Origin of the sequence: Streptomyces griseus subsp. griseus (genome assembly GCF_000720255.1) — a bacterium.
Lineage (GTDB): Bacteria > Actinomycetota > Actinomycetes > Streptomycetales > Streptomycetaceae > Streptomyces > Streptomyces griseus_I.
In genome coordinates, this window is record NZ_JOJE01000001.1 from 54927 (window position 1) to 112597 (window position 57671).

General features: G+C 71.8%; 52 protein-coding genes and 1 riboswitch (2 of these 53 cut by a window edge). Of the genes, 30 read left to right on the top strand and 22 right to left on the bottom strand.

Annotated elements, in window-relative coordinates; genetic code table 11:
• The 3 genes from IG99_RS00280 to IG99_RS00290 all read right to left on the bottom strand — a co-directional run.
• Positions 1-697, bottom strand: partial view of an enoyl-CoA hydratase/isomerase family protein gene (locus IG99_RS00280; protein ID WP_037668306.1) — the 5' portion only. The gene continues 107 nt to the left of window position 1, outside the view; 697 of the gene's 804 nt are visible here — the first part of the coding sequence; the start codon lies at positions 695-697; its stop codon lies beyond the left edge, outside the window.
• Positions 698-814: 117 nt separating this feature from the next.
• On the bottom strand, positions 815-1036 hold the full coding sequence (locus IG99_RS00285) for a helix-turn-helix domain-containing protein (protein WP_004002281.1): 222 nt from the start codon (positions 1034-1036) through the stop codon (positions 815-817).
• 354 nt (positions 1037-1390) lie between these two features.
• Complete coding sequence (locus IG99_RS00290) at positions 1391-2989, bottom strand: ABC-F family ATP-binding cassette domain-containing protein (RefSeq protein ID WP_037668307.1); 1599 nt, start codon at positions 2987-2989, stop codon at positions 1391-1393.
• Positions 2990-3234: 245 nt separating this feature from the next.
• On the opposite strand from IG99_RS00290, the gene IG99_RS00295 reads away from it, so the two are divergent.
• Positions 3235-3648: a VOC family protein gene (locus IG99_RS00295; protein ID WP_037669520.1), complete on the top strand. Its 414-nt coding sequence runs from the start codon at positions 3235-3237 to the stop codon at positions 3646-3648.
• Between the two features lie 51 nt (positions 3649-3699).
• Here the strand turns inward: IG99_RS00295 and IG99_RS00300 are convergent, their stop codons facing one another.
• From IG99_RS00300 to IG99_RS00310, 3 genes are all read right to left on the bottom strand, one after another.
• Positions 3700-4986: a hypothetical protein gene (locus tag IG99_RS00300; protein WP_037668308.1), complete on the bottom strand. Its 1287-nt coding sequence runs from the start codon at positions 4984-4986 to the stop codon at positions 3700-3702.
• Between the two features lie 357 nt (positions 4987-5343).
• Positions 5344-6471 (bottom strand): alpha/beta hydrolase, encoded by a 1128-nt coding sequence (locus IG99_RS00305; protein WP_037668311.1) that lies wholly within the window; start codon positions 6469-6471, stop codon positions 5344-5346.
• Positions 6472-6637: 166 nt separating this feature from the next.
• Positions 6638-7333, bottom strand: coding sequence for a class II aldolase/adducin family protein (locus IG99_RS00310; protein WP_037668314.1), 696 nt, complete (start codon positions 7331-7333; stop codon positions 6638-6640).
• Positions 7334-7501: 168 nt separating this feature from the next.
• Here IG99_RS00310 and IG99_RS00315 point away from each other — a divergent pair, with 168 nt between their 5' ends.
• The 9 genes from IG99_RS00315 to cobI all read left to right on the top strand — a co-directional run bounded on the left by IG99_RS00315 (position 7502) and on the right by cobI (position 20295).
• Entirely contained in the window at positions 7502-8737 is a 1236-nt protein-coding gene (locus IG99_RS00315; protein ID WP_037668317.1) for an inorganic phosphate transporter, read from the top strand.
• A gap of 43 nt (positions 8738-8780) precedes the next feature.
• On the top strand, positions 8781-9002 hold the full coding sequence (locus IG99_RS00320) for a hypothetical protein (RefSeq protein WP_037668321.1): 222 nt from the start codon (positions 8781-8783) through the stop codon (positions 9000-9002).
• 147 nt (positions 9003-9149) lie between these two features.
• Positions 9150-9289: riboswitch (cobalamin riboswitch) on the top strand.
• Positions 9290-9390: 101 nt separating this feature from the next.
• On the top strand, positions 9391-10332 hold the full coding sequence (locus tag IG99_RS00325; protein WP_037668324.1) for a cobalamin biosynthesis protein: 942 nt from the start codon (positions 9391-9393) through the stop codon (positions 10330-10332).
• On the top strand, positions 10329-11861 hold the full coding sequence (locus IG99_RS00330) for a cobyric acid synthase (protein ID WP_037668327.1): 1533 nt from the start codon (positions 10329-10331) through the stop codon (positions 11859-11861). Before IG99_RS00325 ends, IG99_RS00330 begins: the two co-directional genes overlap by 4 nt.
• A complete protein-coding gene (cobN, locus tag IG99_RS00335) occupies positions 11858-15514 on the top strand; it encodes a cobaltochelatase subunit CobN (RefSeq protein ID WP_037668329.1) in 3657 nt (1218 codons plus the stop codon). Before IG99_RS00330 ends, cobN begins: the two co-directional genes overlap by 4 nt.
• Positions 15511-17532 (top strand): putative cobaltochelatase, encoded by a 2022-nt coding sequence (locus tag IG99_RS00340; protein ID WP_037668334.1) that lies wholly within the window; start codon positions 15511-15513, stop codon positions 17530-17532. Before cobN ends, IG99_RS00340 begins: the two co-directional genes overlap by 4 nt.
• Positions 17532-18131, top strand: a complete 600-nt coding sequence (gene cobO, locus IG99_RS00345; protein ID WP_037668337.1) for a cob(I)yrinic acid a,c-diamide adenosyltransferase — start codon at positions 17532-17534, stop codon at positions 18129-18131. The genes IG99_RS00340 and cobO overlap by 1 nt, the downstream gene beginning before the upstream one ends.
• Positions 18131-19549 (top strand): cobyrinate a,c-diamide synthase, encoded by a 1419-nt coding sequence (locus IG99_RS00350; protein ID WP_037669523.1) that lies wholly within the window; start codon positions 18131-18133, stop codon positions 19547-19549. The genes cobO and IG99_RS00350 overlap by 1 nt, the downstream gene beginning before the upstream one ends.
• Positions 19546-20295 (top strand): precorrin-2 C(20)-methyltransferase, encoded by a 750-nt coding sequence (gene cobI, locus IG99_RS00355; RefSeq protein WP_037669524.1) that lies wholly within the window; start codon positions 19546-19548, stop codon positions 20293-20295. The genes IG99_RS00350 and cobI overlap by 4 nt, the downstream gene beginning before the upstream one ends.
• Positions 20296-20315: 20 nt before the next feature.
• On the opposite strand, the gene IG99_RS00360 is transcribed toward cobI, so the two are convergent.
• Positions 20316-21044 (bottom strand): ZIP family metal transporter, encoded by a 729-nt coding sequence (locus IG99_RS00360; protein ID WP_037668342.1) that lies wholly within the window; start codon positions 21042-21044, stop codon positions 20316-20318.
• A 168-nt stretch (positions 21045-21212) separates the two neighbouring features.
• Here IG99_RS00360 and cobM point away from each other — a divergent pair, with 168 nt between their 5' ends.
• From cobM to cobC, 6 genes are read left to right on the top strand one after another with little or no spacing between them, the layout of a single operon-like run.
• A complete protein-coding gene (gene cobM / locus IG99_RS00365) occupies positions 21213-22031 on the top strand; it encodes a precorrin-4 C(11)-methyltransferase (RefSeq protein WP_037668343.1) in 819 nt (272 codons plus the stop codon).
• On the top strand, positions 22028-23269 hold the full coding sequence (locus IG99_RS00370) for a bifunctional cobalt-precorrin-7 (C(5))-methyltransferase/cobalt-precorrin-6B (C(15))-methyltransferase (protein ID WP_037668344.1): 1242 nt from the start codon (positions 22028-22030) through the stop codon (positions 23267-23269). Before cobM ends, IG99_RS00370 begins: the two co-directional genes overlap by 4 nt.
• Complete coding sequence (gene cobJ / locus IG99_RS00375; RefSeq protein ID WP_037668346.1) at positions 23266-24957, top strand: precorrin-3B C(17)-methyltransferase; 1692 nt, start codon at positions 23266-23268, stop codon at positions 24955-24957. The genes IG99_RS00370 and cobJ overlap by 4 nt, the downstream gene beginning before the upstream one ends.
• The gene (locus IG99_RS00380; protein ID WP_037668348.1) at positions 24954-25550 is read left to right on the top strand and encodes a precorrin-8X methylmutase; all 597 of its coding nucleotides are present in this window, start codon (positions 24954-24956) and stop codon (positions 25548-25550) included. Before cobJ ends, IG99_RS00380 begins: the two co-directional genes overlap by 4 nt.
• Positions 25547-26479, top strand: a complete 933-nt coding sequence (locus IG99_RS00385; protein ID WP_037668352.1) for a sirohydrochlorin chelatase — start codon at positions 25547-25549, stop codon at positions 26477-26479. The genes IG99_RS00380 and IG99_RS00385 overlap by 4 nt, the downstream gene beginning before the upstream one ends.
• Positions 26469-27530 (top strand): Rv2231c family pyridoxal phosphate-dependent protein CobC, encoded by a 1062-nt coding sequence (gene cobC, locus IG99_RS00390; protein WP_051864812.1) that lies wholly within the window; start codon positions 26469-26471, stop codon positions 27528-27530. Before IG99_RS00385 ends, cobC begins: the two co-directional genes overlap by 11 nt.
• Positions 27531-27535: 5 nt before the next feature.
• On the opposite strand, the gene IG99_RS00395 is transcribed toward cobC, so the two are convergent.
• The 9 genes from IG99_RS00395 to IG99_RS00435 form a co-directional block, all read right to left on the bottom strand.
• A complete protein-coding gene (locus IG99_RS00395; protein WP_078947472.1) occupies positions 27536-29455 on the bottom strand; it encodes a DUF2264 domain-containing protein in 1920 nt (639 codons plus the stop codon).
• 88 nt (positions 29456-29543) lie between these two features.
• On the bottom strand, positions 29544-30593 hold the full coding sequence (locus tag IG99_RS00400) for a LacI family DNA-binding transcriptional regulator (RefSeq protein WP_037669527.1): 1050 nt from the start codon (positions 30591-30593) through the stop codon (positions 29544-29546).
• 43 nt (positions 30594-30636) lie between these two features.
• Positions 30637-32286: a type 2 periplasmic-binding domain-containing protein gene (locus IG99_RS00405; RefSeq protein ID WP_037668356.1), complete on the bottom strand. Its 1650-nt coding sequence runs from the start codon at positions 32284-32286 to the stop codon at positions 30637-30639.
• 39 nt (positions 32287-32325) lie between these two features.
• Complete coding sequence (locus tag IG99_RS00410; protein ID WP_037668357.1) at positions 32326-33213, bottom strand: carbohydrate ABC transporter permease; 888 nt, start codon at positions 33211-33213, stop codon at positions 32326-32328.
• Entirely contained in the window at positions 33210-34064 is an 855-nt protein-coding gene (locus IG99_RS00415; RefSeq protein WP_037668358.1) for an ABC transporter permease, read from the bottom strand. Before IG99_RS00415 ends, IG99_RS00410 begins: the two co-directional genes overlap by 4 nt.
• Before the next feature lie 233 nt (positions 34065-34297).
• Positions 34298-35389, bottom strand: coding sequence for an amidohydrolase family protein (locus tag IG99_RS00420; RefSeq protein WP_037668360.1), 1092 nt, complete (start codon positions 35387-35389; stop codon positions 34298-34300).
• A gap of 26 nt (positions 35390-35415) precedes the next feature.
• Entirely contained in the window at positions 35416-36207 is a 792-nt protein-coding gene (locus IG99_RS00425) for an amino acid ABC transporter ATP-binding protein (protein WP_037668361.1), read from the bottom strand.
• Complete coding sequence (locus IG99_RS00430; protein ID WP_037668366.1) at positions 36204-37037, bottom strand: amino acid ABC transporter permease; 834 nt, start codon at positions 37035-37037, stop codon at positions 36204-36206. The genes IG99_RS00425 and IG99_RS00430 overlap by 4 nt, the downstream gene beginning before the upstream one ends.
• 4 nt (positions 37038-37041) lie before the next feature.
• The gene (locus tag IG99_RS00435; protein ID WP_037668367.1) at positions 37042-37902 is read right to left on the bottom strand and encodes a transporter substrate-binding domain-containing protein; all 861 of its coding nucleotides are present in this window, start codon (positions 37900-37902) and stop codon (positions 37042-37044) included.
• Between the two features lie 173 nt (positions 37903-38075).
• Here IG99_RS00435 and IG99_RS00440 point away from each other — a divergent pair, with 173 nt between their 5' ends.
• The 6 genes from IG99_RS00440 to thpD all read left to right on the top strand — a co-directional run bounded on the left by IG99_RS00440 (position 38076) and on the right by thpD (position 43188).
• Entirely contained in the window at positions 38076-39173 is a 1098-nt protein-coding gene (locus tag IG99_RS00440) for a pyridoxal-phosphate-dependent aminotransferase family protein (protein WP_037668368.1), read from the top strand.
• A 57-nt stretch (positions 39174-39230) separates the two neighbouring features.
• Complete coding sequence (locus tag IG99_RS00445; RefSeq protein WP_037668370.1) at positions 39231-39758, top strand: DinB family protein; 528 nt, start codon at positions 39231-39233, stop codon at positions 39756-39758.
• A 305-nt stretch (positions 39759-40063) separates the two neighbouring features.
• Entirely contained in the window at positions 40064-40579 is a 516-nt protein-coding gene (gene ectA / locus IG99_RS00450) for a diaminobutyrate acetyltransferase (protein WP_037668371.1), read from the top strand.
• A gap of 13 nt (positions 40580-40592) precedes the next feature.
• The gene (gene ectB, locus IG99_RS00455) at positions 40593-41864 is read left to right on the top strand and encodes a diaminobutyrate--2-oxoglutarate transaminase (RefSeq protein WP_037668372.1); all 1272 of its coding nucleotides are present in this window, start codon (positions 40593-40595) and stop codon (positions 41862-41864) included.
• 19 nt (positions 41865-41883) lie between these two features.
• Complete coding sequence (locus IG99_RS00460) at positions 41884-42288, top strand: ectoine synthase (RefSeq protein ID WP_037668375.1); 405 nt, start codon at positions 41884-41886, stop codon at positions 42286-42288.
• Between the two features lie 6 nt (positions 42289-42294).
• Positions 42295-43188, top strand: coding sequence for an ectoine hydroxylase (gene thpD / locus IG99_RS00465; protein ID WP_037668378.1), 894 nt, complete (start codon positions 42295-42297; stop codon positions 43186-43188).
• A gap of 164 nt (positions 43189-43352) precedes the next feature.
• On the opposite strand, the gene IG99_RS00470 is transcribed toward thpD, so the two are convergent.
• The 3 genes from IG99_RS00470 to IG99_RS00480 all read right to left on the bottom strand — a co-directional run bounded on the left by IG99_RS00470 (position 43353) and on the right by IG99_RS00480 (position 45820).
• Complete coding sequence (locus IG99_RS00470; protein ID WP_037668380.1) at positions 43353-44405, bottom strand: aminotransferase class V-fold PLP-dependent enzyme; 1053 nt, start codon at positions 44403-44405, stop codon at positions 43353-43355.
• Positions 44406-44517: 112 nt separating this feature from the next.
• A complete protein-coding gene (locus IG99_RS00475) occupies positions 44518-45237 on the bottom strand; it encodes a DsbA family oxidoreductase (RefSeq protein ID WP_037668383.1) in 720 nt (239 codons plus the stop codon).
• 76 nt (positions 45238-45313) lie between these two features.
• The gene (locus IG99_RS00480; RefSeq protein ID WP_199815424.1) at positions 45314-45820 is read right to left on the bottom strand and encodes a GNAT family N-acetyltransferase; all 507 of its coding nucleotides are present in this window, start codon (positions 45818-45820) and stop codon (positions 45314-45316) included.
• Here IG99_RS00480 and IG99_RS00485 point away from each other — a divergent pair.
• Positions 45819-47303, top strand: a complete 1485-nt coding sequence (locus tag IG99_RS00485; protein WP_078947473.1) for an MFS transporter — start codon at positions 45819-45821, stop codon at positions 47301-47303. The two genes, IG99_RS00480 and IG99_RS00485, sit on opposite strands and share 2 nt — an antisense overlap.
• Here IG99_RS00485 and IG99_RS00490 read toward each other — a convergent pair.
• Together IG99_RS00490 and IG99_RS00495 are read right to left on the bottom strand one after the other, a co-directional pair.
• Positions 47242-47850 (bottom strand): DUF1349 domain-containing protein, encoded by a 609-nt coding sequence (locus tag IG99_RS00490; protein WP_037668384.1) that lies wholly within the window; start codon positions 47848-47850, stop codon positions 47242-47244. The genes IG99_RS00485 and IG99_RS00490 overlap by 62 nt on opposite strands.
• Positions 47851-47981: 131 nt before the next feature.
• Entirely contained in the window at positions 47982-49511 is a 1530-nt protein-coding gene (locus IG99_RS00495; protein WP_078947474.1) for an aldehyde dehydrogenase (NADP(+)), read from the bottom strand.
• A 133-nt stretch (positions 49512-49644) separates the two neighbouring features.
• Between IG99_RS00495 and IG99_RS00500 the strand changes: the two genes are divergently transcribed.
• The 5 genes from IG99_RS00500 to IG99_RS00520 all read left to right on the top strand — a co-directional run bounded on the left by IG99_RS00500 (position 49645) and on the right by IG99_RS00520 (position 54505).
• Positions 49645-50418, top strand: a complete 774-nt coding sequence (locus tag IG99_RS00500) for an IclR family transcriptional regulator (protein WP_037668386.1) — start codon at positions 49645-49647, stop codon at positions 50416-50418.
• A 3-nt stretch (positions 50419-50421) separates the two neighbouring features.
• Positions 50422-50892: a GNAT family N-acetyltransferase gene (locus IG99_RS00505; protein WP_037668387.1), complete on the top strand. Its 471-nt coding sequence runs from the start codon at positions 50422-50424 to the stop codon at positions 50890-50892.
• Between the two features lie 172 nt (positions 50893-51064).
• Positions 51065-52342: a sensor histidine kinase gene (locus IG99_RS00510; protein ID WP_037668388.1), complete on the top strand. Its 1278-nt coding sequence runs from the start codon at positions 51065-51067 to the stop codon at positions 52340-52342.
• Positions 52339-52998: a response regulator transcription factor gene (locus IG99_RS00515; protein ID WP_037668390.1), complete on the top strand. Its 660-nt coding sequence runs from the start codon at positions 52339-52341 to the stop codon at positions 52996-52998. The genes IG99_RS00510 and IG99_RS00515 overlap by 4 nt, the downstream gene beginning before the upstream one ends.
• A 55-nt stretch (positions 52999-53053) precedes the next feature.
• A complete protein-coding gene (locus tag IG99_RS00520) occupies positions 53054-54505 on the top strand; it encodes a peptidoglycan D,D-transpeptidase FtsI family protein (protein WP_037668392.1) in 1452 nt (483 codons plus the stop codon).
• A gap of 36 nt (positions 54506-54541) precedes the next feature.
• On the opposite strand, the gene IG99_RS00525 is transcribed toward IG99_RS00520, so the two are convergent.
• Positions 54542-55993 carry an NCS2 family permease gene (locus tag IG99_RS00525; protein WP_037668394.1) on the bottom strand — a complete coding sequence of 484 codons (1452 nt, stop codon included), beginning with the start codon at positions 55991-55993 and terminating at the stop codon, positions 54542-54544.
• Positions 55994-56264: 271 nt separating this feature from the next.
• On the opposite strand from IG99_RS00525, the gene IG99_RS00530 reads away from it, so the two are divergent.
• A complete protein-coding gene (locus IG99_RS00530) occupies positions 56265-56831 on the top strand; it encodes a SigE family RNA polymerase sigma factor (protein WP_037668395.1) in 567 nt (188 codons plus the stop codon).
• Positions 56828-57671, top strand: the 5' portion of a protein-coding gene (locus IG99_RS00535) for a hypothetical protein (protein ID WP_037668396.1). It continues 11 nt past the right edge of the window; only the first 844 of its 855 coding nucleotides appear in the window; the start codon lies at positions 56828-56830; its stop codon lies off the right edge, out of view. The genes IG99_RS00530 and IG99_RS00535 overlap by 4 nt, the downstream gene beginning before the upstream one ends.

Sequence of the window (57671 nt, forward strand, 5' to 3'; positions counted from 1 at the left end):
TGGTCTCGATGACGGCGTCCCGCGGGGCGGCCAGGACCGCCGCCGCCAGATCCGCCACGGCCGCGTCCAGGTCCGCCAGCGGCACGGCGAGATTCGCCAGCCCCGAACTCACCGCCTCCTCGGCGTGTACGAACCGTCCGGTCACGCAGATCTCCACCGCACGGCCGTAGCCGACGAGTGAGACCAGCGGATGCGTGCCGGTGAGGTCGGGCACGAGGCCGAGGCTGGTCTCGCGCATGGCGAACTGCACGTCGTCGGCGACGACGCGCACGTCACACGCGAGCGCGAGCTGGAAGCCCGCACCGATGGCATGCCCTTGTACGGCGGCGATGGACACGATGTCGTTCCGCCGCCACCAGGTGAATCCCTCCTGGAAATCGGCGATGGCCGCGTCCAGTTCGGCGTCGGCACTGCGGGCGAGGTCGATGAACGACCGTTCGCCCTCGATCCCCTCGGGCGTGAACATCTGCCGGTCGAGGCCGGCGGAGAAGGACTTGCCCTCACCGCGCAGCACGACCACACGGACGGAGCCCGGCAGCAACCGCCCGGCCTCTCCGAGCGCCCGCCACAGGGCGGGGCTCTGTGCGTTGCGCTTGGCCGGATTGGTCAGCGTCACCGTGGCGAGCGCGTCGTCCACGGTGAGCCGTACGCCGTCCTTGTCGAGCAGGGGAACGAGTTCCTGGCCGGACGTGGCCATGGGGCGCCTCCGATGAGTGCAGTCAGCAGAGCGAAGCTAAGTGACTGCACAGTAACCACCCGGCCGATCGGCTGACCGACCGGGTGGCCACCATCGAAGCCGATGGGCCGCCCGGAGTCAGGACGAAGCGGCCTTCTTGCCCCGCGTTGCTCCGCCACGCCCACGAAGCGTGACGCCCGACTCGCTGAGCATCCGGTGTACGAAGCCATACGAGCGGCCGGTTTCCTCGGCCAGTGCTCGGATGCTCGCACCGGAGTCGTACTTCTTCTTCAGGTCTGCCGCGAGCTTGTCGCGCGCGGCGCCGGTCACCCGGCTGCCCTTCTTCAGAGTCTCGGCCACCCGGTCCTCCTCATGGGAAGTGCGCTCTGGTCCCCTCATGATCACCCCTCCGGGCCCCGATGGCCACCCATTCGGCAAGGTCCGTGCGACAGGGTTGTGACGACAGGAGTGCGTCCCCACGAACGGAATCGACGATTCCGGACGTGTGCGTCCGTACGGCCGAACGGGTTCTTTCGCGAAATACCAGGTCAGAGGCGCGCGACGGCCGATCCCTTGTCGACGAAGGGATCGGCCGGGACATCCGTGTATGACACACCTCGATACGAGGAGATCTCACACAGATGATGGATCACGGATGGGCCGAATGATCCAGAGACAGTGGATCAAGAGGCAGCGCACGCGGGGGGCGACGGATCACGCCAGGGCGACGAGATCCGCGTAGTCGGCGCCCCACAGGTCCTCGACACCGTCCGGCAGCAGGATGATCCGCTCCGGCTGGAGCGCCTCGACCGCGCCCTCGTCGTGGGTGACGAGCACGACCGCGCCCTTGTAGGTGCGCAGCGCGCCGAGGATCTCCTCGCGGCTGGCCGGATCGAGGTTGTTCGTCGGCTCGTCGAGGAGCAGCACGTTCGCCGAGGAGACCACCAGGGTGGCGAGCGCGAGACGGGTCTTCTCGCCGCCGGAGAGGACCCCGGCGGGCTTGTCGACGTCGTCGCCGGAGAACAGGAACGAGCCGAGCACCTTGCGGACCTCGACGAGGTCCATGTCGGGGGCGGACGAGCGCATGTTCTCCAGGACCGTGCGGTCGGGGTCCAGGGTCTCGTGCTCCTGGGCGTAGTAGCCGATCTTGAGGCCGTGGCCGGGGACGACGGCACCCGTGTCGGGCTGCTCGGCACCGGCCAGGAGCCGCAGCAGGGTGGTCTTGCCCGCGCCGTTGAGGCCGAGGATGACGACCCGGGAGCCCTTGTCGATGGCCAGATCGACGTCGGTGAAGATCTCCAGCGAGCCGTAGGACTTCGACAGGCCCTCGGCGGTCAGCGGGGTCTTGCCGCAGGGCGCGGGCTCGGGGAAGCGGAGCTTGGCGACCTTGTCGGAGACCCGGACCGCCTCGAGTCCGGCGAGCAGCCGGTCGGCGCGCTTGGCCATGTTCTGCGCGGCGACCGTCTTGGTGGCCTTGGCGCGCATCTTGTCGGCCTGCGAGTGCAGTGCGGCGGCCTTCTTCTCGGCGTTCTGCCGCTCCCGCTTGCGGCGCTTCTCGTCGGCCTCGCGCTGCTGCTGGTAGAGCTTCCAGCCCATGTTGTAGACGTCGATCTGGGCGCGGTTGGCGTCCAGGTAGAACACCTTGTTCACGACCGTCTCGACCAGGTCGACGTCGTGGGAGATCACGATGAAGCCGCCGCGGTAGGACTTGAGATAGTCGCGCAGCCAGACGATCGAGTCGGCGTCGAGGTGGTTCGTCGGCTCGTCGAGGAGCAGGGTGTCCGCGTCGGAGAACAGGATCCGGGCCAGTTCGATACGGCGGCGCTGACCACCGGAGAGGGTGTGCAGGGGCTGGCCCAGTACCCGGTCGGGCAGGTTGAGCGCGGCGGCGATGGTGGCGGCCTCGGCCTCGGCGGCGTACCCGCCCTTGGTGAGGAACTCGGTCTCCTGGCGCTCGTACTGCTTGAGAGCCTTCTCGCGGGTCGCGCCCTGGCCGTTGGCGATGCGCTGTTCGTTGTCGCGCATCTTGCGGATCAGGACGTCCAGGCCGCGCGCGGAGAGGATGCGGTCGCGGGCGAGGACGTCGAGGTCGCCGGTGCGGGGGTCCTGCGGGAGGTAGCCGACCTCGCCGGAGCGGGTGACCTGGCCCGCGGCGGGGATGCCCTCGCCGGCGAGGACCTTGGTGAGAGTGGTCTTGCCGGCGCCGTTGCGGCCGACCAGGCCGATGCGGTCGCCCTTGGCGACGCGGAAGGTGGCGGACTCGATGAGGACGCGGGCACCGGCGCGCAGCTCGATGCCGGAGGCGGAGATCACGGACAGACTCCAGTGCGGGGTCGTTGGCGGGATGGGCGGCTGAGGACGTTCCCGCCGTCTAATGCGCGAGGAGAATGGCCATGGGGGCCATTCTAACGGGGCCGTGCAACCACTTTTTCTGTGTCCAGGTGTTCGACGCCCGGGCCGGTCCCGACCGGGAGCCGTTGTCGGTGGGCGCTGCGAGACTGGGCACCAGGGGACATTCCGGCAGGGATCACAGCAGGGACCACGAGGGAGTGATCGGCATGGCAGGCAGGAGTGGCGGGCGCCCGAGTCTCTTCCCGACGCTGGTGTACGCGGACGCCAAGGCGGCGATCAGGCAGCTCACCGAGGCCTTCGGTTTCACCGAGCTGTCCGTGTACGAGGGGGAGAACGGGCTGGTGCTGCACGCCGAACTGACGCAGGGCAATGGCGCGGTGATGCTCGGTTCGAAGGGCACGGGCGGCGTCTTCGCCACGGCGATGATGGGCGGGGGCCCCAGCGGGGTGTACGTCGTCGTGGACGACGTCGACGCACACCACCGGCGGGCCGTGGAGCACGGCGCGGAGATCCTGATGCCCCCGACGGACCAGGACTACGGCTCACGGGACTACATGGCCCGCGACCTCGAGGGCAACATCTGGAGTTTCGGCACCTACGCTCCGGAGATACCGGTCTGATCCGGGCCGCTTCGATCCGGTCCGATGTGGTCCGGGGCCGCGTCCGGCCGTTCAGCTGCCCCCGGTGTGCACCTGGAAGGCCGCGCGGCGCACGGCCTTGGCCAGGGCGGGATCGGGGTGGGCGGCGGCTAGCGCGACGAGGACCTGCACGGTGCGCGGGTGTCCGACGGCGCGCACCTCGTCGAGGAGGGCGGGCACGGTCGGCTGCAGCGCGGACTCCAGGTGCCGTACCAGCATCGGGGCCTCGCCGTGGTCGGCGACGGCGGCGGCGGTGTCGACCCACAGCCAGGTGGCCTCCTCGCGGGTGAGCACCTCGTGGGCGTCCTCGGGGTCGACGCCGTCGTGCTCGGCGAGCCAGAGCAGGGCGTACGGTCGCAGCGCCGGGTCGTCGACGACGGCCCGTACGTCGGGCTCGGCCGGGGCGCCGACGACGCGCAGCGCCTCGAAGGCGAGGCCGCGCAGCAGGGCGTCCTCACCGCGGGCGGCGGCCAGCAGCTCGGTGACGGCGTTGCCGACGGGGCGGGCGGCGAGCCAGGCGCGGTATTCGGCGCGGGCCGCGTTGGGGCGCAGTTGGGCACAGCCGCGGAGCATGTCCTCGGCGGCCTGCTCGATGTTCCCGGCGGGGCTCTGCGCGGCGACGCAGATCTGCTCCAGTTTCACCCATACCGCCCAACTGCCGAGCGGGGTGAGGGTGGCCTGTCCCTCGCCGCAGGTGAGGGCGCCGACGGAGCCGAGGGCGCGCAGGGCCCAGTCCAGGAGGGGGGCGAGCTCGGTGTCGTCGGTGGGGCCGGCCGGGCCGGGGGCGGGGTCGGCCGCGGGGTCCGCGAGGGCCACCGGCTGGCGCTGGGGGCCGTAGGGGATCTCGCAGCGCTCGGTGCGCAGTTCGGTGACCCGCTGCTGGAGCAGGTCGAGGAGCTGCGGCACCGGCACGGGACCGGCGGAGAGTTGGAGGAAGGAGAGCACCTGCGGCATCGCGGAGACGACCTCGGCGACGGCGGAGGGCTCGTGCCCCTCGGGCTCCGGGCAGGCGAGGGACCAGGCGTCGAAGAGGGCGACCCAGCCGCGCAGCACGGCGCTGTCGTCACGGTCCCAGGCGCGCAGTCGCCAGCCGGGGCGGGCTCTGTCGCCGTGCACCTCGACGAGGCCGGCCAGGCGGGCCGTGTCCCAGTCCGCACGGACCTGATCGGGGGTCAGGCCGAGTTCCAGGGCAGCGTGTTCGGCGGTCGCGTCGGCGAGGGTGGCCTTGCCGTCGGCGGTGATGCCGTCGCGTCCGGGACCCAGGGCGGCGTCGGCCCAACGGGCGACGCGGGCCGCGGCGGCCAGTACGGAGCGCGCCATTCTGGCCAGTTCCGCGGGGGCCGGGGTGCCCTCCGGAGGGCGCGGTGCGGGGCGGCGCGGGCGCCGCTGGTTCACGGCTCTGGGTGCGGCGGCCAGGGGTCGCGGGCGGACGAGTCGAAGCCTGGAGTCGCGCGGGATACGGGACGTCACGGGTGCAGTCTTCCGGTTGACGGTCCGAAAACCCAAACGGAATGTCACGGGCGGCGACGGGGATGGCCAACGCACGGGGTGGTGAGGGGGGCTCAGGGCCGAGATCAGGCCACTGGTACGGCCTTAAACGGAATGAGGTCGACCGGTGTGGAAAGGGGGCGGCGACGGGGGGCGTGTGCGGGGGGCACATCAGGGGGTCGGGTGGTTTCACATCAGAGGGGTGAGGAAACGGCGCAGGGCTTCCTCGTAGCCCTCGGGGTCGGCGTTCCACATGGCGGCGTGCGGGGCCTGGGGGACCGTATGGAGGGAGACCAGGCCCGGGCGGCGGGCGGCGAGGCGGCGGGAGGTGTTCCACGGGGCGACCGTGTCGTCGGGGCCGTGGAGGATCAGCGTCGGGACGCGCAGCCGGTCGGGGTCGGCGGCCTCGGCGATCCGGCGGCCGTCCAGCCCCGTGCGGCCCTGCGCGGCCCGGACGGCCAGCGGGAGCAGCGCGCCCGGTGTCCGGCGGGCGGCGGCGAGCGCGCGTACCGTGGCCTCCCAGTCGAGCACCGGGGAGTCCAGGATCAGCCCCGACACACGGTCCTTGAGCCCGGAGTGCGCGGCGGCGCGCAGCGCCATGGTGGCGCCGGTGGACCAGCCGTACAGGACGACGCGCTCGGCGCCGTACCGCACCGCGTACCGGATCGCCGCGTCCACGTCGCGCCACTCGGTCTCGCCGAAGTGGTGGAGGCCGTCCGGCGAGCGGGGTGCCCCGAGGTCGCCGCGGTAGGCGAGGGCGAGCACCGAGACGCGCTGGCGGTGCAGGAACGCCATGACGTTCATGGTGTGTTCCCTGGTGGCGCCCAGTCCGTGCACCGCGATCACCCAGGTGTCGCGCGCGCCGGGCACGAACCAGGCCGGCAGTGCGCCGAGCTCGCCCGGCACGTCGATGTCGGCGTGGTCCAGGCCGAGGGCGGTGCGGGGGTTGCCGACGTACACGTTGGGGGTGAACCACACCGCGTCGCCCGGGTTCAGGGTGCCGTGGGTGACGCGTTCGAGGCGGCGTACGACGGTGTCCGCGGTATGCGGGGTGGTGTCGAGGACGTCACCGACGACCGCGTGCGAGCCGTCGCCGGCGAGCCCGTAGGTGCCGGGGCGCCGTGAGGCCAGGGCCCGGGTGAGGGTGATGCGGCCCGCTGCCGTGCCGTGCACGGTGAGCCGGGGCTCCGTGGGCAGCGGTCTGCCCGGCGCGGGCCTGAGCGCCGCGTCGCTCGCGAACCGGCCGGCGGCGACGCTGGCCACGCCCGCTGCCAGGGCCACGGTGACGGCGGCGGCCGTCGCTTTGACAGTGCGCACGGCTCCAGTGTCCCGGCGGACCGCGCCACCGGCCAGTGGTGCGACGGTTCCGGGTGACGCGGGAAGCGGCACCGGGAGGGACCGCGGGCGGGAGACCGGGCGGGATGCGGAGAACGACGCGAGAAGGCTCACCCCATTGCGGTACCCCGGTCATCGCCGGCCAGGCTCATCCCCTCTGCCCGTAACCCCTGAGCCGCTCCCCCACCTCCGCGAGTTGCGCCTGAGACAGCAGGCTCGGGGTCAGCCCCGGTACCGACGAGGCCGTGAGCCACAGCTCGCACATCCACTCGAGTTGGGCGGTGCGGTCGTAGGCCTGGTCGAGGGTGGCGCCGTAGGTGAGGGTGCCGTGGTTCTGGAGGAGGCAGCCGGAGCGGTCGGCCAGGGCGCGGAGCATGTTCTCGGCCAACTCGTCGGTGCCGTAGGTCGCGTAGGGGGCGACGCGGACGGGGCCGCCGAGGGCGCTGGTCATGTAGTGGACGGCCGGGAGTTCGTATACGAGCGTGGAGACGGCGGTGGCGTGCACGGCGTGGGTGTGGACGACGGCGCGGGCCTCGGTGGTGCGGTAGACCGCGAGGTGCATGGGCAGTTCGCTGGTCGGCACCAGCGTGCCCAGCACCTGCCGCCCGTCGAGGTCGACCCCGGTCACGTCGTCCGGCGTCAGACGGTCGTACGGCACACCCGAGGGCGTCACCAGGACGGTGTCGCCGACGCGCACCGACACGTTGCCGGAGGTGCCGACGACCAGCCGGTCGGCGACAGTCCGCCGGGCGGTGACGACGAGCGCCTCCCAGGCCGCCGCCACCTCCCCCGCGTGCCCCCGTACGTCACGTTCACCCTGTTGATCCCTCGGCTGCTCGACCATGCGGCGATCTTGCCAGGATCCCTGGTCGTACGGTGTACGGGCCACCGTTCCGGAGCGGAGCGGCGGCCCTCTTTTTGTGACACTTCAATGCCCGACTCAGTTCATCTTCCGTTCACTCAGGTTGCTTACGGTCGTCCAGCCAATGACCTCGAACGATTGCCTGGGTAAATGGAAAGCTTCTCGCTGATCCTCGCGATTGTGGTGGTAACCGCACTCGCGTTCGATTTCACGAACGGTTTCCACGACACCGCCAACGCGATGGCCACCACCATCTCAACCGGTGCGCTCAAGCCCAAGGTCGCGGTGGCCATGTCCGCCGTGCTGAACCTTGCAGGCGCCTTCCTCTCGGTGGAGGTCGCCAACACGATCTCCAAGGGTCTCGTCGACGAGACCGGCATCCGTCCCGAGGTCATCTTCGCCGCCCTGGTCGGCGCGATCCTCTGGAACCTCCTGACCTGGCTGGTGGGCCTGCCCTCCAGTTCCTCGCACGCCCTCATGGGCGGTCTGATCGGCGCCACCATCGCCTCGGCGGGCGTCGGCGCGGTCCACGGAGACGTCCTCGTCACCAAGGTCCTGATCCCGGCGATCGCGGCACCGATCGTCGCGGGCGTCGCCGCGATGCTCGCCACCCGCCTGTCGTACACCCTCGGCAAGAAGGCCGACGGCAAGGCAGCCGAGAAGGGCTACCGCGCGGGCCAGATCGCCTCCGCCGGCCTGGTCTCCCTGGCGCACGGCACGAACGACGCCCAGAAGACGATGGGCATCATCACCCTCGCCCTGGTCGCCGGCGGTGCCGTCGCCCCCGACTCCGACCCGCCCCTGTGGGTCATCCTCTCCGCGGGCCTCGCCATCGCGCTCGGCACCTACATCGGTGGCTGGCGCATCATCCGCACGATGGGCAAGGGCCTGACCGAACTCCAGCCGCAGCAGGGCTTCGCCGCCCAGACCAGCGCCGCGACGGTCATCCTGGCCTCCTCGCACCTCGGCTTCTCCCTCTCCACCACCCACGCCGTCTCCGGTTCGGTGATGGGCGCGGGGCTGGGCCGCAAGGGCGGCGTGGTCCGCTGGTCGACCGCCACCCGCATGTTCGTCGCCTGGGGTCTGACGCTCCCGGCCGCGGCCCTGGTCGGCGCGCTCGCGGAGTACGTCACCGGCTTCGGCGACTGGGGCACGGCCGTCGTCGCGGTCTTCCTCATCGCCTCCAGCGCGGCGATCTGGAAGCTCTCGCGCCGCGAGGTCGTCGACCACAACAACGTCAACGACAACGAGGAGCCGCCCGGCGTGGTGACCACCGCGATCGCCGCGGTGACCCCGCCGCCCGCGGGCACGGTGGCCGAGGACCTGTCGGCCACGATCCCCGCCCCCACGGCCGAGTCCGCGCCGCCGGCCACCACCACCGTCTGAGCCGCACCGCCCCCGGTACGCCGGAAACGAAGGAAGAGACAGCATGAAGATCGACTGGGCGGCTCTCGGCTCCGTCTTCGGGGTCAGCCTCGTGGTCACCGTGGCCCTCGTGGCCCTGTTCACCCTCGGCATCGCCGGCCTGTCCCGCCGGGAGCGGGCCGCGGCCCAGGGCGGCTCAGCCGCTCTCGCGGTCACCGGCGCGTACGCGTGCTTCGCGGCGTGCGCGGCGGCGGTGGCGTACGGGATCTCCCTGATCGTCGCCTGACCGGCGGCACACGAGCAGCACAACAGGCACACGTGGGGTGCGGGACGGATCGTCGTCCCGCACCCCACGCGCGTGTGTGACGCCCTCGACGGCCCGCGTGTGGGGTTCTGCACACTCTCCCGTCGCAGGTCAACAGCAAGTTGACGGCTGTTCCGGGGCCGTGGTGGACTGCCGGAGCCATGTACGGCGGCAGGAGAGGAAGCCGGTGAGAATCCGGCGCGGTCCCGCCACTGTCACCGGGGTAGGAACCCCCGGGAGCCAGGAACTCTCACCGCCGGTCTCGTCGAACCAGGGCGCGGACACCCTGAGTGAGGACATATCGCCATGCTCGGCTGCCGATTGAGGTCCAGCACCAGGTCATTGCCCGACCCGACGGTCGGCTGAGCCCATGGGTGCCGATCGCGTCTTCGCGTACGGCGCCGCCGCCGGCCTCCTCGGCGACCTGCTCCTCGGCGATCCGCGCCGCGGACACCCGGTCGCCGCGTTCGGGCGGGCCGCGGGTGCCGTGGAACGGGCGCTGTGGCGCGACCACCGGGGGTGGGGTGCGCTGCACACCGCCGTGTGCGTGGGCGGGGCCGTCGGCCTCGGTGCCCTCGCGGCGCGTCGCCTACGAGGGTCCACCACCGCTTCCGTCGCCGTGACCGCGGCCGCCACCTGGGCCGTGGTCGGCGGGACCTCCCTCGGCCGGGAGGCCCGGGCCATCGGGCGGGCCCTCGAAGCGGGGGATGTCGAGGGAGCGCGGGCCCGGTTGCCGCATCTGTGCGGGCGGGACCCCCAGGCGCTCGACGCCGCCGGGATCGCTCGGGCCGTCGTGGAGTCCGTCGCCGAGAACACCTCCGACGCCGTCGTGGGTGCCCTGGTATGGGGTGCCGTGGGCGGGGTCCCCGGACTGCTCGGGTTCCGGGCCGTCAACACCCTGGACGCGATGGTGGGCCACAAGTCCGCCCGCTACCGGCGGTTCGGGTGGGCCTCGGCCCGGCTCGACGACCTCGCCGGCTGGCCGGGGGCACGGCTGACCGCCGTACTCGCCACCGCGGCCGGGGACGATCCGCGGGGCGCCGTACGCGCCTGGCGGGAGGACGCGGACAAGCACCCGAGCCCCAACGCCGGGCCCGTCGAGGCGTCGTTCGCGGGGGCGCTCGGGGTGCGGCTGGGCGGGACGCTGTCGTACGGGGGCAGGGTCGAGCACCGGCCCGTGCTCAACGGGGAAGGACGCGCGGTCGCCACCGGCGACATCGAGCGAGCCGTACGGCTCTCCCGGCGCGTCGGTCTGCTCGCCCTCGGCGTGTGCGTCGCGGGGCGGCTCATCGCAAGGGGGCACAGGTCATGAGCGGGGGTCTCCTCGTCGCCGGCACCACCTCCGACGCCGGCAAGAGTGTCGTCACCGCCGGGATCTGCCGGTGGCTGGTCCGCCAGGGGGTCAAGGTCGCGCCGTTCAAGGCGCAGAACATGTCGCTGAACTCCTTCGTGACGCGGGAGGGCGCCGAGATCGGGCGGGCGCAGGCCATGCAGGCACAGGCCTGTCGGGTCGAGCCGACCGCGTCGATGAATCCGGTGCTGCTCAAGCCGGGCGGGGAGCAGAGCAGTCAGGTGGTGCTGCTCGGGAAGCCCGTGGGCGAGCTGAGCGCGCGGGGCTATCACGGCGGGCGGCAGCAGAAGCTGCTGGGAACCGTGTTGGACTGTCTCGCCGAGTTGCGGGGCACGTATGACGCGGTGATCTGTGAGGGGGCCGGGAGTCCCGCCGAGATCAACCTGCGGCGGACGGACATCGTGAACATGGGGATCGCCCGCAACGCGCGGCTCCCCGTGCTCGTCGTCGGCGACATCGACCGCGGCGGGGTCTTCGCCTCCTTCTTCGGGACCGTCGCCCTGCTGTCGCCCGAGGACCAGGAGTGCGTCGCCGGGTTCCTCGTGAACAAGTTCCGCGGGGACGTCTCGCTGCTGGAGCCGGGCCTGGACATGCTGCACGGACTCACCGGACGGCACACGTACGGCGTTCTCCCGTTCCGGCACGGCCTCGGCATCGACGAGGAGGACGGGCTGCGCGTGTCCTTGCGCGGCACGGTGCGGGAGTCGAACGTGGCCCCGCCCGTGGGAGAGGACGTGCTGCGGGTCGCCGTCTGTGCGATCCCCCTCATGTCCAACTTCACCGACGTGGACGCCCTGGCCGCCGAACCTGGCGTCGTGGTGCGGTTCGTGGACCGGCCGGAGGAGCTGGCCGACGCGGACCTCGTCGTGATTCCGGGGACCCGGGGGACCGTACGGGCGCTGGAGTGGCTGCGGGAGCGCGGGCTCGCGGAGGCGATCGAGCGCAGGGCCGCCGAACAGCGGCCCGTCCTCGGCGTCTGCGGTGGCTTCCAGATCCTCGGCGAACACATCGAGGACGAGGTCGAGAGCCGGCGCGGGCACGTCGACGGGCTCGGTGTGCTGCCCGTGCGGGTGCGGTTCGCCCGCGAGAAGACCCTCACCCGGCCGGTGGGGGAAGCCCTCGGCGAGCGGGTCGAGGGGTACGAGATCCATCACGGGGTCGCCGAGGTCACAGGTGGCGAAGCGTTCATCTCCGATGACCGAGGACACAGCCTGGACGGCTGCCGGGTCGGGCAGACCTGGGGCACGCACTGGCACGGCTCGCTGGAGTCGGACGGGTTCCGGCGGGCCTTCCTGCGTGAAGTGGCGGCCGCCGCGGGCCGCCGTTTCGTGCCGGCCCCCGACACCTCGTTCGCCGCGCTGCGCGAGGAGCAGCTCGACCGGCTCGGCGACCTGATCGAACAACACGCGGACACGGACGCGCTGTGGCGGCTCATCGAGTCCGGCGCGCCGCAAGGACTGCCTTTCATTCCACCGGGAGCGCCCGCATGAGCACTGTGTTGTTGTTGTCGACCGCCGACACGGACCTGCTGGCGGCGCGGGCCGCCTCCGGTGCGTCGTACCGGATCGGCAATCCGACCCGGGTGGACGCGGCGGAGGAACTCCCCGGCCTCGTCGAGGGATCGGACATCGCCGTCGTACGCCTGCTCGGCGGCAAGCGGGCCTGGGAGGACGGGCTGGCGGTCCTCAAGGCGTCCGGCATCCCGACCGTGCTGCTCGGCGGGGAGGCCGTGCCCGACGCGGAGTTGATGGCCGAGTCGTCGGTGCCCGCCGGTGTCGTGGCGGAGGCGCTCAGGTACCTCGTCGAGGGCGGGCCCGCCAACCTGACCGAGCTCGCGCGGTTCCTGTCCGACACCGTGCTGCTGACGGGTGAGGGGTTCGTCGAGCCGCAGAAGATGCCCGAGTACGGCGTCCACGGCGAGCGTGCCCTCGTGGACGGCCGTCCGACCGTCGGCGTGCTCTTCTACCGGGCGCACGAACTGAGCGGCAACACCGCCTTCGTGGACACGCTCTGCGACGCCGTCGAGGCGCGCGGCGCCAACGCGCTTCCCGTGTACTGCGGTTCGCTGCGCGATGCGGACGCCGGGCTGTACGAGCTGCTCGGCGGGGCCGACGCGCTGGTCGCCACCGTCCTCGCCGCGGGCGGCACGCACGCCTCCCAGGCCTCGGCGGGCGGTGACGAGGAGTCCTGGGACATCGGGGCGCTCGCCGACCTGAACATCCCGGTGCTGCAGGGGCTCTGCCTCACCTCCTCGCGGGCCGCCTGGGACGCGTCCGACGCCGCCCTGTCCCCCATGGACGCGGCGATGCAGGTCGCCATCCCGGAGTTCGACGGTCGCATCGTCACCGTGCCGTTCTCCTTCAAGGAGCAGGGCCCCGACGACGTCCCGGTCTACGTCGCCGACCCCGAGCGGGCCGGGCGGGTCGCCGGGATCGCCGTACGGCACGCGCGGCTCGGGCACAAGCCGAACGCCGAGAAGAAGCTCGCGCTGGTCTTCACCGCCTACCCGACCAAGCACTCCCGGGTCGGCAACGCGGTCGGCCTTGACACGCCCGCGTCGGCGGTACGGGTGCTGGACGCGCTGCGGGACGCCGGGTACGCGCTCACCGAATACCCCTCCGGCGGTGACGAGCTGATCCACCGGCTCATCGAGGCAGGTGGTCACGACGTCGAGTGGCTGACGGAGGACCAGCTGGCCGCCGCGCCCGCGCGGGTGCCGCTCGCCGACTATCAGGCGTGGTTCGACAAGCTCGACCCGGAGCTGCGGGACGCGATGCTTCAGGCGTGGGGCGAACCGCCGGGCAGCCTGTACGTCGACGGGGGCGACATCGTGCTGGCGTCCCTGCAGTTCGGGAACGTCGTCGTGATGATCCAGCCGCCGCGCGGCTTCGGGGAGAACCCGATCGCGATCTACCACGACCCCGACATGCCGCCGTCGCACCACTACATGGCCGCCTACCGGTGGCTGGAGAACAGTTTCGGCGCCGACGCGATCGTGCACATGGGCAAGCACGGCACGATGGAGTGGCTGCCGGGCAAGGGGCTCGGGCTGAGTGGCGGGTGCGCGCCGGACGCTGTCCTCGGCGACCTCCCGCTGATCTACCCCTTCATCGTCAACGACCCCGGTGAGGGCACCCAGGCCAAGCGGCGCGGGCACGCCACGGTCGTCGACCACCTGGTGCCGCCGATGGCGCGTGCCGACACCTACGGCGACCTGGCCAAGCTGGAGCAGCTCCTCGACGAGTACGCGCTCGTCTCCGACCTGGACCCGACGAAGGCCCCGGCGGTCCGCGCGCAGATCTGGACGCTGGTGAAGGCGGCCGAGCTCCACCACGACCTGCATGTGGACGAGCAGCCCGGCGACGACGACTTCGACGAGTTCGTCATGCACATCGACGGCTACCTGTGCGAGATCAAGGACGTGCAGATCCGCGACGGGCTGCACATCCTCGGCGGCGGTCCGGTCGGTGAGCCGCGCGTCAACCTGGTGCTGGCCGTGCTGCGCGCCTCGCAGGTGTGGGGCGGGCAGGCGAACGCGCTGCCGGGTCTGCGGGCGTCGCTCGCCGAGCACTTCGGGCTGGTGGAGAAGGAGCTGCTGGCCGAACCCGGGGCGCCGGTGAAGGTGCCGGTCGAGCTGACGGACCTGGTGGAGGGCCCGTCCCGTACGGGGGCCGACGCGATCGACCTCCTTGAGCAGCTGTGCCGGCGGGTCGCGGAGGGCATGGAGTCCCGGGCGTGGGACGTGACGGCCGTCCCGGCTCTCGTCCGCGAGGTGCTCGGCACCGAACTCCCGGCCGCCGTCGCGGTGCTGGAGTTCGCCTGTACCGAGGTCGTGCCCCGGCTGGAGAGGACCACCGACGAGATCGGGCACATCCTGCGGGCCCTCGACGGCGGTTACGTCCCGGCGGGTCCGTCCGGTTCGCCGACGCGCGGTCTGGTCAACGTGCTGCCGACGGGCCGCAACTTCTACTCCGTCGACCCCAAGGCGATCCCGTCGCGGCTGAGCTGGGAGGTCGGTCAGTCGCTGGCCGACTCCCTGGTGGCGCGCTATCTGCAGGACACGGGCGAGTACCCGAAGTCCGTCGGCCTCACGGTGTGGGGCACGTCCGCCATGCGCACCCAGGGCGACGACATCGCCGAGATCCTGGCGCTGCTGGGCTGCCGGCCGGTGTGGGACGACGCGTCGAGGCGCGTGACCGGCTTCGAGATCGTTCCGCTGGACGAACTGGGTCGGCCGCGCATCGACGTGACGGTCCGTATCTCCGGGTTCTTCCGGGACGCCTTCCCGCACGTCGTGGGGCTGATCGACGACGCGGTGCGGGCGGTGGCCGAGCTGGACGAGCCCGCCGACCGCAACTACGTGAAAGCGCACGCCGACGAGGACACCGCCGAGCACGGTGACCGGCGCCGGGCGACGGCCCGCGTCTTCGGCTCCAAGCCGGGCGCGTACGGCGCCGGTCTGCTGCCGCTGATCGACGCCCGCAACTGGCGTTCCGACGCCGACCTCGCCGAGGTGTACGCGGTGTGGGGCGGCTACGCCTACGGGCGCGGGCTCGACGGGCGGGCGGCGCGCGGGGACATGGAGACGGCGTTCAAGCGGATCGCCGTGGCCGCGAAGAACGTCGACACGCGTGAGCACGACCTCGTCGACGCCGACGACTACTTCCAGTACCACGGCGGCATGGTCGCCATGGTGCGCCATCTGACGGGCGCCAGCCCCGAGGCCTACGTGGGCGATTCGGCCACCCCGGACCAGGTGAAGACGCGGACCCTGGGCGAGGAGACCCACCGCGTCTTCCGCGCCCGCGTGGTCAACCCGCGCTGGATGGCGGCGATGCGGCGGCACGGCTACAAGGGCGCCTTCGAGATGGCGGCGACGGTCGACTACCTCTTCGGCTACGACGCCACGGCCGGCGTGGTCGACGACTGGATGTACGAGAAGCTGAGCGCGGAGTACGTCTTCGACCCGGAGAACCGGGACTTCATGAAGCAGTCCAACCCCTGGGCACTGCGCGGCATCACGGAGCGGCTCCTCGAGGCGGCCGACCGGGGGCTGTGGGCGGAGCCGGACGCGGACACGCTGGAGCGGCTGCGCGCCACCTACCTGGAACTGGAAGGCGACTTGGAGGGCGACGACAAGTGAGTACCCCGTTTCCGTTCACGGCCGTCGTCGGACAGGACGACCTGCGGCTCGCGCTGTTGCTGAACGCCGTGTCACCGGCGGTCGGTGGCGTGCTGGTGCGTGGGGAGAAGGGAACCGCGAAGAGCACCGCGGTGCGGGCGCTGTCCGCCCTGCTGCCCGAGGTTCCCGTCGTCCCCGGATGCCGTTTCTCCTGTGACCCCGCGCAGCCGGACCCGGCGTGCCCGGACGGCCCGCATGAGATCGGCGGCGGTGTCGAGCGGCCGGCCCGGATGGTCGAGCTGCCCGTGGGCGCCTCCGAGGACCGGCTGGTCGGCGCGCTGGACATCGAGCGGGCACTGGCGGAGGGCGTGAAGGCGTTCGAGCCGGGGCTCCTCGCGGACGCGCACCGCGGGATCCTCTACGTCGACGAGGTCAACCTGCTCCACGACCACCTCGTCGACCTGCTGCTGGACGCGGCCGCGATGGGCGCCTCGTACGTCGAGCGCGAGGGTGTCTCCGTACGGCACGCCGCGCGCTTCCTGCTCGTCGGGACCATGAACCCCGAGGAGGGCGAGCTGCGGCCGCAGTTGCTCGACCGGTTCGGGCTGACCGTCGAGGTCGCGGCCTCGCGCGAGCCGGAGCAGCGGGTCGAGGTCGTCCGGCGGCGGCTCGCCTACGACGACGATCCCGCCGGGTTCGCGGCGCGTTGGGCCGACGAGGAGGCCGCCGTACGGGCGCGGATCGTGGCGGCGCGGGAGCTGTTGCCGTCGGTGCGGCTGGGCGACGGGGCGCTGCGGCAGATCGCGGCGACCTGCGCGGCCTTCGAGGTGGACGGCATGCGGGCCGACATCGTGATGGCGCGTACGGCGACCGCGCTGGCCGCCTGGGCCGGGCGGACCGACGTGCTCGCGGAGGACGTACGGCAGGCGGCGCTGCTCGCGCTGCCGCACCGCAGGCGGCGCAATCCCTTTGACGCGCCGGGGCTGGACGAGGACAAGCTGGACGAGACGCTGGAGGACTTCGGGGACTCCCCCGGGCCCGATGACGACCCCGATCCCGATCCTGATCCCGACTCCGGTCCGGACGGCCCCGGTGGGGGTGGCGGGGAGCCCGCGCCCGAGGAGGGGCCGCAGGGCGGTGACACGGGCGCGCGGCCCGAAGCCGGTGAGGGTGGTCAGCCGCAGCCGTCGGGGGCTGCCGAGCGGTCCGCCGTACGGGCCTCGGAGCCGTTCCGTACCAAGGTGCTGAGTGTGCCGGGCCTCGGCGAGGGTGTCGCCGGGCGGCGTTCGCGGGCGCGGACCGAGCACGGGCGGACGACCGGCGCCCGGCGGCCGCGCGGCACGCTCACCAAGCTGCATCTGGCGGCGACCGTGCAGGCTGCGGCGCCGCACCAGCGGGCGCGGGGCCGGTCGGGGCCGGGGCTCGTGGTACGGCGGGACGATCTGCGGCAGGCGACCCGGGAGGGGCGTGAGGGCAACCTCGTGCTGTTCGTGGTGGACGCCTCCGGGTCGATGGCGGCACGGCAGCGGATGAGCGCTGTGAAGGGCGCGGTGGTGTCGCTGCTGCTCGACGCCTACCAGCGGCGCGACAAGGTGGGGTTGGTGACCTTCCGAGGGCCGGGGGCCGATGTGGCGTTGCCGCCGACGTCGTCGGTGGACGCGGCGGCGGCCCGGCTCGAGTCACTGCCGACCGGTGGGCGGACGCCGCTCGCGGCCGGGCTGCTCAAAGCGCACGACGTGCTGCGCGTGGAGCGGCTGCGGGATCCGGCTCGGCGGGCGCTGGTCGTGGTGGTGACGGACGGGCGGGCCACCGGTGGGCCGGAGCCGGTCGCGCTGGCTTCGCGTGCGGCACGGTTGTTCGCGGCCGACGGGGTCGCGTCCGTTGTCGTGGACTGCGAGTCGGGGCCCGTGCGGTTGGGGCTGGCCGGGCAGCTGGCCGGTGAGCTGGGCGGTACGGCGGTGACGTTGGACGAGTTGCGGGCGGACTCGATCGCCGGGTTGGTCAAGGACGTGCAGGGGACTTCGAGGAGGGCCGCGTAATGCCGCAGGGGCAGCCGAGTGTGGTGCCGGACGACGGTCTGACGACTCGTCAGCGTCGTAACCGTCCGTTGGTCGTCGTGCACACGGGCATCGGCAAGGGCAAGTCGACGGCCGCCTTCGGGCTCGCGCTGCGGGCCTGGAACCAGGGGTGGCCCATCGGGGTGTTCCAGTTCGTCAAGTCGGCGAAGTGGAAGGTCGGCGAGGAGAACGCGCTGCGGGTGCTGGGGGCGTCCGGTGAGGGCGGGTCCGTCGACTGGCACAAGATGGGTGAAGGCTGGTCGTGGGTCCAGCGGGACGCCCAGATGGACAACGAGGAGAAGGCCCGGGAGGGCTGGGAGCAGGTCAAGCGGGACCTGGCGGCCGAGACGTACCAGCTGTACGTGCTCGACGAGTTCGCGTACCCGATGCACTGGGGGTGGGTCGACACCGATGAGGTGATCGACGTGCTGCGGAACCGGCCCGGCACCCAGCATGTGGTGATCACCGGGCGGAACGCGCCCGAGAAGCTCGTCGACTTCGCCGACCTGGTGACCGACATGTCCAAGGTCAAGCATCCGATGGACGCCGGGCAGAAGGGGCAGAGGGGCATCGAGTGGTGATGTCCACCTCCGTCCCACGGCTGGTCATCGCCGCGCCCTCCTCGGGCAGCGGCAAGACCACCGTCGCCACGGGGCTGATGGCCGCGTTCGCCGCGCGGGGGCTCGCCGTGTCCCCGCACAAGGTCGGGCCGGACTACATCGACCCCGGGTACCACGCGCTCGCCACCGGGCGTGTGGGGCGGAACCTCGACGCGTACCTGTGCGGGCCGGAGCTGGTCGCTCCGCTGTTCCTGCACGGGGCGCGGGGGTGCGACCTCGCGGTCGTCGAGGGTGTCATGGGGATGTACGACGGGGCCGCCGGGGAGGGTGAACTGGCGTCCACCGCTCATGTCGCGAAGCTGCTGCGGGCGCCGGTGGTGCTGGTGGTGGACGCGTCGTCGCAGTCGCGGTCGGTGGCGGCGCTGGTGCACGGGTTCGCCTCCTGGGATCCGGAGGTGCGGGTCGGGGGCGTGATTCTGAACAAGGTCGCGTCGGATCGGCACGAGGAGTTGTTGCGGGAGGCGCTGGAGTCGGCCGGGGTGCCGGTGTTGGGTGTCTTGCGGCGGGCCTCGCAGGTGTCCACGCCCTCTCGGCATCTTGGGTTGGTTCCTGTGGCGGAACGGCAGGGGGCGGCGGTCGAGGCGGTCGCTGCGATGGCTGCGCAGGTGGCCGACGGGTGTGATCTGGGAGCGTTGGAGGCGCTGGCGCGTGCTGCCGGTGCCGTCCCAGCGGGCTCTGCCCCCTGGACCCCCGAGTTGGCCACCCACGACCACCCGTCTCGGTTGGATGAAAGCCGAGCCACCCCCGTCGGCCCGGCTCGGTCGGACGAGAAGCCGGCGCCCGTTGTCGCTGTCGCCGGGGGCCCGGCCTTCACCTTCTCCTATGCCGAGCACACCGAACTCCTCACCGCCGCCGGCGCCGAAGTCGTCACCTTCGATCCGTTGCGGGACGAGGCGCTCCCGGAGGGGACCGCCGGGCTGGTCATCGGGGGAGGTTTCCCCGAGGTGTACGCCGCCGAGCTGTCGGCCAACGAGCCGTTGCGCAAGGCGGTCGCCGTTCTGGCGGAGAGCGGTGCGCCGATCGCCGCCGAGTGCGCCGGGCTGCTGTACCTGTGCCGGGAGCTGGACGGGCGGCCGATGTGCGGCGTGCTGGATGCCGGTGCGCGGATGTCGGAGCGGCTCACCCTCGGGTACCGGGACGCGGTGGCCGTGAGCGACAGTGTGCTCGCCGTGGCCGGGACGCGGATGCGGGGGCACGAGTTCCACCGCACGGTCGTCGAGCCGGGGGCCGGGGCGGCTCCCGCGTGGGGCGTGCGGGCCCCCGCCCGGCGGGTCGAAGGCTTCGTACAGGACAGTGTGCACGCGAGTTATCTGCACACGCACTGGGCGTCCGAGCCCGGTGTGGCCCGTCGGTTCGTGGAGAGGTGCCGGACGTCATGAGCAGCAGGCTGATCGGAGTCGGGGTCGGTCCGGGCGATCCGGAACTGGTGACCGTCAAGGGGGTCAACGCGCTGCGGGCAGCCGACGTGGTCGTCGTGCCCGTGATGGCTGCGCCTGATGGAAAAGACGGGGGTGAGCGGGGCCGGGCCGAGGCGACCGTCCTGCACTACGTGCCCGAGGAGAAGGTCGTCCGGGTCGTGTTCGCGTTGAACGAGCGGACCGACCGGGGGCGTCGGGAGGCCGCCTGGGACGCCGCAGGCGAGCGCGTGGCGGGGCTGCTGCGGGAGCACCTGACGGTCGCCTTCGCGACGATCGGCGACCCGAACGTGTACTCGACGTTCACGTATCTCGCGCAGACCATCGCGGAGCTGGTGCCCGGCGTGATCGTCGAGACCGTGCCCGGGATCACCGCCATGCAGGATCTGGCGGCCCGGTCGGGTGCCGTACTCACCGAGGGGACCGAGCCGTTGACGCTGGTGCCGGTGACCGCGGGGTCGGTGGTGCTGAAGGAGGCGCTGGCCGGGCCCGGGACCGTCGTCGCCTACAAGTTCGGGCGGCAGGCGGGCGAGGTCGCCGAGGCGTTGCGGGAGACCGGGCGGCTCGGTGACGCCGTGTGGGGGTCGGCCCTGGGGCTCACCGACGAGTCGATCCGGTCGGCCGCGGATCTCGACGGCGCTCCCCTGCCCTATCTGTCGACGCTGATCGCGCCCGCGCGGCGCGACGGCGGGCGGGGCGGAAAGCTGTGAGTACCGCCCCGGCGGGCCGGTCACCCGGCCAGGCCCACCACCAGCCAGATGAAGGCGACGCCCGCGACCGTGCACAGCAGGGTCGAGCGGGCGGGGTGTTCGTGGTGGGCCTCGGGGAGGATCTCGGCGGCGGCGAGGTAGAGGAGCGCGCCACCGAACAGGCCGAGGTAGCCGCCGAGCAGGGGCTCGGGGATGGTGAAGAACAGGGTGGTGGCCGCGCCCACGATGGGGGCGGCGGCGTCCGCGACGAGCATGCCGAGGGCCTTGCGGCGGGCGTTCCCGTACAGGCTGGTGATGGTGTACGTGTTGAAGCCGTCCGCGAAGTCATGGGCGATCACCGCGAGCGCCACGGCGGTGCCCATGCCGCCGCCGACCTGGAACGCCGCCCCGATCGCCACCCCGTCCATGGCGCTGTGCCCGACCATCGCCGCGGCGGCCGTCAGGCCCACCTCGGGGGTGCGGTGGGTGTGCTCGGCGGCGCCGTGCGCGGCCTGGCGTGCGGCCAGCAGGCGTTCCACCAGGTGGGCCAGGAGGAAACCGGCGACGAACAGCAGCAGCGCGGCCGGCACACCGAACACCTCGTGCCCGGCCGCCTCCAGCGCCTCCGGCAGCAGGTCCAGGCCGACCACACCCAGCATCAGGCCGCCGGCCAGGCCCAGCACCAGGTGACGGCGGTCCGTCACCCGTTGTGCCGTCCAGCCGCCGGCCAGCGTCATGAGGAACGCGCCGAGCGCGACGAAGACCGCCATGTGCTCTTGCTATCCGATCGACCCCCGGTCACGCACATCCGACCCCCCACTCCTTGACGTTCCGCGCGACATGCCCCGGTATGTCCCTCGCGATCCGCCCCTTCCGGCCCGCCCCCGACTCCCGAAGTTCCCCGTCTCCCGAAGTTCCGTACGAGAGGACCCGTTCCCATGGCCGATGCCCCCACCGGCAAGGTGACCTTCGTCGGTGCCGGCCCCGGCGCCGCCGACCTGCTGACGTTCCGTGCCGCGCGCGCCATCGCCGAGGCCGACGTGGTGATCTGGGCGGCGAGCCTGGTCCAGGCGGAGGTCCTCGAGCACGCGCGTGAGGGCGCGGAGATCCTGGACTCGGCGACCATGTCCCTGGAGGACGTCGTCGCCGTCTACGAGCGGGCGTTCGCGGAGGGGCTCAGGGTCGCCCGGATCCACTCCGGCGACCCCGCGCTGTGGGGCGGCACGCAGGAGCAGGTCGACCGGTGTGCCGCGATCGGCATCGAGACGGAGATCGTGCCGGGTGTCTCGTCGTTCTCCGCGGTCGCCGCACTCGCGCAGCGCGAGCTGACCATCCCGGAGGTCGCGCAGTCGGTGGTCCTCACCCGGCTCGGCGGCGGCAAGACGCCCATGCCACCCGGCGAGGAGGTGCGGGAGTTCGCCAAGCACGGCACCACCATGGCGATCTTCCTGTCGGCGGCCCGCAGCGGGCAGTTGGTGCGGGAGCTGCTGGAGGGCGGCTATCCGACGTCCACGCCGGTCGTGGTCGCCCACCAGGCGACCTGGCCGGAGGAGCTGGTCGTGACGTGCACGATCGGCACGCTGGAGGCGACGGTCAAGGAGCACAAGCTCTGGAAGCACACCCTGTTCCTGGTCGGGCCCGCCCTCGGCGCGCACGGCACCCGCTCGCACCTCTACCACCCCGGTCACTTCCACGGCTTCCGCAAGGCCGACCCGGAGGCCCGCAGGGCCCTGCGCGCACGGGGTGCGAGCACGTGATCACCGTCGTCGGCACGGGGACGGGCGCGCCGGTCCCCCGCGACGCGGTGGCCGGCGCCGAGCTCGTCGTGGGCGGGCGGCGGCACCTGGACGCCGTACGGCTGCCGGAGACCGCGGAGCGGGTGGTGCTGGGGCCACTGGCGCCCGCGCTCGACACCGTCGCGGAGTACGTGGAGAAGGGGCGGCCCGTTGTGGTGCTGGCCTCGGGCGATCCCGGGTTCTTCGGGATCGTGCGGGCGCTCGCGGAACGGTTCGGTTCCGAGGTGCTCGACGTCCGGCCCGGAGTGTCCTCCGTCGCCACCGCCTTCGCGCGCGCCGGGCTGACGTGGGACGACGCCGTCGTGGTCAGCGCGCACGGACGCGCGGTGCGGACGGCGGTGAACGTGTGCCGGGCCCATCCGAAGGTCGCGGTGCTGACCGGGCCGGGCGCGGGGCCCGCCGAGCTGGGGGCCGCGCTGGCCCGGACGGCCGGCGGGCGCGTGCTCGTCGTCGCCTCGGCGCTGGGCGACCCCGCTCGGGAGCGGGTGGAGCGCGTCTCCCCCGCCGAGGCCGCCGCCCGCGACTGGGGTACGGCCGTGAGCGTGGTGCTGTGTCTCGACGAGGCGCGGGCGCTGGGTCCGGTCCGCACGCTCGCGGGGGCGGCTTCGCCGCCCGCCGGGTGGGCCCTGGACGAGGGTGACTTCGCCCACCGCGACTCGATGATCACCAAGTTCGAGGTGCGGGCCCTCGCCCTGGCCCGGCTCGGCCCGCGCCCGGGCGACCTGGTCTGGGACGTGGGCTCCGGGTCGGGGTCCGTCGCCGTGGAGTGCGGGCGGCTCGGCGCCGCGGTGAGCGCGGTGGAGAAGGCCGCGGACGGGGTCGAGCGGATCCGTGCGAACGCCGGTGCGCACGGCGTCGACGTGCACGTGGTGCACGGGGCGGCGCCGGACGCGCTGGGCGGACTCGACGATCCCGACGCCGTGTTCGTCGGGGGCGGAGGACGCGAGCTGCCCGACATCGTCGGCGCCTGCGCGCGCCGGGCCCGGCGGACCGTCGTCGTCGCGATGGCGGCGCTGGACCGGGTGCCGGGGGTGCGCTCGGCACTCACGGACGCCGGGTTCTCCTGCGACGGGGTGCTGTTGCAGTCGTCGCGGCTCGCGCCGCTGCCGGGGGACGTGACCCGGCTGGCGGCCACCAATCCCGTTTTTCTGTTGTGGGGTGTCAGAAACCCCGGTTTTCGAGAAGGAGTTGTCCAGTGATCGGCCTCATTTCCGCCACCGCGGCGGGGGCGGCGGCGCGGGCCCGGCTGGCCGCGGCGTGGCCGGAGCGGACGCGCGTGTACGAGGGTCCCGTGGGGGACGCCGTACGGGCCGCGTTCGCGGAGTGCGAGCAGGTGGTGTGCTTCCTGGCCACGGGGGCGGTCGTACGGCTGATCGCGCCGCTGCTGGGCGACAAGGCGTCCGACCCCGGGGTGGTGTGCGTCGACGAGGGCGGGCGGTTCGCCGTGTCGCTGGTCGGCGGTCACGGAGGCGGGGCGAACGAGCTCGCGCGTGAGGTCGGGGAGGTGCTGGGCGCGGAGCCGGTGGTGACCACGGCTACCGACGCGGTGGGGATCCCGGGCCTGGACACCCTCGGCCTCCCGGTGGAGGGTGACGTCGCCGGTGTGACCCGGGCCCTGCTGGACGGGGAGCCGGTCGCTCTCGACTCCGAGGTGCCGTGGCCGCTGGCGCCGGTGCCGTTCGTGGCGGAGGGGCCCTCCCGCGTGCGGCTGACCGACCGGGCCGTGGAGCCCGGTCCTGGTGAGGTGCTGCTGCGCCCGCCCTCCCTCGTCGTCGGTGTCGGCGCCTCCAGGGGCGCTCCGGTCGACGAGGTGCTGGAGCTGATCCACGGCGCACTGAAGGACGCGGGACTGTCCGCCCGTAGCGTCGCCGAACTCGTCACGGTGGAAGCCAAGGCCGGGGAAGCGGGGATCGTGGAGGCGGCCGTGCGGCTCGGGGTTCCGCTGGTGACCTACTCGGCCGAGGAGTTGGCCGGGGTCGAGGTGCCCCATCCCTCCGACGCTCCTCTCGCCGCCGTGGGGACGCCGTCCGTCGCCGAGGCCGCTGCCCTCGTGCGCGGGGGCGAACTCCTCGTCCCGAAGCGGAAGTCGACGCGTGCGGACGGGCGGCCCGCGATGGCGACCTGTGCGGTCGTGCGGCGGCCCGCGCGGGGGCGGCTCGCGGTGGTGGGGCTCGGGCCCGGCGCCCGGGACCTGCTGACACCCCGGGCGAAGGCGGAGCTGCGGCGGGCCTCCGTACTCGTCGGCCTTGACCAGTACGTGGACCAGATCCGTGATCTGCTGCGGCCCGGTACCAGGATCCTGGAGTCGGGACTCGGGGCGGAGGAGGAGCGGGCACGTACGGCTGTCGCCGAGGCGAAGAAGGGCCAGGCAGTGGCCCTGATCGGCAGCGGGGACGCGGGCGTGTACGCGATGGCCTCGCCCGCGCTGGCCGAGGCGTCCGACGACATCGACGTGGTCGGGGTGCCCGGCGTCACCGCGGCGCTCGCGGCGGCCGCGATCCTGGGTGCGCCGCTCGGGCACGACCATGTGTCGATCAGCCTCTCCGACCTGCACACGCCGTGGGAGGTCATCGAGCGGCGGGTGCGGGCGGCGGCCGAGGCGGACATCGTGGTCACGTTCTACAACCCCCGTTCCCGGGGCCGGGACTGGCAGCTGCCGAAGGCGCTGGCGATCCTCGCGGGGCACCGGGAGCCGACGACGCCCGTGGGTGTCGTACGGAACGCGTCGCGGCCGGACGGGACCGCCCGGGTGACGACCCTCACGGACCTGGATCCGGCGACGGTGGACATGATGACGGTCGTGACCGTGGGCAACACGGCGACCCGGGACATCGCGGGGCGCATGGTGACGCCGCGCGGCTACCGCTGGCAGGAGGAGACCAAGTGACCCAGGCGGCCCGTGTGGTCCACCCCATCGAGCAGGAGTCCTTCCGGCGGCTGCGCGCCCGCCTGGACACCTCGCACTTCCCGCCGCTGACCCGGGCCGTGGTGGAGCGGGTCATCCACTCCGCCGCCGACCTGGAGTACGCGAGCGATCTCGTCATGGACGAGGGCGACCTGGAGAAGGCGCATGCCGCGCTGCACGCCGGGGCGCCCGTCGTCGTGGACGTGGAGATGGTCGCGGCCGGGATCACCCGGCGGGAGACCGTCTGCCGGCTCAAGGAGGCCACCGCGGGTCCTGGGCTGACCCGCTCCGCGCATGCCGTCCGGCTGGCCTACGAGCAGGTCGGGCCGGGGGCGCTGTGGGTGATCGGCTGTGCGCCGACCGCCCTGGAGGAGCTGCTGACGCTGGACGCCTCCCCCGCGCTCGTCATCGGTCTGCCCGTCGGTTTCGTCGGCGCGGCCGAGTCCAAGGCCGCGTTGCGCGAGAGCGGGCTGCCCGCCGTGAGCAACGTGTCCGAGAAGGGCGGTTCGGCCGTGGCCGCGGCCGCGCTCAACGCCCTGCTGTACCACCCCGTTTCGCTTGAGGAGAACTCGTGACCACCCCGCCGCCCGCCCTGCTCATCGCCGGCCACGGCACCCGGGACGACGCCGGAGCCGAGGCGTTCCGCGACTTCGTGCGGGAGCTGGGACGCCGCCACCCCGACCTGCCCGTCGCGGGCGGCTTCATCGAGCTGTCCCCGCCGCCGCTGGGCGACGCGGTGACCGAACTGGTGGAGCGAGGGGTACGCCGTTTCGCCGCCGTTCCGCTGATGCTGGTGGCCGCCGGGCACGCCAAGGGCGACATCCCCGCGGCGCTGGCCCGGGAGAAGGAGCGGCACCCCGGGATCACCTACACCTACGGGCGTCCGCTGGGCCCGCACCCGGCGCTGCTGAGCGTCCTGGAGCGGCGCCTCGACGAGGCCCTGGGATCCGAGGAGCGCACGCCCGGGGACCGCTCGGACGTGACCGTGCTGCTCGTCGGCCGCGGCTCCACCGACCCCGACGCCAACGCCGAGGTGTTCAAGGCGGCGCGGCTGCTGTGGGAGGGGCGCGGGTACGCGGGCGTGGAGACGGCGTTCGTGTCGCTGGCGGCGCCGGACGTGCCGAGCGGTCTGGACCGGTGCGTGCGGCTGGGCGCCAAGCGGATCGTGGTCCTGCCGTACTTCCTGTTCACGGGCATCCTGCCGGACCGGGTGCGGCAGCAGACGGAGGGCTGGGCGGCCGCTCACCCGGAGGTCGAGGTGCGGTCGGCGGACGTCATCGGTCCCGAGCCGGAGCTGCTGGACCTGGTGATGGAACGGTACGAGGAGGCGGTCAAGGGCGACCTGCGGATGAACTGCGACTCGTGCGTGTACCGCATCGCCCTGCCCGGGTTCGAGGACAAGGTCGGGATGCCGCAGCAGCCGCACTTCCACCCGGACGACGACGGGCACGACCACGGGCATCATCACCACCACGGAGGGCACGCGCACTCCCATGCACACTGACGGGCACGATCTGCGCCACCACGGCGACGCCGAGGTCCGAGACGACGGCTCGGCCCTCGTCGACCTCGCCGTGAACGTCCGCGCGGACACCCCGCCGGAGTGGCTGCGCACACACATCGCCGGTTCGCTGACGGCTCTCGCGGCCTACCCCGACGGGCGGGCCGCGCGGGCGGCGGTGGCGGCGCGGCACGGGCTCCCGGTGGAGCGGGTGCTGCTGACGGCGGGCGCGGCGGAGGCGTTCGTGCTGCTGGCACGGGCGTCGAAAGTGCGCCGGCCGGTCGTGGTGCACCCGCAGTTCACGGAGCCGGAGGCGGCCCTGCGGGACGCGGGTCACGCGGTCGACCGGGTCCTGCTGCGCGAGGAGGACGGCTTCCGGCTGGACCCGGCGGCGGTCCCGGAGGACGCCGACCTGGTGGTGATCGGCAACCCGACGAACCCGACGTCGGTGCTGCACCCGGCCGCGTCCCTCGCCGAACTCGCCCGCCCCTGGCGGACCCTGGTGGTCGACGAGGCGTTCATGGACGCCGTGCCGGGTGAGCGGGAGGCGCTGGCCGGGCGGACGGACGTGCCCGGCCTCGTCGTGCTGCGCAGCCTCACCAAGACGTGGGGTCTGGCCGGGCTGCGCATCGGCTACGTCCTGGCCGACCCCGAGACGATCACTGAACTGGAGCGGGCCCAGCCGCTGTGGCCGGTGTCCACGCCGGCGCTGGCCGCGGCGGAGGCGTGCGTGTCCCCGCGGGCGCTGGCGGAGGCGGCCCACGCGGCCCATCGCCTCGCCGCCGACCGGGCCCATCTCGTCGCCGGGCTCGAGGAGTTCGCGTCGGACGGCGTCCGGGTGGCCGAGCCCGCCGAGGGCCCCTTCGTCCTCGTACGGCTGCCCCGCGCCGCCACCGTCCGCCGCCACCTCCGTACCCTGGGTTTCGCGGTCCGGCGCGGGGACACCTTCCCCGGCCTGGGCGAGGAGTGGCTGCGGCTCGCGGTACGGGACCGCCAGACGGTGAACCAATTCCTGCAGGCCCTGGACCAGGCGCTCGCACTCGCCTCGGACTGAGCGGTTCAGGAGGGCGGCACGGCCTCCGTCGTGCCGTCCGGGAAACGGATCCGCACCGTTCCGTCGGCCGCCACCCGGGCGCTCGCACCCGCCCGCGGGACCTCCGGGTCCGCGCTGAGCAGCACCAGCGTGACCAACAGGCCCGCGCCACCCGTACGTTGCAGCACGGGCGTCGCCGAGTGGTGACCCACGGCGTTGGCGGCGACGCCCGGGACGACCCGGCCCTCGGCGTCACCCCAGCCGTACAGACCGATGAGCGCGCTGGTCAGACCATCCGCGCGGCGGGCCACGGCCAGCGCCGGGCCGGTCTCCCCCACCGGCGGCACATTGTCGTCGGCGACGGCCCAGCCGCCCTCGCGCACGGGAGTGCCGGAGGGCGCGTCGAGACGGTGCACCCGCGCCTCCCACGGCCCGTGCACCACGCTCACCGTCTCGACGCGGTACCCCTCGCCGGTGTCGCCCGGCATCCGCGCCCGGTGCCAGGATGCGGCCCGCCGGCCCTCCGCGCCCAGCGGATGAATACGCCCGCGCCGGGACGGGGAGCCGTCGGGCGCGAGCAGGGCGATGTGGTTGTCGGGCCCCGTCTCCGCCTCTTTCGCCGGAGTCTCGGGAGCGGTCGCGCTGGAGTAGGCGAACCGGGCGTAGTGCGGGCTGTCCTCTGCTGTCGTGGGCACGGGCGGAAGCCGGTCGCTGCCGTGGTTGACGAGCCGTACGATCCCGTCGGCGGCGGTGGAGTGCAGCAGCCAGCCCGGGGCGGGCAGAGCCAGGCGGACGTCGGCCGTGTCGACCGGCGCGCTCTCCTCACGTGCCGTCCACACCGGGTGGTCCTCGGGCAGCAGCAGCCCCAGGAACGCCTTGCTCGCCCAGTAGGGGGAGGCCGGCCCGGAGTAGCGCTGGGTGACGGGCGGGAAGGGCCGGTACCAGCCGAGGCTGAGCAGCCCCCGCTCGTCGGGTGCGCCACGCTCGGCGAAGTGCTTCAGGGCACCCGAGGCGAGGCGCCGGGTACGGCCCGGCGGTAAGGGGGTCGCGTCCGCGAGGGCGCCCGCCCAGAGCGGTGCCGTGGTCGCGAAGCGGTAGGTCAGCGAGCGGCCCTGGTGGACCGGGGCGCCGTCGGAGCCGAAGAAGTGCTGATGGACGCCGAGGAACTCCCGCAGCCGCGCGCGGTGCCGGACGACGGTGTCCGGGTCGGCCCGCTCCCCCGCGATCCGGGCCCACAGCACCGGATACAGGTGCAGCGCCCAGGCGTTGTAGTAGTCGAACTTCTTGCCGTCGCCGTCGGTGTACCAGCCGCCGCCCCGGTACCAGTCGTCGAGCCGCCCCAGCCCCGCCTCGATCTCGGCACGGCGGTACGGGGCGCCCACCGAGGCCAGGAACTCCTCCGTGACGACCTGGAACAGCCGCCAGTTCGAGTCGTTCACGTCCGCCCCGACGAACCCGCCGAGCCAGTCGGCGACCCTGGCACGGACCCCGTCGTCCAGGTGGTCCCACAACCACGCGCGGGACTCGTGCAGGGCGATCGCGATGGACGCGGCCTCCACCATGGGCTGGGCGCGGTCGGTGATGGGTGGCCAGCGCTCGTCACCGTGCGGATCGGTCCCGGCGGCGAGTCCGGTGGCGTACCGCTCGATGAGCTCGGGCCCGACCCGTCCGCCCGATCCGGCGATCCGGAAGGCGGCGAGCAGGAACGAGCGCGCGAAGCCCTCCAGGCCGTCCGACCAAGGGCCGGAGTGACTGGGGGGACCGGGCAGCCGGTACTGGGCGAATCCGGGCGAGGCATGGGGCAGCAGCCCGTCGAGAAGACGGTCGGCGATGGCCTCCCAGTGGACACGGGTCCACCCGGTCACGGGCGAGAGCAGCAGGTCGGCCAGGGGCAGATCGGGAAAGTGCGTCGGACCGTCGGGAAGCGACACATACGGCGCGGTCATGCGGGGTGAGCCCTCCATCTCGGTCAGGTGACGAGCGCCCCGGAGGGGCGCGGGGAACTGCGCGACGAGCCACGAACCACCCGCACCCTCACGACGACCCACCCGGCGAAGAAACACTCCGCCGCACAACGATGTGGGTGCCCAGCAGATGATGTGTCCCGGCCGCCCGCTCGGGATCCCGCAGAGCGATCCGCACGGCCGCCCGCCCGAGCTCCTCCGCGGGCGTCCGGACCGTCGTCAACGGCGGATCGAAGTCCTCGGCCAACGGAATGTCGTTGTACCCCACCACCGACACGTCCTCAGGGACACGCAACCCCGCTTCGGCGATCGCCCTCAGCGCACCCGCGGCCACCATGTCGTCACCCGCCACCACCGCCGTGAAGTCCCGCGGCCCCTTGAGGAGTTCGCCCATCGCCCGCAGCCCCGCCGCCCGCCCCAGCCCGCAGTCCACGACATGCGCGGCCTCATCCTCGAGCCCGTGCTCGGCGAGAGCCGCCCGGTACCCGGCCACACGCGCGTCCAGAGCCGTGTTGCCCGGCAGCGCACCCAGGAAGACGATCCGGCGATGACCGGCGGACAGCAGGTGCGCGGTGATGGCCTTCGCCCCCGCCTCATTGTCGAACTCGACGACCAGTGCGGGTACGTCAGGACCCGGCGCCGGCCGCCCGCACAGCACCAGACGGCCCCCGGACGCGTCCAGCGCCTGCGCGTAGCGGGCCACGCGCGAGCGATACGCGTCGTCCTCGACGACCCCGCCGACCAGGATCACCAGCCGCGCCCCCTCCTCCCGCATGAGCTGTACGAACTCCATCTCGCGCTGCGGGTCCCCGCCCGTCGCGCCGACCACGCAGAGCCAGCCGCGGTCGGCGGCCTCCGCCTCGACGCCCTCGGCGACCTGGGCGTAGAAGGGGCTGGTGACCTGGCGGACGACGACCGCGGCCATCTTGCGGCCCCCGCCCACCAGCGCACGGGCATGCGCGTTGGCGACGTAGTCGAGGTCACGCGCGGCACGCAGTACCCGGGCCCGGGTCGCGGCGGGCACCGGATGGTTGCCGCTGAGCGCGCGTGACGCCGTGGCCATCGACACGCCCGCCCGCTCGGCGACCTCGCGGATCGTGACCCGTCCCTTGCCTGTCATGCCGTTCCCCATCCCCCGCGTATCCGGCTCCGCCGGCGGAGCGTCACGTGTTGGCCGCGAAGTCCTTCGCGAACTCCTCGGCCATTCTGTCGCCGCCACGGGCCCGCCACTTCTTCACCGCCGCGTCCCATTCCGAGAGCGACTGCCGCCCGGCCACGATCCCGGTGACGGTGTCGTCGAGGAGCGCCTTGAGGGTGGTGCCCTGGGCGTTCTTCGTGCGGGACTGAAGTCCGTAGGAGGCGTTGCGGATCGCGCGCGGGACCGTCTTCAGCTGCCAGGCGTGCAGGGCCCGTACGGCGTCGGGCATACCGGGGACGAACAGCACCTGGGGGCCTTCGGCGAGGTACTTCAGCGGCAGGTTGGTGTTGTTCTCGACCTCGCCCAGCTCGGTGGGCTGGGGTGAGCCGTCCTTGGCGCGGGTGAAGTGGGTGCCCTCGACGCCGTAGTGGACGAGTTCCCACTCCTGGCTGCCGAAGGGGGCGGCGAGGTAGTCCAACACGCGGAGGAGCAGTTGGATGCGTTCCTTCTTCGCCTTCTTCAGCACGGTGTAGCCGAAGGAGCGGCGGGCGGCGACGATGCCGCCGGGCTCGCCGTCGACGCTGTAGGGGAGCGCGGCGGCCGGGGTCAGCTTGCCGCGGGACTCGCGGTACTTGGGGAGGTAAGCGCCGAAGCCGTCCTGCATGGAGCCGACCGTGCCGTTGTAGTAGAGCGTGGTCAGGTCGATCTGGGAGATGGACGTGGCGTCGGGGTGGTAGCTGCCGTTCTTGCGCAGCTCGGCCTGGAAGGCGATGGAGGCCTTGAAGCGTTCGTCGGCCCAGGCCGGCTGGAAGGTGCCGTTCTCGGCGACGGCCCACTCCTGGGGCGCGTTGTGGGCGGCGGAGTGCACGGCGTTGCCGAAGAGGGAGCCGTTGGCGGCGCCGAGTGCGTACCGCTTGCCGCCGGTCGCCCGTTTGGCCACGGCGGCGAAGTCGGTCGAGGTCCAGCCCTCCCTCATGCCCGCGTCGGTGAACACGCCCTGGTTGAGCCAGAGGGTGGAGCCCGGCAGCGGGCGTTCCAGCGGGATGCCGTAGATACGGCCGCCGATGCGGCCCATGTCCTTCCAGGCGTGGGTGGGGATGTTGGCCAGGTTGGGGTGGTCGGCGATCGCCTCGCCCGAGAGGTACGGCGTGAGGTCCTCGGCCCGCCGCTGCACGAACTCGGCCTCGCGGGGCAGGACGAAGCCGGAGAAGAGATTGATGACGTCGGGGAGGGCGTCGGGGTCGGCGGCCATGACCGTGGCCATCTTCTTCTGGTAGTCGGCCTGGGAGACGATCGTGTACTCGATCTTCACGCCGAGGGCCTTCTCGACGGCGGCCCAGAACCGGTTGGCGGAGGCGGGCTTGGGCGGGGTGCCGAAGGAGACCGTCATGACCTTGATGGTGGAGCCGTCGCCGGGGGTGCGGGAGACGGACTTCGCCAGGTCGGCGGGGTAGGAGGTGTAGCCGGCCTGGACGCCGGCGTCGGTGGGGGCGAGGTCGGGCTTCGGGCCGGCGGCGGGCTTGTAGACGGGCCAGGGGGCGAGTTTCTTGCCGGCGTTGGAGACGTCGTGGTCGCCGGATTCCGTGGAGCAGGCGGTCAGCAGGGCGGGAGCGGAGACGGCGGCGCCACCTGCGGCGACGGAGCGCAGCAGGGTACGTCGGGACATGCTGGGCATGAGCGAACGACCTTTCTGAGCACAGCTCTTGTTGGAAAGTCAGCTCTTGACGGCGCCGGTGAGCACGCCCTTGGTGAAGTACCTCTGGAGGAACGGGTAGACGAGCAGGATCGGCACGGTGGCGATCACCAGCACGGCCATCTGCACGGTCTGCGGCGCGGTGATCGTGCCCTCGCCGGTGGTGGCGTCGGTGAGCCCGGAGCCGGCCACGACGTAGGTGCGCAGGACCTGCTGGAGGGGCCAGTGGTCGCTCTCCAGGTAGAGCGAGGCGTAGAACCAGGAGTTCCAGTACGCCACCGCGTAGAACAGGCCGACGACGGCGAGCGCGGCCTTGGACAGTGGCAGGACGATCGAGACCAGGACCCGCCAGTCCCCCGCGCCGTCCAGGCGAGCGGCCTCGTACAGCTCGTCGGGGATGCCCTGGAAGAAGCCGCGCAGGACGACGAGGTTGAAGACGTTGACCAGGACGGGCAGGACGAGCGAGGCATAGCTGTCCAGCAGGCCCAGCTCCTTGACCAGCAGGAAGCTGGGGATCATGCCGGGCGGGAAGAGGAACGTGAACAGGACGAGGAGCAGGACGGGTCTGCCGCCGAGGACGCCGGGGCGGGAGAGTGCGTAGGCGAGGGTCACGGTGCAGGCGAGGCTGAGCAGGGTGCCGACGACGGTGACGCCCGCGCTGACGCCCAGGGCGTGGGTGACGATGCCGCCGTCGAGGATGTCGCGGTACGCCTTCAGCGTCGGCTCGGTCGGCCACAGCACCCAGCCGCCGCCCGCGACGACCTCGTCGGTGGAGGCGAGCGAGGTCGAGACGATGACGAGGAACGGCACGCAGACCAGCAGGACGACGGCGGCGAGGGCGATGGCCTTGCCGGCCTGGGTGACGGGTTTCGGCTTCTCCATCCAGCCCGGGCGGACCTGGGTACTCACTTGTAGACCCCCTGTTCGCCGAGGCGGTGGGCGACCTTGTTGGCGGCGTAGACGAGGAGGGCGCCGACGACGCCCTTGAACAGGCCCGCGGCGGCCGCGAAGCCGTAGTCACCGCCGACGATGCCCTGGTAGTAGACGAAGGTGTCGATGATCTCGGCGGCCTCGGGGCCGACCGCGTCGCGCTGGAGCAGCATCTGCTCGAAGCCGACGGAGAGGATGTCGCCGAGGCGCATGATGAGCAGCAGGACGATCACGGGGCGGATGGCCGGCAGGGTGACGTGCCAGAAGCGCCGCCAGGGGCCCGCTCCGTCGAGGGCGGCGGCCTCGTACTGCTGCTCGTCGACCTGGGAGAGCGCGGCGAGGAAGATGATCGTGCCCCAGCCGGCGTCCTTCCAGATGACCTGGGCGACGACGAGCGGCCGGAAGGCGTCGGGGTTGCCGATGAGGTCGACGGAGTGCAGGCCCATGCCGTCCAGCGAGGAGTTCAGCAGCCCGGTGTCGCCGAGGATCTGCTGGAAGAGGGCGACGACGATCACCCATGAGATGAAGTGCGGCAGGTAGGCCACCGACTGCACGAAGCGGCGCACCGAGCTCCAGGTGAGGCTGTGCAGCAGCAGGGCCAGGCCGAGCGGTACGGGGAAGTAGAAGACGAGCTGGAGGACGGCGATCCAGAGAGTGTTGAGGACCGCGGCCCAGAACTCGCCGTCCTCGAACATGCGCTGGAAGTTGCCCAGGCCGACCCAGGGGCTGTCCCAGATGCCGTCGAAGGGCACGTACTCCTTGAAGGCGATGACGTTGCCGGCCAGGGCGCCGTAGTGGAACAGCACGAAGTAGGCGAGGCCGGGCAGCATGAGCAACAGGAGGGTGGGGCTTTGAAAGCGTTTTCGTGCCGGACGGGCAGGGCTCTTACCACGCCGAGCGCCGCCAACCCCTTTCTCACCTGTGCGTTCCCGTAAGTCCACGGCCACGGGTCCCCCTCATACCTCGGAGTCGAGTGAGAGGAAGTTAAAACGCTTTCATTGGACGGTCAACAGCCCTGACACACAACGGCCGTTGACCGTCTGTCGAAAGTTTTCGGGCGCTCCTAGTCGACGACCCGTCCGCCGAGGACCACCCGTCGCGGCGCCGCCAGCACCCGTACGTCCGCGCGCGGGTCGGTGTCGTAGACGACGAGGTCCGCCGCCGCGCCCTCCTCCAGACCGGGGCGGCCGAGCCACGCGCGCGCTGCCCAGGTGGTGGCCGCGAGGGCCTCGACCGGGGGGATGCCCGCGGTGACCAGTTCGGCGACCTCGGCGGCGACCAGGCCGTGGGGCAGGGTGCCGCCGGCGTCGGTGCCGACGTAGACCGGGATGCCGGCGTCGTGGGCGTTGCGGACGGTGTCGTAGCGGCGTTCGTGCAGCCGGCGCATGTGGGCCGACCAGCGGGGGTACTTCGACTCGCCGCCGTCGGCGAGCGCGGGGAAGGTCGCGATGTTGACCAGGGTGGGAACGATGGCCACCCCGCGTTCCGCGAAGAGCGGGATCAGGTCCTCGGTGAGGCCCGTGGCGTGTTCGACGCAGTCGATGCCGGACTCGACCAGGTCCGTCAGCGAGTCCTCGGAGAAACAGTGGGCCGTCACGCGGGCGCCCAGGCGGTGCGCCTCCGCGATCGCCGCCTCGATCGCCTCGCGCGGCCAGCACGCGGACAGGTCGCCCAGGTCACGGTCGATCCAGTCGCCGACCAGCTTGACCCAGCCGTCGCCGCGGCGGGCCTCCTGTCCGACGTACGCCACCAGGGCGTCGGGCTCGATCTCGTGGGCGTAGCCGCGGATGTAGCGGCGGGTGCGGGCGATGTGGCGGCCCGCGCGGATGATCTTCGGCAGGTCGTCGCGGTCGTCGATCCAGCGGGTGTCGGAGGGCGAGCCCGCGTCGCGGATCAGCAGGGTGCCGGCCTCGCGGTCGGTCAGCGCCTGCTTCTCGGCGACGTCCGTGTCGACCGGGCCGTGCGCGCCCAGGCCGACGTGGCAGTGGGCGTCGACCAGGCCGGGCAGCGCCCAGCCGTCGACCGTGCGGACGTCACGGGCGCCCGAGGGCCGGTCGTAGGAGATCCGGCCCTCGACGACCCACAGTTCGTCGCGGACGTCGTCGGGCCCGACCAGGACCCGGCCCTTCACGTGCAGCACCGCGTGATCGCTCATGTACCGCACCCTAGTCACTGCGCCGGCTACCCCGTCTTGCCCACCTGGTCCGATGTCTCCTCCTCCACGTCCGCCCCGGCGGGGTCGAGGAGGCGGGAGAGGAAGTGGCGGGTGCGGGCGTGGGTGGGGTCGCCGATGACCTGGGCGGGCGTGCCGTCCTCGACGATCACACCGCCGTCCATGAAGACGACCCGGTCGGCGACCTCCCGGGCGAAGGTCATCTCGTGGGTCACCACCATCATCGTCATGCCGTCCCGGGCCAGCATCCGCATCACCGCCAGGACGTCGCCCACCAGCTCCGGGTCGAGCGCCGAGGTCGGCTCGTCGAACAGCATCACCTGGGGGCCCATCGCCAGCGCGCGGGCGATGGCGACGCGCTGCTGCTGGCCGCCGGAGAGGGAGGAGGGGTAGGCGTTCGCCTTCTCCGCGAGGCCGACCCGCTCCAGGTTCTCGGCGGCCACCTTCGCCGCCCGCGCCTTGTCACGGCGGAGCACCCGGCGCTGCGGCAGGGTCAGGTTCTCGGTCACCGTGAGGTGCGGGAAGAGGTTGAACTGCTGGAAGACCATGCCGATGCGGCGGCGCGCGGCGTCGATGTCGACGTCGGGGTCGGTCAGTTCGGTGCCGCCGACGAAGACCTGGCCCTTCGTCGGCTCCTCCAGGAGGTTCACGCAGCGCAGCAGCGTCGACTTGCCCGAGCCGGACGGGCCGATGACGCAGACGACCTCGCCCTGTCCGATCTCCAGGTCGATGCCGCGCAGCACCTCGTTGTCGCCGAAGGACTTGTGCAGTCCGCGGACGTCGATCTCGGGTCGGCTCATTTCACGGCCTCCTGGGCCTTCGCCTCCATACGGCGCACGACGAAGCCGAGCGGGATCGTGACCAGCAGGTAGCACAGGCCGGCGACGAGGATCGGCGTGGAGTTGGCGGTCTGGCTGGCCAGGTCGCGGCCGTACTTCGACAGTTCGCGCTCCTCCAGGGTGACGCCGAGGAACAGCACCAGCGAGGAGTCCTTGAACAGCAGGACCAGTTCGTTGGTGAGCGGCGGGAGGATGACGCGGAACGCCTGCGGGATGATGATCGAGATCATCGCGCGGGCCGGGGAGAAGCCCAGGGAGCGGGCGGCCTCCATCTGCCCCTTGGGCACCGCCTGGATGCCGGCGCGGATCGTCTCCGCCATGTACGCGGCGGCCACCAGGCCGAGCGCCAGGGCGACCTTGCCGTAGGTGCCGCCGATGATCTCGGTGCCGGGGAAGGCGAGCGGGACCGCCACACCGATGAAGATGAAGATCAGCAGGGCGGGCAGGCCGCGGAAGATCTCGATGTAGATGCCGGCGAGCCACCGGTAGGGGCCCACCGACGACAGCCGCATCAGGGCGATGACCATGCCGAGGGCGAGTCCTACGGCGAACCCGGACACCGTGTACAGCACGGTGTTCTTCAGCGCCAGCGTGATGACGTCGGGGAACATCCGCTCGGCGATGTCGGCCTGCGCGAACTGGTTCTGCAGCCGCCCCCAGTCGGCCGAGACCGCGAAGGCGATCACGGCGGCGACGAAGACGACGTACTGCGCGCCGCGCGAGATGCTCCGCTTCTGTCGGCGGGTCAGGCCCTTCTTCGTGGGCTGGGGGCGTACGTCCGTGTCGGTCATGGGGTCAGGACGCGGAGGGCGAGGCGGACGGGGCGGCGACGGACGGGTCGTAGGGGCCGATCCACTTCTCGTACAGCTTCTTGTAGGTGCCGTCGGCCTTGGCGTCGGCTATCGCCTTGTTGATGGCGGCGACCAGCTTGGAGTTGCCCTTCTTCACCGTGAAGCCGTACTGCTCGCCGGTCTTGAGGTTGTCGACCACCTTGTAGGCGTCCGCGTTGGCCTTGTCCTTGAGCCAGCCCTGGACGACCGGGTAGTCGATGACGACCGCCTTGACCTGGCCGGTGCGCAGGCCGTTCAGGACGGCGTCGGAGGACTCGAAGGAGACGGGGTCGAAGCCCTTGCTGTTGGCGTAGTCCTCGCCGGTGGTCTGCGCCTGGGCGCCGAGCTTGACCTTCTTGGCCTTGACGTCGGCGAGGGAGTTCACGCCGCTCTTCTTGTCGACCAGGACGGCCTGGGTGGCGTCGAAGTACGGGTCGGAGAAGTCGACGTTCTTCTTGCGCTCCTCGGTGATGGTCATGCCGGCCGCGGCGACGTCGCACTCGCCGGAGTTGAGGAAGGCACCGGTCTTGAAGTTCTCGAAGGGGGTGTCGCGGATCGCCTGCTGCACGCCCAGGTCCTTGGCGACCAGGTCGATGAGGGAGACGTCGAAGCCCTGCACCTTGCCGTCGACCTCCGACTGGAACGGCGGATACGGCAGGTGGGTACAGGTGGTGAGCTTGCCCGCCTTGGCCAACTCGACCCCGCCCGCGGCGGTCTTGGAGCCGCCGCCGTCGGTGGAGGTGCAGCCGGCCACGACGAGCATGAGGCCCGCCGTCGCGGTGGTGGCGGCCAGGGCACGGGTGCGACGCCCGAGGAGCGTGTTCACGGCGGGCCTTCCTGTGGGAGAGCTTTGGGTTCCGATTATAAGGATAAGTTTGAGTCTCTCAAACCAATCCCATGGTTGTGGAGCCCCTTGGCCTACGAAGTAGCCAGGCGGGGGGTGAGTGGGGTGCCAGTTACTCTCGACACCTCTACCCCGAGAGTGAAGAGAGCACCGCAGTGACGCACCCCTTCCTGGACCTGACCCCGCTGAGCGCCGCCCGGTTCGCCTCGATCGAGGACCGGGTGGCGCGACTGCTGGACACCCGGCAGGACGTCGTGATCATGCAGGGCGAGGCGCTGCTGCCGCTGGAGGGCGCGATACGGGCGACGGCCGGCCCCGGCACGACCGCGCTGAACGTGATCACCGGCCCGTACGGGCAGACCTTCGGGGACTGGCTGCGGGACTGCGGTGCGACGGTGATCGACCTGGCGGTGCCCTTCCACACCGCGGTCACGGCCGAGCGGATCCGGGCGGCCTTCGCCGAGCACCCCGGCATCGACTTCGTGTCGCTGGTGCACGCGGAGGCCGCGACCGGCAACACCAACCCGGTCGCGGAGATCGGCGAGGTGGTACGGGAGCACGGTGCGCTGTTCTACCTGGACGCGGTCGCCTCCGTCGGGGCCGAGCCGGTACTGCCGGACGCCTGGGGGGTGGACCTGTGTGTGATCGGGGCACAGAAGGCGATGGGCGGTCCGGCGGGTGTGTCGGCGGTGTCGGTGAGCGAGCGGGCGTGGGCGCGGATGGCGGCGAACCCGCGGGCGCCGCGCCGGTCGTACCTCTCCCTCCTGGACTGGAAGGAGCGCTGGATCGACGGCGGCCGCAAGGCCCTGCTGCACGCGCCCGCCCAGCTGGAGATGCTGGCGCTGGAGGCGTGTGTCGAACGGATCGAGGAGGAGGGTCTGGACGCGGTGATGAGCCGTCACGCGCGCGCCGCCGCGGGCGCGCGGGCCGGGGCGGCGGCCCTGGGCGTGCTCGAACCGTATGTGCACGAGGCGCGGGACGCGGCGCCCGTCGCGACGACCCTGCGGACACCGTCGGGGATCGTGGCGTCGGAGCTGGTGAGCAGGGCCCTGGAGGCGGACCCGGCGCTGCCGCTGGCGGCGGGCGGGGGTGCGCTGGCCGGGGAGATGATCCGGGTCAACCACTACGGGGCGGACGCGACGCCGGGGGCGGTGCGCAGCTGCCTGGCGGCACTGGGCGGGGCGCTCGCCGGGAAGGGGCTCGTGGTGGACCTGGGGGCGGCGCTGAACGCGGTCGAGCACGCGTGGCGGTGAGGTTCGCCCAGAGCTGAGGGCGACACCGTCGTCCGTGGGTCCTGGGACGCTCGCCGTATGACCACCGAGACTCCCGGGACCCTTCCCGACGGCCGCCCCGTCCCCCTCATGACCGGCGACGAGCGCACCATGCTCGAGAGCTGGCTGGACTTCCACCGCGCCACGCTGGAGCTCAAGTGCCGCGGGCTGGACGACACGCAGGTCCGGCTCACGTCCGCCGAACCGTCGGGACTGACGCTGCTCGGGCTGGTGCAGCACCTCGCGGAGGTCGAACGGAACTGGTCCCAGCGGGTGTTCGCGGGGAGGGACGTACCGCCGGTGTTCGAGGAGGAGACCGGGTACACGCTCACGCCCGGGCGGGGGCTCGACGAGGCGCTGACCGTCTGGCGGCGGGAGATCGCGCGGGGACGGGAGCTGTGCGCCGGGCGGTCGCTGGAGGACACCGGGCGGATCGCCGACGGTCCGATGGCCGGTCTCGAGGTGAGTCTGCGCTGGATCCTCATTCACCTGATCGAGGAGTACGCCCGGCACAACGGCCATGCGGACATCCTTCGGGAACGCATCGACGGAGTTACCGGAGTATGAATTAAAGGCAATTCCAGAATTCTTTAAAAGCATAGCTTCCCGTATTCTTCTGCCCGCTTTCCCCGTACCTAAACGCAAAGATTTTGCGAACACGGAGCGGGGTGATTCGGGCAGATTCCGTGAGGGTTGCGACCTTGTGACGCGTTCCACAAGTGCGCCTTTTTGCCCTTTTCACGGTGGAAAAATGCGGGCATAAAGCGCATTCCCGCGCACCTGCCCCCGCACGCGCGATAACACATCCACCGCCCGTACGTAACCCCGAGCGGCCATGCATTTTTGAATTTCCCTGGGTAAATTGAATTCGCATGACTGCCGCACCAGCAGACCTACTCATAGACCACCCGACGGTGGCCGACGGGGCCGCGCTATGGCGGATGGCCAAGGAGTCCGGAAAGCTCGACCTGAACTCCTCGTACAGCTATCTGCTGTGGTGCCGTGACTTCGCCGGTACGTCGGCGGTGGCCCGCGGGGCCGACGGAGAGCCCGTCGGCTTCCTCACCGGCTACCTGCGCCCGGGGCGTCCGGAGACCCTCCTCGTGTGGCAGGTCGCCGTCGACGCCGCGCAGCGGGGGCGGGGGCTCGCCGCCCGGCTGCTCGACGGGGTGACCGCGCGTGTCATGGCCGAGCACGGCGTGACGTCCGTCGAGACGACGATCACGCCGGGAAACACCGCCTCCGAGCGGCTGTTCACGTCGTTCGCCGCCCGGCACGGCGCCGCCGTCGAGCGGGAGGTCCTGTTCGACCGGGAGCAGTTCCCGGACGGCCCGCACGACCCCGAAGTCCTGTACCGCATCGGCCCGTTGCACCACCCGTCGCATTGAGGAGCGATTCGCCGTGACCATCACCCAGCCCGACCTCAGCGTCTTCGAAACCGTGGAGTCCGAGGTGCGCAGCTACTGCCGCGGCTGGCCCACCGTCTTCGACCGTGCCAGCGGCAGCCGCATGTACGACGAGGACGGCCACAGCTACCTCGACTTCTTCGCCGGCGCCGGATCACTCAACTACGGCCACAACAACCCTGTGCTGAAACGCGCGTTGGTCGACTACCTGCTGCGCGACGGGGTCACCCACGGCCTGGACATGTCGACCGTGGCCAAGCGCTCCTTCCTGCAGACCTTCCAGGACCTCGTCCTGCGCCCGCGCGACCTGCCCTACAAGGTCATGTTCCCGGGGCCGACGGGCACCAACGCCGTGGAGGCCGCGCTGAAGCTGGCGCGGAAGGTGAAGGGGCGCGAGTCGATCGTGTCGTTCACCAACGCCTTCCACGGCATGTCCCTCGGGTCGCTGGCCGTCACCGGAAACGCCTTCAAGCGCGCCGGCGCGGGCATCCCGCTGGTGCACGGCACCCCGATGCCGTTCGACCGCTACTTCGACGGCACGGTCGAGGACTTCCTCTGGTTCGAGCGGCTCCTGGAGGACCAGGGCTCGGGCCTGAACAAGCCCGCCGCCGTGATCGTCGAGACCGTGCAGGGCGAGGGCGGCATCAACGTCGCGCGTCCGGAGTGGCTGCGTGCGCTCTCCGAGCTGTGCGAGCGCCAGGACATGCTGCTGATCGTCGACGACATCCAGATGGGCTGCGGCCGCACGGGCGCCTTCTTCTCCTTCGAGGAGGCGGGGATCGTGCCCGACATCGTCACCGTGTCCAAGTCCATCAGTGGCTACGGACTGCCCATGTCGCTGTGCCTGTTCAAGCCCGAGCTGGACGTCTGGGAGCCGGGCGAGCACAACGGCACGTTCCGCGGCAACAACCCGGCCTTCGTCACCGCCACCGCGACGCTGGAGACGTACTGGGCCGACGGCTCCGCCATGGAGAAGCAGACCCAGGCGCGCGGCGAGCAGGTCGAGCAGGGGCTCATCTCGATCACCGAGGAGAACCTGGCCGACGTCAAGGAGTACCGCGGCCGCGGTCTCGTCTGGGGCCTGGAGTTCCACGACAAGGACCGCGCCGGGAAGGTCGCCAAGCGCGCCTTCGAGCTCGGGCTCCTGGTCGAGACCTCGGGTCCGGAGAGCGAGGTCCTCAAACTGCTCCCGGCCCTCACCATCACGCCCGAGGAGCTGGACGAGGGCATGCGCGTCCTCGCCCGCGCCGTACGGGAAACCATCTGACGAGGAGGAATCGCACCCCGTGATCGTCCGTTCGTTCAAGGACATCGAAGGAACCGACCGGCATGTGAGGTCGGCGTCCGGCACCTGGGAGAGCAAACGCATCGTGCTCGCCAAGGAGAGGGTCGGCTTCTCGCTGCACGAGACGGTTCTGTACGCCGGGACCGAGACGTCCATGTGGTATGCCAACCACATCGAGGCCGTCGTCTGCGTGGAGGGCGAGGCCGAGCTGACCGACCACGAGACCGGGCAGTCGCACACCATCACGCCCGGCACCATGTACCTCCTCGACGGTCACGAGCGCCACACGCTCAGGATCAAGGAGGACTTCCGCTGCATCTGCGTCTTCAATCCGCCCGTCACCGGACGGGAGGACCACGACGAGAACGGCGTCTACCCGCTGCTCACCGAACCCGAGGAGGTGTGAAGGATCATGACCACGACCATCGCCACTGATCTGTACCCCAGCCGCGGAGCCACCGAGGTGGCCGTCCCCCGGCAGGACCCGGTGGTCTGGGGCTCCCCGGGAACGCCCGGTCCCATCACCGCGGGTGACCTGGAGGCGTACGAGCGGGACGGCTTCCTCGCCATCGATCAGCTCATCACGGACGACGAGGTCGCCGTCTACCGGGACGAGCTGAACCGGCTGGTGGCCGATCCGCGGATCCGGGCCGACGAGCGGTCGATCGTCGAGCCGAAGTCGCAGGACATCCGGACGGTCTTCGAGGTCCACAAGATCAGCCAGTTGTTCGCCCAGCTGGTGCGCGACGAGCGGGTCGTCGGGCGGGCCCGGCAGATCCTCGGCTCGGACGTGTACGTCCACCAGTCGCGGATCAACGTCAAGCCCGGCTTCGGCGCCTCCGGGTTCTACTGGCACTCGGACTTCGAGACCTGGCACGCCGAGGACGGCCTGCCGAACATGCGCACGGTGTCCGTCTCGATCGCTCTGACCGAGAACTACGACACCAACGGCGGGCTGATGATCATGCCCGGCTCGCACCGGACCTTCCTCGGGTGCGAGGGCGCCACGCCGAAGGACAACTACAAGAAGTCGCTGCAGATGCAGGACGCGGGCACGCCGTCGGACGAGGCGCTGACCAAGATGGCGTCCGAGTACGGCATCAGGCTCTTCACGGGCAAGGCCGGTTCGGCGACCTGGTTCGACTGCAACGCCATGCACGGGTCGGGCGACAACATCACGCCGTTCCCGCGCAGCAACGTCTTCATCGTGTTCAACAGCGTGGAGAACGAGGCCGTGGAGCCGTTCTCGGCACCGGTACGCCGCCCGGAATTCATTGGGGCTCGGGACTTCACGCCGGTGAAGTGAGGGCCTCGGCCGGGGGTCCGGGGGTTGCCCCCGGAAGACGCAGCATCGGGGCGCGGGACTTCACGCCGGTGAAGTGACCTCGGCCTGACCCCGGGGTGCGGGCGGTGCCACCGCGAGTCGGTGGCACCGCCCGCTTCCGTATGTCCGGCCGGACCAGGGTGCGTTCAGCCGGAGAGGACGTCCAGCAGCCGGTCCACGTCCGCGGTCGTGTTGTACAGATGGAAGGCCGCGCGCAGGTTGCCCGCGCGGTTGGAGACCTGGATGTCCGCGTCGCTCAACTTCGGCTGGCGGTCGCCGAGTCCGGGCACGGAGACGATCGCCGAACCGGGCGCGGGCACGGGCTCATGGCCTAGCGCGGCGAGTCCGGCCCGGAAGCGGTCGGCGAGCGCGAGGTCGTGGGCGCGGACGGCGTCCACACCGAGTTCCTCGATCAGATCGAGGGAGCGACGCAGCCCCGCGAAGGTGAACAGGGCGTGAGTGAGGTCGAACCGCCGTGCCGAACGGGCGAGTTCGGCCACCGGCCCGTAGCAGCTGTCCCACGGCCGCTCCGCCGCGACCCAGCCCGCGAGCACGGGCGACAGCCCGCCGAAGTCCTCCGGGACCACCAGGAAGGCCGTGCCGTGCGGCCCGAGCAGCCACTTGAAGGAGACGGCGGCGGAGTAGTCGTACGCGTCGGCGTCCATCGGCAGCCAGCCCGCGGCCTGGGAGAAGTCGACGTAGGTGCGCGCGCCGTGAGCCCGGGCCGCCTCGCGCAGGGCGGGCAGGTCGGCGACGCGCCCGTCCGCGGACTGGGCCGCGCTGACCGCGACGAGGGCCGTGCCGGGACGCACGGACTCGGCGATCCCCTCCAGCGGCACCGTGCGGACCTTGAGGTCGCCGCGGATGTGGAACGGGTTCAGCACGGAGGTGAAGTCGTCCTGTGCGGTGAGGACCTCGGCGCCCGCGGGCAGCGCGGCGGCGATGACACCCGTGTGCGCGGCGACCGAGGCGCCGACCGCCACCCGGGTGACGGGGACGCCGGCGAGCCGGGCGTACGCGGCCCGGCAGGCCTCCACGTCCTCGTACAGCGAGTTCAGCGGCCTGCCCTCGGCCCGCAGCAGCGCCGCCTCGTGCAGGGCGTCGACGGTACGGGCCGGGAGCAGGCCGTTGCTCGCGGTGTTGAGGTAAATGGTCTTCGGGGCGAACTCGGAACGGACGAGGGTCTCGAAGGTCTCCATGAGTCCACTGTGGGCCCCGCCAACCTCATAGTCCATTGCGGATCTCTACGGGATTTCCCCAAGGGTCCCTTATGGGTCTGCCCCGACCTGCGCCTTTCCCAGCGCGTCGGACTCAGCCCCGCTGCGGCACCGCGCACCCGTCAGGGCCGCACACGTCCGCATCGCCCTCGTCGAGCAGCTTCAGCGGCGGCCGCTCGCCCCACGCCTGGGTGAGCGCCTGGGCGAAGACCTCGGCGGGCTGGGCTCCGGAGACGCCGTACTTGCGGTCGAGGACGAAGAACGGCACGCCGGTCGCGCCGAGCTGGGCCGCCTCACGCTCGTCGGCACGGACCTCGTCGGCGTACGCGGCCGGGTCGGCGAGCACCTTGCGGACGGCCTCGGCGTCGAGACCCGCCTCCACGGCCAGCTCCACGAGCCGCTCGGCGCCCTCGGAGAACAGGGACCGCTCCTCGGCGAAGTTGGCCCGGTAGAGGATCTGGATCAGCTCGTCCTGCCTGCCCTGCTCCTTGGCGAAGTGCAGCAGGCGGTGCATGTCGAAGGTGTTGCCGTGATCGCGGTCGCGGGTGCGGTAGTCGAGGCCCTCGGCGGCGGCCTGCGCGCCCAGGTTGTCCTCGCCGGCCAGCGCCTGCGCCTCGCTCATGCCGTACTTCCGGGTGAGCATGGTGATCACGGGCTGGACGTCGTCCTTGGCACGGTCCGGGTCAAGCTCGAAGGAGCGGTGCACCACCTCGACGTCGTCACGGTGCGGGAAGGCCTCGAGAGCCTTCTCGAAGCGGGCCTTGCCCACGTAGCACCAGGGACAGGCGATGTCGCTCCAGATCTCGACGCGCATGGTGTCGGCTCTCTCCAGGGTTGTACGGTACGGAGACTCCCTCCGCAGACTGCATGAACGTTCAAGCAGTTCCGTTTCATTCCCCGCCCGCCGCCACTGAGTAGCGCAGGCAGAGGTGGTGGTCCCCCTCGGCGGGCGGGTTCTCCGGGTCCGGTTCCCACCCCAGGCGGGCGTAGAAGGCCTGGGCCCGCCGGTTGTCGACATGGACGTCGAGGACGGCACCGCGCCGGCCGTCGGCCCGCCACTGCTCCACGCAGGCCGCGTGCAGGGCCGTACCGATGCCGCCGCGCCAGTGGTCGGGGTCGACGTGGAACTGGAACAGCTTGACGATGTCCGCGGGGGCGCCTTCCGGGGTGCGGAAGGAGGCGAGGCCGACGATCCGGCTCCGCTCGACGACGCACAGCACGTGGCTGCCGGGCAGCTCGACGGCCCTACGCCAGTTGGCCACCCAGTCCGTACCGTCGTCGGGAAGGCCGTCCGGGTAGTACGTCGCCCGGGCCCGCGCGTGCAGCGCCGCGACGGCCCGCGCCTCGGCGGGCAGGACGCTGCGGATCACTCGGCTTCCGGTCACTCGCTCGATCATGCAAAGGACGACGCGACCCCGGCGGCGGCCGGTTCCAGCGATACGGTGGAGGGAAGGCCGCGATGTCCCCCGTCATGGAGGCACGATCACGGATCCCCTCACGCGGAACACACAACTGGCCGACGGGAGACGCCGGCCGGGGTCGTCCCCCGCCCTCACCCTCACCGCCGCCCTGCTGGGCTTCGCCCTGATCACCCTCGACGCGTCCGTGGTGAACGTGGCCCTGCCGTCGATCGGCGCCGAGCTGGGCGGCGGAATGGCGGGCCTCCAGTGGGTGGTGGACGCGTACACCCTCGCCTTCGCGTCCCTGATGCTCTCCACGGGCGCCTTCTCGGACCGGGCCGGGGCCAGCCGCGCGTACGCGATCGGCATCGCGCTCTTCACGCTCGCGTCGGCGGCCTGCGGCCTCTCGCCCAGCCTGCCGGCGCTGATCGCTGGGCGCACGGTGCAGGGGCTCGCGGCGGCCGTCGTCCTCCCGGCGTCCCTGGCGCTGGTACGGCAGGCGTACCCGGATCCGGCCCGCCGGGCCAGGGCGACGGCCGCGTGGACGGCGGGCGGTTCGGTGGCGGTGGCCCTGGGTCCGGTGGCGGGCGGGGCGCTGACGACGGCCTGGGACTGGCGGGGCGTCTTCTTCATCAACCTGCCCCTGGGCGCCGTGGCCCTCGCCCTGCTGCTGCGCGCGCCCCGCTCCGAACGCCGCCCGGCGCCCCTGGACCTGCCCGGCCAGGCAACGGCCGCACTGGCCCTCACCGCCCTCGCCTTCGCGGTGATCGAGCGCGGCCCCGCGGGGTGGGCCACCGCTGTCGTGGCCGCTGTCGCGGGGGTCGCGTTCCTGCGGATCGAGGCGCGGCAGCCGAACCCGGTCGTCCCGCCGGCGTTGTTCCGCAGCCGGGAGGTGACCGCGGCGGTCGCGGCGGGCGCCGCGTGCAGCGTGGCCTTCTACGGTGTGGTGTTCGTCTTCTCCCTGTTCTTCCAGCAGCTGCAAGGCCGCTCCGCGCTCCACGCCGGGCTGGTGTTCCTGCCGATGACGGCACTGATCGGAGTGACGAACGTGCTGGCGGGCAAGCTGGCCGGGCGTTACGGCCCACGACTGCCGATGCTGCTGGGCCAGGGCCTGGCCGTCGCGGGCCTGCTGGCCCTGCTCCTCGTCGACGCCGGCACGTCGCCCGGCCTGGTGGCCGCGCTGTTCGTCCCACTGGCGCTGGGCTGCGGGCTCACCGTGCCGCCGCTGACCGCCCTGATGATGGACGCGGTGCCCGGTGAGCGCGCAGGTCTGGGCGCGGGCGTCCTCAACGCGGCCCGTCAGGTGGCCGGCGGTCTGGCCATCGCCGTCTTCGGGGCCCTGGTCTCCGGCGCCTTCGTCCCGGGCATGCGGCTGTGCCTGGCCATCGCGGCGGGCCTGTTCGGGGTGACCTGGTTCCTCAGCTTCCGTCTCTCAGGTCGCGCGGCCAGTTGGGCCGGAACTCGATGTGGTCGTAAGTGACCACACACCCCTCCCCCATCGGCGACTGCGCCAGGAATCCGACCAGCGCGGCCCCGGTCTCCTTCTCCTCGCCCAGCGTGAACAGCCGCACGAAGATCCAGCGCTCACCGTCCCGTGAGGCGTGGAAGGCGAAGGCCCGTCCGGTCCTGCTGACCCGCAGCCATATGGAGCTCCCGTCCACGGTGAAGGAGTTGGCGTCGTCGGAGTGCCCCCGGGTGACCACGGTGCACACGGTGGGCACGTCCGGGGAGTACTCCAGGCAGAACTTCGCCCAGGCCCGCTCCCCGACGTGGACGTACAGCACACCGGCGTCGAACGCCGCACCGAACCCCACGGTCACCCGGGCGATCAGCTGAAAGTCCCCCAAGGGCGCACCGAGCAATCGCGGCGCGTCGGACGCGGGATCCAGCCCCTCCCCGGTAGGCGGCACAAAACGATCCTGCCGCGGCCCGGCCCACCCGGTGAGCACGCCGTCCTCATAGGTCCAGTTGCCGTCGGGCCCGTAAGTGCGCAGGGGGAAAGGCAGTTCGGAAAGTTCGAAATCCATGTGCCGATGATCTCAGGCTCGGACGAGCCACCCATAGGGGCGCGGTGCTGTATCGATATGCGGCTCAGCCGCGTGGGCGCGACAAGCCACATCTGACCGTCAGCCCGCAAACGCACCGCACCCCGACGGCGCTACCGCTCCAGACGCCCGTTGAACCGCCGAGGCAGCCCCAGCGCGTTCTCGTCCCGCAGCTCCACCGGCAGCAACGTCTCAGGCGCCCCCTGATACACGACCGGCCGCAGCCACCGCTCGATGGCGGTACCGCCCACCGAAGTGGACGTGGACGTGGTGGCGGGGTACGGCCCACCGTGATGCTGGGCGGACGCCACGGCAACACCCGTCGGCCACCCATTGACCAGCACACGCCCGGCCAGTGGCGTCAGCTCCGCCAGGATCTCCGCCCCACGGCCCTTGCCCGCCGCCTCGTCGGCGGACAGGTGAACGGTCGCGGTGAGGTTCCCGGGCAGCCGGTCCAGCACGCTCCTGGCCTGCGCCTCGTCCTCGTAGCGCACGACGACGGTGACCGGGCCGAAGCACTCCTCCAGCAGCAGGTCGTGCTCACCCTCCGAGGCCAGCTTCGCCGCCGGAACCGTGAGGAACCCGGCGCTGACGGTGTGCTCGCCGCCCGCACCCGGGGTCACGGGCGTCTCGACGTCGGAGAGCTCCGCCCGCTCGGCGACCCCCGCGACGAAGTTGTCCCGCATACGGTGGTCGAGGAGAACCCCGGAGTCGGTGTCGCTGACGGCGTCCGTCAGCGACTTGACGAGCCCGTCACCGGCCTCGCCGGAGGGCACGAGCACGAGGCCCGGCTTCACACAGAACTGGCCGACGCCCAGTGTCATCGACCCGGCGAGCCCCTGGCCGATCGCCTCAGCCCGCTCCGCGGCGGCCGCCTCGGTGATGACGACGGGGTTGAGTGAGCCGAGCTCGCCGTGGAAGGGGATCGGGGTCGGGCGGGCGGCCGCCGCGTCGAACAGCGCCCGGCCACCGCGCACCGAGCCGGTGAAGCCGGCCGCGGAGATCAACGGGTGCTTGATGAGCTCGATGCCCGCCTCGAAGCCGTGCACCAGGCCCACGACGCCGGCCGGGATGCCGTGCTCCGCGGCGGCGCGGCGCAGCACGCTGGCGACCAGCTCGGACAGGGCCGGGTGGTCGGGGTGGGCCTTGACGACGACGGGGCAGCCCGCGGCCAGGGCGCTGGCGGTGTCACCGCCGGCGACCGAGAAGGCGAAGGGGAAGTTGGACGCCGAGTAGACGGCGACGACACCCAGCGGCACCTTGTAGCGGCGCAGGTCCGGGATGGGCGGGGTGGCGGTGTCGTCGGGGTGGTTGATGACGACGTCGAGGAAGGCGCCCTCGTCGACGATGTCGGCGAAGGCCCGCAGCTGGAAGCAGGTGCGGGCGAGCTCGCCGTTCAGCCGGACCGGGCCGAGCGCGGTCTCGGCGTCGGCGACCTCGACGAGGTGGTCCTTGGACGCCTGAAGCTGATCGGCGGCGCTGCGCAGGAAGGCGGCGCGGACGGCGCGGTCGGCGAGCGCGCCGCGCGTGTCATGCGCGGCGCGGACGGTGGCGTCCACCTCCTGGGCTGTGGCCTCCACCGCAACCTGTTCACGCTGCTTCCCGGTTCGGGGGTCGACACTCCAGACTGGTGCTGCTGCCACCGCGGGTCCCTCCACATGTAATGCCGCAGTACTTACTGTCACCACCAGGGTCGTTCGATATACTGAACGCCGTCTCTGATGATGAATGATGTCCTCGGAGACTATTTCCCGTCGAACGAAGGGGTCAAGCGCGATGTCGGCAGGCGAGACGGGGGGCGGGGCGCAGGTCAAGTCCGCGGTGCGGACGGTTGAGCTGCTCGAGTACTTCGCCGGCCGCCCCGGTATGCACTCCCTCGCGGCGGTCCAGGAAGCCGTCGGGTATCCCAAGTCCAGCCTCTACATGCTGCTGCGCACACTCGTGGAGCTGGGCTGGGTCGAGACGGACGCGACGGGCACACGGTACGGCATCGGCGTACGGGCGCTGCTGGTCGGCACGTCGTACATCGACGGCGACGAGGTGGTGGCGGCGGCCCGCCCGACGCTGGACCGGCTCTCCGACGACACCACGGAGACGATCCACCTGGCCCGCCTGGACGGTACGAACGTCGTCTACCTCGCCACCCGCCAGTCGCAGCACTACCTGCGTCCCTTCACCCGGGTCGGCCGCCGGCTGCCCGCGCACTCGACCTCGCTGGGCAAGTCGCTGCTGAGCACCTACTCCGACGAGCAGGTCCGCAAGATGCTGCCCGAGACGCTGCCGGCCCTGACCGAGCACACCATCACCGACCGGGAGAAGCTCATCGAGGAGCTGCACCTGGTGCGGGACCAGGGCTTCGCCGTGGACCGCGAGGAGAACACGCTGGGCCTGCGCTGCTTCGGTGTGGCGATCCCGTACCGCACCCCGGCGCGCGACGCGATCAGCTGCTCGGTGCCGGTGGCCAGACTCACCCCCGCCCACGAGCAGATGGTCAAGGACGCCCTGTTCGACGCCCGTGACCGGCTGACACTCGCGACCCGGAGGCTCTGAACTGTGCAGGTTGTACTGCGCGAGGTGCACGACAGCGACCTGCCGGTCTTCTACCGGCAGATGAATGATCCGCAGGCCGCCCGGATGGCGGCCTTCACCGCTGAGGACCCCGCCGACTGGGACGCCTTCGAGGCCCTGTGGAAACGCATCCGGTCCTCGGACGACATCGCGCGGACCGTCCTGGCGGACGGTGACGTGGTTGGCAGCGCGGCGGTGTACGGGGTGCCGGGTGAGCGCGAGGTGACGTATTGGGTGGATCGCGCGTACTGGGGGCGCGGTGTGGCGACGGCCGCGCTGCGGGGGCTGCTGGCCGAGGTGCCCGAGCGGCCGCTCTACGCCCGCGCGGCGGCCGACAACAAGGGCTCGCTGCGGGTCCTGGAGAAGTGCGGCTTCCAGGTCAGCGTGACGGCCAGGGGTTTCGCGAACGCCCGCGGCGAGGAGATCGACGAGGTCGTGCTGACGCTGGAGGGATGAGAGGCCGCTCCCCCGTGCGGCGGAGCGGGATCGTCACCGGGCGCGAGGCGGACCCGTCGGCGCCGCGCCGGCCCGGTCGCATGACGCGGTCCGGCACCCTCGCTCCCCGACGCCGGCCCCTGTACGCCGTCGGCGTCGCCTCCTGCGCGAGCAGCCCTTGGGGGCCGGGGACGTGAGGGGATTCGTGGGGCTGCTGTTCGGGCGGCGGGCGCGACGACGCTGGGTCCATCTGGTCCTCGGCGGCGCGCTCGCGATGCCGTACGTCTTCGTGGGCGAGGCCGTCCTCGGTCCGGCGACCGGGGCGCACAGCGCCTTCGGCTCCTTTCCGCTCCAACTCGCCTCCTTCGCCGCCGGGCTGCCCCTGGCCGCCCTGACCGCCGCCCTGTTCCCCATGGCCCGGCCGCTGGAGGCCGGCGCCGCGCGCGCCCTGTGCGGCATCGATCCCGATGCCCTCGCGTACGACGCCGCCCGCACCCGGGGCGCCAAGGCGCGTACCGCGGGCTGGTTCGCCCTGCACCTCGGGTTCGGCGGGGTGATCTCGGGGATGTCGCTGGCCGTGCCGCCCTTCGCGGCCGTCCTGATGGTGCTGCCCGTCGCCGTGGGTCTGGGCGACACCCGGCTCGGGCTGCCCGAAGTCCTCGGTGAGCCATGGGCGTTGGCGCTGGAGCCGGTCGCGGGCGGTGCTCTGCTCGCCGCCCTCGCCGGGTGCGCGGCCGGCTGCGGTGCGCTGCTCGCCCGCTGGGCGCCCGCGCTGCTCGGGCCGGCCCCCAAGGACCGGCTCGCCGCCGCCGAGGCCCGCGCGGCCGACCTCGCCGTACGCAACCGGCTCGCCCGTGAGCTGCACGACTCCGTCGGCCACGCCCTGAGCGCCGTGACCCTCCAGGCCGGTGCGGCCCGCCGGGTCCTCGACAGCGACCCGGAGTTCGTCCGGGAGGCCCTCGCGGCGATCGAGGAGACCACTCGGCGCACGGTGGGTGAACTGGACGCGGTGCTGGGCGTGTTGCGGGACGGCGACGCTCCCGGTACGGCCCCCGCGCCCACCCTCGACGCCGACCTCGACGGCCTGCTGCGCCGCACCCGCGCGGGCGGGCAGCGCGTGACGGCCACCGTCGAGGCGGCCGCCGGCTCCCTGCCCCCACTGCTGTCCCGCGAGGCCTACCGCATCGTCCAGGAGGGGCTGAGCAACGCCCTCCGCCACGCGGGCGGCCAGGCTGGCGTGGACCTGCGGATCGGTGTCGCCGACGACCACCTGGAGATCGCCGTCGAGAACCCCCTGAACGGCACCGCGCCCTCCCGTCCCGGTGGCGGCCACGGCCTGCGCGGCATCGCGGACCGGGCCCGCCTGCTGGGCGGCACGGCGGAGGCGGGCCCGCAGCACGACGGCACATGGCGACTGCGCGTCCGGCTGCCGATCCGCACGACAGGACCGACGATGAAGGAATCCGCGTGACCGAACCCACCATCCGTGTCGTCCTCGCCGACGACGAGCGCATGGTCCGCACCGCCCTGCGCGCCATCCTCTCCGCCGAGCCGGACCTGGAAGTGGTCGGCGAGGCGGCCACCGGGGCCGAGGCCGTGTCGGTCGTCCGGGAGGCGGCGCCGGACGTGGTACTGATGGACGTGCGCATGCCCGAGGTCGACGGCATCCGCGCCACCGAGCAGATCCTCGCCGGCCTCCCCGAGCCGCCGAGGATCGTCGTCGTCACCACCTTCGAGAACGACTCCTACGTCTATGACGCCCTGCGCGCCGGAGCCGCCGGGTTCCTGCTCAAGCGGGCCGACGCGGACGCGCTGGTCCAGGCCGTACGGCTGGTCGCGCGCACCGACAGCCTGCTGTTCCCGTCCGCGGTGCGGGCGCTGGCCACCGAGCACGCGCGCGTGCACGCCGCGCCCCCGGCGTGGGTGAGCGGGCTCACCGGCCGGGAGAGCGAGGTGCTGCGGCACATGGCCGGCGGGCTCACCAACGCCGAGATCGCCCGCCGTATGGGCGTCGGCCCGGCCACCGTGAAGACGCACGTGGCGGCCGTCCTGGCCAAGACCGGCACCCGCGACCGCACCCAGGCGGTCATCGCGGCGTACGAAGCGGGTTTCATGAACGTCCGATGAGAAATCCGCCTGGATGGGAACGATCCACTCGACGTCGCACGTCTTTCTGACTGGGATGAACAAGACGATCAGGCGGGCCTCCGTCTTCGCGCTGCTCCTCGTGTTCGCGCTGCTGGTCAGGGCCACATGGGTGCAGTTCTACGACGGCACGGCCCTAGCGGACAGCAAGGACAACCGGCGGAACGCGATCGAGACGTACGCGGCACCGCTCGGGAACATCATCGTGGGCGGCAAGTCCGTCACCGGCTCGACCCGGACGGGCAGCGGCGACCTCGCGTACAAACGGACGTACGCCAACGGTCCGTTGTACGCGGCGGTGACCGGCTACGCCTCCCAGGCCTACGCGCCCACCCAGCTGGAGGGCATCTACGCCGACCTGCTCAACGGCACGGACACCCGGCTGAAGACCGTGATGGACACGGTCACCAACCAGCGGGCCGCCCCGGGCAACGTGGTCACGACGATCGACCCGGACGTGCAGAAGGCCGCGTACGGCGCGCTCGGCGACAAGAAGGGCGCCGCCGTCGCCATCGACCCGAAGACCGGCAGGATCCTTGCCGTGGCGTCGACACCGTCGTACGACCCGTCGTCGCTCACCGATGCCAACACCGCCGGCGCGGCCTGGAAGAGGCTCACCAAGGACCCGGAGAAGCCGCTCACCAACCGTGCCCTGCGGCAGCCGCTGCCACCGGGGTCGACGTTCAAGCTGGTCGTGGCGGCGGCCGCGCTGGAGGACGGGCTGTACTCGTCGGTGGACGAGAAGACGGACAGCCCCGATCCGTACCGGCTGCCGGGCTCCACGACGGACCTGTCGAACGAGAACCCCAACGCCCCCTGCACCAACGCCTCGATCCGCACCGCCCTGCAGTACTCCTGCAACAACGTCTTCGCCAAGATGGCCGTCAAGCTGGGCCAGGACAAGGTGAAGGCGATGGCCGACAAGTTCGGCTTCAACAACGACGCCCAGGACGTGCCGGTGCGGGCCTACACGAGCCTGTACCCCTCGGACATGGACGAGGCGGGGACGGCCCTGACCGGCATCGGCCAGTTCGACGTCACGGCGACCCCGCTCCAGATGGCGATGGTGTCGGCGGCGATAGCCAACGGCGGCAAGCTGGTCTCGCCGCACATGGTGTCCCAGATCACCGACAGCGGTGGTGACGTCCTGAAGAACTACGACGACGACACCAGCACCACGGAGATCCTCAGCTCCTCGACCGCCGAGCAGCTCCAGTCGGCGATGCAGACGGTCATCGAGAAGGGCACCGGCACGAACGCGCGGATCCCCGGCGCGACGGTGGGCGGCAAGACCGGTACGGCTCAGCACGGCGAGAAGAACAGCCAGACGCCGTACGCGTGGTTCACCTCGTACGCGAAGGCCGGTGACAAGGAGGTCGCCGTGGCGGTGATCGTGGAGCAGTCCAACGCGGCCCGCTCGGAGGTCAGCGGCAATGGGCTGGCCGCGCCGGTGGCCAAGGCGACGATGGAGGCGGCACTCAAGAACTGAGCGTCGGGGCAGCCCGATCAGGGCTGCCCCCTCACCTCATTTGACGCCCAGGATCTGCTCGATCGGGTCGATGCCGAAGTAGACGAGGAACAGTGCCGACGCTCCCCACAGCAGCCAGTGGACGTCCTTCGCCTTGCCCAGCACCGACTTGATGACGACGTACGCGAGGAAGCCCGCGCCGATGCCGTTGGTGATGGAGTAGGTGAACGGCATCACGGCGATCGTGAGGAACGCGGGGATGGCGATCTCGTACTTGTCCCAGTCGATGCTCTTGACCTGGGTCATCATCAGGAAGCCGACGGCGACGAGCGCGGGGGCCGCCGCCTGGAGCGGGACGATGGTGAGCAGCGGGGTGAGGAACAGGGCGAGGGCGAAGAGGCCGCCGGTGACCAGGTTGGAGAAGCCGGTGCGCGAGCCCTCGCCGACGCCCGCCGCCGACTCGATGTAGGAGGTCGCGGAGGAGGCGGAGGACGCGCCTCCGGCGACCGCGGCCGCGCCGTCGATGAGCAGCACCCGGCCCAGGTTGGGCACCTGGCCCTTCTCGTCCAGCAGGCCCGCCTCGGCGCTGATGCCGACGACGGTGCCCATGGTGTCGAAGAAGTCGGACAGGATCAGCGTGAAGATCAGCAGGACGACGGTGATCGCGCTGGTCTCGCTGAAGGCGCCGAACAGGCTGAAGTGGCCGATGAGTCCGAAGTCGGGGGCGTCCACGACCTTGTCGGGCCAGGCCGGTGTGGTCAGGCCCCAGCTCTTGATGTCGGCGATCGAGTTGATGACGATCGCGACGACCGTCATCGTCACGATGCTGATGAGGATGGCGCCCTTGACCTTGCGGGCGAGCAGTCCGATGGTCAGCAGCACGCCGAGGCAGAACACGAGGATCGGCCACCCGGCGAGGGTGCCGGTGCCGCCGAGCTGCACGGGGACGGTGGTACCCGCGGCGTCGGGGATGCGGCTGACGAAGCCGGCGTCGACGAAGCCGATGAAGGCGATGAACAGGCCGATGCCGACGCTGATCGCCTGCTTCAGCGGTTGCGGGATGGCGTGCATGACGGCCTCGCGCAGGCCGGTCACCACCAGGACGCAGATCAGCAGGCCCTCGACGACGATGAGGCCCATCGCGTCGTCCCAGCTCATCAGCGGGGCGATCTGGAAGGCGACGACGGCGTTCAGTCCGAGGCCCGCGGCCAGCGCCAGGGGGAGATTGCCGCCGACGCCCATGACGATCGTCATCACAGCGGCCACCAGGGCGGTGGCCGTGGTGAGTTGGACGGTGTCGAGCTGGTGGCCGAACTTGTCCTTGGCGCTGCCCAGGATGATGGGATTCAGGACAAGGATGTAGGCCATCGTGAAGAACGTGGCGAAGCCGCCGCGTATCTCCCGGCCGAAGGTGGATCCCCGTTCGGAGATCTTGAAGAACCGGTCGACGCTGTTCACCGCCGGTGGCGGGGCACTTGACCGGTCGGTCACCTTCTGCGTCTCGGACATGGGCGGACACTCCTTGTTCCCTGGTCGGACGGTGTGCGGATGCTGGCTGGATTGTTCCGTCGTTGAACCCGTGCCAGGTTTTCTCCGTGTTACGGAATCGGGTTCGGGCGACCATACGGCGTTCGAAGCCCCGTACGAACCCCGTCGTTGATCGCTGCTACGCTTCCCGATCTCGTCCCGTCACCTCCCCGGGACATACTCATGTCATTCACATGACACGCACAGGCACCCCGTACCAGGTGCCCGGAGTCGCACCGAGAAGAGGTCACCCGTGGGCACAGTCGTCGACGACGCCGCCTCCGTGGAATTCCATGCCTTCTTCGAACGCCACTACGCCGAACTGTCCCGCCTGGCCCACCTCTTGACCGGCGAGTCGGACGCCGCGGACGATCTGGCGGCGGACGCGCTGCTGGCCTTGTGGAACCGCTGGGACCGGGTGCGCGCGGCCGACCATCCGGTGGCGTACGCGCGCGGCGTCGTCGCCAACCTGGCCCGCACCCGCATCCGCAGCGCCGTGCGCGAGCGTCGCAGGATCGCCCTGTTCTGGTCGCAGCGCGAGGAGAAGACCGAGAACCCGGACATCGCGGGCGTGGTGGACGTCCAGTCGGCACTGCGTAGACTCCCGTTCCGCAAACGGGCCTGCGTGGTGCTGCGGCACGCCTTCGACCTCTCGGAGAAGGACACCGCGCTCGCCCTCGGGATCTCGGTCGGTACGGTGAAGAGCCAGACCTCCAAGGGAATGGCCGAGCTGCAGAAGCTGCTCGGTACGCAGCGAGCTCCACAGCGGGTGCGTGTGGTGATGGCGCGCACCGGTGAGGCCGGAGGAAGGGACCGATGACCATGCAGCGGGACGTGCACGACGAGCTGCGCGCCCGGCTGCACCAGGCGGCCGGGTCCCACGAGCCGGACCGGGCGCGCATCCTGGCCCGGATCGAGCGCGGCATGACCGAGCAGGACCGGCCCGACCACCGGGCGACGCGTCCGGCGGTGCTGAGCTGGGCGCGGATCGCGGGTGCCACGGCCGCGGTGGCCGGCATGCTCGCGGTCGGCGGCTACGCGGTGGCGTCCGCGGTGAAGGACGAGCCCCCGCAGCAGCAGACGGTGCAGACCTCGCCCACCCCGGTACGCTCCCCCGACGCGACCAGTCGGCCGCCCGCCTCCCCGTCCCCGACGCCGACGTCCGCGGGTCGGGGAGAGACGGGCAGGTCGGGCCCGCCCCCGTCGCACACCGCCGACTCCAAGCCGTCCACCTCGGCGCCCGCGCCGCCGCCTGCGCAGGGGTCCGAGGACGGCCCGCTCTGGTCGGACGGCTCGGTGGACCCACACAGCAACGACTTCTGGGCGCAGAGCAACCTCACCCTCAAGACGTCCCAACAACTCACCGCGCTCACCGTGCGACTGAAGGTCGCCCAGACCGGCGGTGTCTCGTCGGCGGGCGCCTGGCGCTCGCTGCCCGAGGCCGACTTCACCCAGACGATCGAGGAGAAGGACGGCTTCCTCGTCTACACCTGGGTGCTCAAGGAGGGCCGTACGGTCCCGAAGGGCGAGTGGGTGTTCGCGGGGCAGTACGACCACGACCGCGGCGGCCGGGACGCGAAGGACGACAGCTACCGGATCACCGCCACGGCGGCAGGCCAACAGCGCGCGGTGGACGGCGACTTCGCGGCCCGCGACACCA

Excerpts from the sequence above, each read along its gene's own strand:
- IG99_RS00295 (WP_037669520.1), top strand. The coding sequence starts at position 3,235 with ATGGCAGGCAGGAGTGGCGGGCGCCCGAGTCTCTTCCCGACGCTGGTG.
- IG99_RS00300 (WP_037668308.1), bottom strand. The coding sequence starts at position 4,986 with ATGGCGCGCTCCGTACTGGCCGCCGCGGCCCGCGTCGCCCGTTGGGCC.
- IG99_RS00310 (WP_037668314.1), bottom strand. The coding sequence starts at position 7,333 with ATGGTCGAGCAGCCGAGGGATCAACAGGGTGAACGTGACGTACGGGGG.
- IG99_RS00315 (WP_037668317.1), top strand. The coding sequence starts at position 7,502 with ATGGAAAGCTTCTCGCTGATCCTCGCGATTGTGGTGGTAACCGCACTC.
- IG99_RS00320 (WP_037668321.1), top strand. The coding sequence starts at position 8,781 with ATGAAGATCGACTGGGCGGCTCTCGGCTCCGTCTTCGGGGTCAGCCTC.
- IG99_RS00325 (WP_037668324.1), top strand. The coding sequence starts at position 9,391 with ATGGGTGCCGATCGCGTCTTCGCGTACGGCGCCGCCGCCGGCCTCCTC.
- IG99_RS00330 (WP_037668327.1), top strand. The coding sequence starts at position 10,329 with ATGAGCGGGGGTCTCCTCGTCGCCGGCACCACCTCCGACGCCGGCAAG.
- cobN (WP_037668329.1), top strand. The coding sequence starts at position 11,858 with ATGAGCACTGTGTTGTTGTTGTCGACCGCCGACACGGACCTGCTGGCG.
- cobO (WP_037668337.1), top strand. The coding sequence starts at position 17,532 with ATGCCGCAGGGGCAGCCGAGTGTGGTGCCGGACGACGGTCTGACGACT.
- IG99_RS00350 (WP_037669523.1), top strand. The coding sequence starts at position 18,131 with ATGTCCACCTCCGTCCCACGGCTGGTCATCGCCGCGCCCTCCTCGGGC.
- cobI (WP_037669524.1), top strand. The coding sequence starts at position 19,546 with ATGAGCAGCAGGCTGATCGGAGTCGGGGTCGGTCCGGGCGATCCGGAA.
- IG99_RS00360 (WP_037668342.1), bottom strand. The coding sequence starts at position 21,044 with ATGGCGGTCTTCGTCGCGCTCGGCGCGTTCCTCATGACGCTGGCCGGC.
- cobM (WP_037668343.1), top strand. The coding sequence starts at position 21,213 with ATGGCCGATGCCCCCACCGGCAAGGTGACCTTCGTCGGTGCCGGCCCC.
- cobC (WP_051864812.1), top strand. The coding sequence starts at position 26,469 with ATGCACACTGACGGGCACGATCTGCGCCACCACGGCGACGCCGAGGTC.
- IG99_RS00395 (WP_078947472.1), bottom strand. The coding sequence starts at position 29,455 with ATGACCGCGCCGTATGTGTCGCTTCCCGACGGTCCGACGCACTTTCCC.
- IG99_RS00400 (WP_037669527.1), bottom strand. The coding sequence starts at position 30,593 with ATGACAGGCAAGGGACGGGTCACGATCCGCGAGGTCGCCGAGCGGGCG.
- IG99_RS00405 (WP_037668356.1), bottom strand. The coding sequence starts at position 32,286 with ATGCCCAGCATGTCCCGACGTACCCTGCTGCGCTCCGTCGCCGCAGGT.
- IG99_RS00415 (WP_037668358.1), bottom strand. The coding sequence starts at position 34,064 with ATGCTGCCCGGCCTCGCCTACTTCGTGCTGTTCCACTACGGCGCCCTG.
- IG99_RS00420 (WP_037668360.1), bottom strand. The coding sequence starts at position 35,389 with ATGAGCGATCACGCGGTGCTGCACGTGAAGGGCCGGGTCCTGGTCGGG.
- IG99_RS00425 (WP_037668361.1), bottom strand. The coding sequence starts at position 36,207 with ATGAGCCGACCCGAGATCGACGTCCGCGGACTGCACAAGTCCTTCGGC.
- IG99_RS00430 (WP_037668366.1), bottom strand. The coding sequence starts at position 37,037 with ATGACCGACACGGACGTACGCCCCCAGCCCACGAAGAAGGGCCTGACC.
- IG99_RS00445 (WP_037668370.1), top strand. The coding sequence starts at position 39,231 with ATGACCACCGAGACTCCCGGGACCCTTCCCGACGGCCGCCCCGTCCCC.
- ectA (WP_037668371.1), top strand. The coding sequence starts at position 40,064 with ATGACTGCCGCACCAGCAGACCTACTCATAGACCACCCGACGGTGGCC.
- thpD (WP_037668378.1), top strand. The coding sequence starts at position 42,295 with ATGACCACGACCATCGCCACTGATCTGTACCCCAGCCGCGGAGCCACC.
- IG99_RS00470 (WP_037668380.1), bottom strand. The coding sequence starts at position 44,405 with ATGGAGACCTTCGAGACCCTCGTCCGTTCCGAGTTCGCCCCGAAGACC.
- IG99_RS00475 (WP_037668383.1), bottom strand. The coding sequence starts at position 45,237 with ATGCGCGTCGAGATCTGGAGCGACATCGCCTGTCCCTGGTGCTACGTG.
- IG99_RS00485 (WP_078947473.1), top strand. The coding sequence starts at position 45,819 with ATGCAAAGGACGACGCGACCCCGGCGGCGGCCGGTTCCAGCGATACGG.
- IG99_RS00480 (WP_199815424.1), bottom strand. The coding sequence starts at position 45,820 with ATGATCGAGCGAGTGACCGGAAGCCGAGTGATCCGCAGCGTCCTGCCC.
- IG99_RS00490 (WP_037668384.1), bottom strand. The coding sequence starts at position 47,850 with ATGGATTTCGAACTTTCCGAACTGCCTTTCCCCCTGCGCACTTACGGG.
- IG99_RS00500 (WP_037668386.1), top strand. The coding sequence starts at position 49,645 with ATGTCGGCAGGCGAGACGGGGGGCGGGGCGCAGGTCAAGTCCGCGGTG.
- IG99_RS00520 (WP_037668392.1), top strand. The coding sequence starts at position 53,054 with ATGAACAAGACGATCAGGCGGGCCTCCGTCTTCGCGCTGCTCCTCGTG.
- IG99_RS00525 (WP_037668394.1), bottom strand. The coding sequence starts at position 55,993 with ATGTCCGAGACGCAGAAGGTGACCGACCGGTCAAGTGCCCCGCCACCG.